51 protein-coding genes and 1 tRNA gene (2 of these 52 only partly in view) are annotated in these 57,671 nt (G+C 37.9%); 35 read left to right on the top strand and 17 right to left on the bottom strand.

The window, feature by feature from the left end; genetic code table 11:
* From BBI00_RS12735 to BBI00_RS12720, 4 genes are all read right to left on the bottom strand, one after another.
* Window positions 1–1,941, bottom strand: partial view of a DUF6443 domain-containing protein gene (locus BBI00_RS12735; protein ID WP_065399117.1) — the 5' portion only. Its footprint begins 1,542 nt before the window's first position; only the first 1,941 of its 3,483 coding nucleotides appear in the window; its start codon is at window positions 1,939–1,941; its stop codon lies beyond the left edge, outside the window.
* Between the two features lie 35 nt (window positions 1,942–1,976).
* Window positions 1,977–5,792 (bottom strand): DUF5977 domain-containing protein, encoded by a 3,816-nt coding sequence (locus BBI00_RS12730; protein ID WP_065399116.1) that lies wholly within the window; start codon window positions 5,790–5,792, stop codon window positions 1,977–1,979.
* A 4-nt stretch (window positions 5,793–5,796) separates the two neighbouring features.
* Window positions 5,797–7,464, bottom strand: a complete 1,668-nt coding sequence (locus tag BBI00_RS12725; protein WP_065399115.1) for a T9SS type A sorting domain-containing protein — start codon at window positions 7,462–7,464, stop codon at window positions 5,797–5,799.
* 453 nt (window positions 7,465–7,917) lie between these two features.
* A tRNA-Gln gene (locus BBI00_RS12720) sits at window positions 7,918–7,988 on the bottom strand.
* Window positions 7,989–8,353: 365 nt separating this feature from the next.
* On the opposite strand from BBI00_RS12720, the gene der reads away from it, so the two are divergent.
* Window positions 8,354–9,664 carry a ribosome biogenesis GTPase Der gene (gene der, locus BBI00_RS12715; RefSeq protein ID WP_065399114.1) on the top strand — a complete coding sequence of 437 codons (1,311 nt, stop codon included), beginning with the start codon at window positions 8,354–8,356 and terminating at the stop codon, window positions 9,662–9,664.
* Window positions 9,665–9,820: 156 nt separating this feature from the next.
* Window positions 9,821–10,471, top strand: coding sequence for a uracil phosphoribosyltransferase (gene upp / locus BBI00_RS12710; protein ID WP_065399113.1), 651 nt, complete (start codon window positions 9,821–9,823; stop codon window positions 10,469–10,471).
* A gap of 1 nt (window position 10,472) precedes the next feature.
* Here the strand turns inward: upp and BBI00_RS12705 are convergent, their stop codons facing one another.
* The 3 genes from BBI00_RS12705 to BBI00_RS12695 all read right to left on the bottom strand — a co-directional run bounded on the left by BBI00_RS12705 (window position 10,473) and on the right by BBI00_RS12695 (window position 13,531).
* Complete coding sequence (locus BBI00_RS12705; RefSeq protein ID WP_065399112.1) at window positions 10,473–11,159, bottom strand: alpha/beta fold hydrolase; 687 nt, start codon at window positions 11,157–11,159, stop codon at window positions 10,473–10,475.
* Window positions 11,160–11,269: 110 nt separating this feature from the next.
* Complete coding sequence (locus BBI00_RS12700) at window positions 11,270–11,923, bottom strand: ComF family protein (protein WP_065399111.1); 654 nt, start codon at window positions 11,921–11,923, stop codon at window positions 11,270–11,272.
* Window positions 11,924–12,055: 132 nt separating this feature from the next.
* A complete protein-coding gene (locus BBI00_RS12695) occupies window positions 12,056–13,531 on the bottom strand; it encodes a helix-turn-helix domain-containing protein (protein WP_065399110.1) in 1,476 nt (491 codons plus the stop codon).
* Between the two features lie 126 nt (window positions 13,532–13,657).
* On the opposite strand from BBI00_RS12695, the gene aceB reads away from it, so the two are divergent.
* From aceB to BBI00_RS12630, 13 genes are all read left to right on the top strand, one after another.
* Window positions 13,658–15,232 (top strand): malate synthase A, encoded by a 1,575-nt coding sequence (gene aceB / locus BBI00_RS12690; protein WP_065399109.1) that lies wholly within the window; start codon window positions 13,658–13,660, stop codon window positions 15,230–15,232.
* A gap of 95 nt (window positions 15,233–15,327) precedes the next feature.
* Window positions 15,328–16,608 (top strand): isocitrate lyase, encoded by a 1,281-nt coding sequence (gene aceA / locus BBI00_RS12685; RefSeq protein ID WP_065399108.1) that lies wholly within the window; start codon window positions 15,328–15,330, stop codon window positions 16,606–16,608.
* A gap of 346 nt (window positions 16,609–16,954) precedes the next feature.
* Complete coding sequence (locus tag BBI00_RS12680) at window positions 16,955–17,512, top strand: OmpH family outer membrane protein (RefSeq protein WP_065399107.1); 558 nt, start codon at window positions 16,955–16,957, stop codon at window positions 17,510–17,512.
* Between the two features lie 125 nt (window positions 17,513–17,637).
* On the top strand, window positions 17,638–18,033 hold the full coding sequence (locus BBI00_RS12675) for an acyl-CoA thioesterase (RefSeq protein WP_065399106.1): 396 nt from the start codon (window positions 17,638–17,640) through the stop codon (window positions 18,031–18,033).
* 64 nt (window positions 18,034–18,097) lie between these two features.
* The gene (locus BBI00_RS12670) at window positions 18,098–19,264 is read left to right on the top strand and encodes a hypothetical protein (protein WP_065399105.1); all 1,167 of its coding nucleotides are present in this window, start codon (window positions 18,098–18,100) and stop codon (window positions 19,262–19,264) included.
* A gap of 48 nt (window positions 19,265–19,312) precedes the next feature.
* Complete coding sequence (locus tag BBI00_RS12665; RefSeq protein ID WP_065399732.1) at window positions 19,313–19,693, top strand: hypothetical protein; 381 nt, start codon at window positions 19,313–19,315, stop codon at window positions 19,691–19,693.
* A 149-nt stretch (window positions 19,694–19,842) separates the two neighbouring features.
* Window positions 19,843–21,105 (top strand): erythromycin esterase family protein, encoded by a 1,263-nt coding sequence (locus BBI00_RS12660; protein ID WP_065399731.1) that lies wholly within the window; start codon window positions 19,843–19,845, stop codon window positions 21,103–21,105.
* 42 nt (window positions 21,106–21,147) lie between these two features.
* Window positions 21,148–21,816, top strand: a complete 669-nt coding sequence (locus tag BBI00_RS12655; protein WP_065399104.1) for a DUF6624 domain-containing protein — start codon at window positions 21,148–21,150, stop codon at window positions 21,814–21,816.
* A gap of 83 nt (window positions 21,817–21,899) precedes the next feature.
* On the top strand, window positions 21,900–23,345 hold the full coding sequence (locus BBI00_RS12650) for a serine hydrolase (protein WP_065399103.1): 1,446 nt from the start codon (window positions 21,900–21,902) through the stop codon (window positions 23,343–23,345).
* Window positions 23,346–23,562: 217 nt separating this feature from the next.
* Window positions 23,563–24,009: a 6-pyruvoyl trahydropterin synthase family protein gene (locus BBI00_RS12645; protein WP_065399102.1), complete on the top strand. Its 447-nt coding sequence runs from the start codon at window positions 23,563–23,565 to the stop codon at window positions 24,007–24,009.
* Window positions 24,010–24,030: 21 nt separating this feature from the next.
* Window positions 24,031–24,801, top strand: coding sequence for a UDP-2,3-diacylglucosamine diphosphatase (locus tag BBI00_RS12640; RefSeq protein ID WP_083988492.1), 771 nt, complete (start codon window positions 24,031–24,033; stop codon window positions 24,799–24,801).
* A gap of 197 nt (window positions 24,802–24,998) precedes the next feature.
* On the top strand, window positions 24,999–25,991 hold the full coding sequence (locus BBI00_RS12635) for a LuxE/PaaK family acyltransferase (protein ID WP_065399101.1): 993 nt from the start codon (window positions 24,999–25,001) through the stop codon (window positions 25,989–25,991).
* An 82-nt stretch (window positions 25,992–26,073) separates the two neighbouring features.
* Complete coding sequence (locus tag BBI00_RS12630; protein WP_065399100.1) at window positions 26,074–26,619, top strand: hypothetical protein; 546 nt, start codon at window positions 26,074–26,076, stop codon at window positions 26,617–26,619.
* A gap of 95 nt (window positions 26,620–26,714) precedes the next feature.
* On the opposite strand, the gene aqpZ is transcribed toward BBI00_RS12630, so the two are convergent.
* Entirely contained in the window at window positions 26,715–27,431 is a 717-nt protein-coding gene (gene aqpZ, locus BBI00_RS12625) for an aquaporin Z (RefSeq protein WP_065399729.1), read from the bottom strand.
* Between the two features lie 218 nt (window positions 27,432–27,649).
* On the opposite strand from aqpZ, the gene BBI00_RS12620 reads away from it, so the two are divergent.
* The 13 genes from BBI00_RS12620 (at window position 27,650) to BBI00_RS12560 (ending at window position 44,018) form a co-directional block, all read left to right on the top strand.
* Window positions 27,650–28,270, top strand: coding sequence for a DUF5715 family protein (locus tag BBI00_RS12620; protein ID WP_065399099.1), 621 nt, complete (start codon window positions 27,650–27,652; stop codon window positions 28,268–28,270).
* A gap of 65 nt (window positions 28,271–28,335) precedes the next feature.
* Entirely contained in the window at window positions 28,336–29,112 is a 777-nt protein-coding gene (locus BBI00_RS12615) for a hypothetical protein (protein WP_065399098.1), read from the top strand.
* 16 nt (window positions 29,113–29,128) lie between these two features.
* On the top strand, window positions 29,129–29,752 hold the full coding sequence (locus tag BBI00_RS12610) for a hypothetical protein (RefSeq protein ID WP_065399097.1): 624 nt from the start codon (window positions 29,129–29,131) through the stop codon (window positions 29,750–29,752).
* 200 nt (window positions 29,753–29,952) lie between these two features.
* Complete coding sequence (locus BBI00_RS12605; protein WP_228394758.1) at window positions 29,953–30,534, top strand: sensor histidine kinase; 582 nt, start codon at window positions 29,953–29,955, stop codon at window positions 30,532–30,534.
* Window positions 30,503–31,180 carry a response regulator transcription factor gene (locus BBI00_RS12600; RefSeq protein ID WP_065399095.1) on the top strand — a complete coding sequence of 226 codons (678 nt, stop codon included), beginning with the start codon at window positions 30,503–30,505 and terminating at the stop codon, window positions 31,178–31,180. Before BBI00_RS12605 ends, BBI00_RS12600 begins: the two co-directional genes overlap by 32 nt.
* Window positions 31,181–31,327: 147 nt before the next feature.
* Window positions 31,328–32,677 carry a phospholipase effector Tle1 domain-containing protein gene (locus BBI00_RS12595; RefSeq protein ID WP_065399728.1) on the top strand — a complete coding sequence of 450 codons (1,350 nt, stop codon included), beginning with the start codon at window positions 31,328–31,330 and terminating at the stop codon, window positions 32,675–32,677.
* Between the two features lie 224 nt (window positions 32,678–32,901).
* Window positions 32,902–34,830: an ABC-F family ATP-binding cassette domain-containing protein gene (locus BBI00_RS12590; protein ID WP_065399094.1), complete on the top strand. Its 1,929-nt coding sequence runs from the start codon at window positions 32,902–32,904 to the stop codon at window positions 34,828–34,830.
* A gap of 164 nt (window positions 34,831–34,994) precedes the next feature.
* Complete coding sequence (locus BBI00_RS12585) at window positions 34,995–35,351, top strand: hypothetical protein (protein ID WP_065399093.1); 357 nt, start codon at window positions 34,995–34,997, stop codon at window positions 35,349–35,351.
* Between the two features lie 275 nt (window positions 35,352–35,626).
* Window positions 35,627–38,011, top strand: a complete 2,385-nt coding sequence (locus tag BBI00_RS12580) for a TonB-dependent receptor (protein WP_065399092.1) — start codon at window positions 35,627–35,629, stop codon at window positions 38,009–38,011.
* 52 nt (window positions 38,012–38,063) lie between these two features.
* Entirely contained in the window at window positions 38,064–38,633 is a 570-nt protein-coding gene (locus BBI00_RS12575) for a hypothetical protein (RefSeq protein WP_065399091.1), read from the top strand.
* Window positions 38,634–38,770: 137 nt separating this feature from the next.
* Window positions 38,771–40,105, top strand: coding sequence for a trigger factor (locus BBI00_RS12570; RefSeq protein ID WP_065399090.1), 1,335 nt, complete (start codon window positions 38,771–38,773; stop codon window positions 40,103–40,105).
* A gap of 214 nt (window positions 40,106–40,319) precedes the next feature.
* Entirely contained in the window at window positions 40,320–41,006 is a 687-nt protein-coding gene (locus BBI00_RS12565; RefSeq protein ID WP_065399089.1) for a hypothetical protein, read from the top strand.
* Window positions 41,007–41,159: 153 nt separating this feature from the next.
* Window positions 41,160–44,018 carry a M16 family metallopeptidase gene (locus BBI00_RS12560; protein WP_065399088.1) on the top strand — a complete coding sequence of 953 codons (2,859 nt, stop codon included), beginning with the start codon at window positions 41,160–41,162 and terminating at the stop codon, window positions 44,016–44,018.
* Window positions 44,019–44,070: 52 nt separating this feature from the next.
* Here BBI00_RS12560 and BBI00_RS12555 read toward each other — a convergent pair whose 3' ends face one another.
* The 3 genes from BBI00_RS12555 to BBI00_RS12545 form a co-directional block, all read right to left on the bottom strand.
* On the bottom strand, window positions 44,071–45,366 hold the full coding sequence (locus BBI00_RS12555) for a hypothetical protein (RefSeq protein WP_065399087.1): 1,296 nt from the start codon (window positions 45,364–45,366) through the stop codon (window positions 44,071–44,073).
* A gap of 77 nt (window positions 45,367–45,443) precedes the next feature.
* Window positions 45,444–46,028 carry a DUF3109 family protein gene (locus BBI00_RS12550; protein ID WP_065399086.1) on the bottom strand — a complete coding sequence of 195 codons (585 nt, stop codon included), beginning with the start codon at window positions 46,026–46,028 and terminating at the stop codon, window positions 45,444–45,446.
* A gap of 6 nt (window positions 46,029–46,034) precedes the next feature.
* A complete protein-coding gene (locus BBI00_RS12545) occupies window positions 46,035–46,940 on the bottom strand; it encodes a DUF6427 family protein (RefSeq protein WP_065399085.1) in 906 nt (301 codons plus the stop codon).
* 42 nt (window positions 46,941–46,982) lie between these two features.
* Here BBI00_RS12545 and BBI00_RS12540 point away from each other — a divergent pair, with 42 nt between their 5' ends.
* Complete coding sequence (locus BBI00_RS12540) at window positions 46,983–47,216, top strand: DUF6341 family protein (RefSeq protein WP_002976854.1); 234 nt, start codon at window positions 46,983–46,985, stop codon at window positions 47,214–47,216.
* A gap of 83 nt (window positions 47,217–47,299) precedes the next feature.
* Here BBI00_RS12540 and BBI00_RS12535 read toward each other — a convergent pair whose 3' ends face one another.
* From BBI00_RS12535 to BBI00_RS12510, 6 genes are all read right to left on the bottom strand, one after another.
* Entirely contained in the window at window positions 47,300–47,737 is a 438-nt protein-coding gene (locus BBI00_RS12535; RefSeq protein ID WP_065399084.1) for a universal stress protein, read from the bottom strand.
* A 60-nt stretch (window positions 47,738–47,797) separates the two neighbouring features.
* Window positions 47,798–48,403 (bottom strand): fumarylacetoacetate hydrolase family protein, encoded by a 606-nt coding sequence (locus tag BBI00_RS12530; protein WP_065399083.1) that lies wholly within the window; start codon window positions 48,401–48,403, stop codon window positions 47,798–47,800.
* Window positions 48,404–48,414: 11 nt separating this feature from the next.
* Window positions 48,415–48,987 carry a hypothetical protein gene (locus BBI00_RS12525; protein WP_065399082.1) on the bottom strand — a complete coding sequence of 191 codons (573 nt, stop codon included), beginning with the start codon at window positions 48,985–48,987 and terminating at the stop codon, window positions 48,415–48,417.
* A gap of 9 nt (window positions 48,988–48,996) precedes the next feature.
* Entirely contained in the window at window positions 48,997–49,395 is a 399-nt protein-coding gene (locus BBI00_RS12520; RefSeq protein WP_065399081.1) for a putative signal transducing protein, read from the bottom strand.
* 2 nt (window positions 49,396–49,397) lie between these two features.
* Entirely contained in the window at window positions 49,398–50,162 is a 765-nt protein-coding gene (locus BBI00_RS12515; RefSeq protein WP_065399080.1) for a 3'-5' exonuclease, read from the bottom strand.
* A 71-nt stretch (window positions 50,163–50,233) separates the two neighbouring features.
* Window positions 50,234–50,947 carry a CDP-alcohol phosphatidyltransferase family protein gene (locus BBI00_RS12510; protein ID WP_065399079.1) on the bottom strand — a complete coding sequence of 238 codons (714 nt, stop codon included), beginning with the start codon at window positions 50,945–50,947 and terminating at the stop codon, window positions 50,234–50,236.
* 88 nt (window positions 50,948–51,035) lie between these two features.
* Between BBI00_RS12510 and BBI00_RS12505 the strand changes: the two genes are divergently transcribed.
* From BBI00_RS12505 to BBI00_RS12480, 6 genes are all read left to right on the top strand, one after another.
* Window positions 51,036–52,964 (top strand): LTA synthase family protein, encoded by a 1,929-nt coding sequence (locus BBI00_RS12505; RefSeq protein ID WP_065399078.1) that lies wholly within the window; start codon window positions 51,036–51,038, stop codon window positions 52,962–52,964.
* A gap of 135 nt (window positions 52,965–53,099) precedes the next feature.
* The gene (locus BBI00_RS12500) at window positions 53,100–53,519 is read left to right on the top strand and encodes a DUF2147 domain-containing protein (RefSeq protein WP_065399077.1); all 420 of its coding nucleotides are present in this window, start codon (window positions 53,100–53,102) and stop codon (window positions 53,517–53,519) included.
* 100 nt (window positions 53,520–53,619) lie between these two features.
* On the top strand, window positions 53,620–54,117 hold the full coding sequence (locus BBI00_RS12495) for an RNA polymerase sigma factor (protein WP_065399076.1): 498 nt from the start codon (window positions 53,620–53,622) through the stop codon (window positions 54,115–54,117).
* A gap of 1 nt (window position 54,118) precedes the next feature.
* Window positions 54,119–54,736 (top strand): hypothetical protein, encoded by a 618-nt coding sequence (locus tag BBI00_RS12490; protein WP_065399075.1) that lies wholly within the window; start codon window positions 54,119–54,121, stop codon window positions 54,734–54,736.
* A gap of 288 nt (window positions 54,737–55,024) precedes the next feature.
* Window positions 55,025–56,005 (top strand): pyruvate dehydrogenase complex E1 component subunit beta, encoded by a 981-nt coding sequence (locus BBI00_RS12485; protein WP_065399074.1) that lies wholly within the window; start codon window positions 55,025–55,027, stop codon window positions 56,003–56,005.
* A 119-nt stretch (window positions 56,006–56,124) separates the two neighbouring features.
* Window positions 56,125–57,671, top strand: partial view of a KUP/HAK/KT family potassium transporter gene (locus BBI00_RS12480; protein ID WP_065399073.1) — the 5' portion only. 445 nt of this gene lie beyond the right edge of the window; only the first 1,547 of its 1,992 coding nucleotides appear in the window; it begins with the start codon at window positions 56,125–56,127; the stop codon falls past the right edge of the window.

Here is a 57,671-nt window from a genome sequence, read left to right as displayed (position 1 = left end):
TTTTGTATATCTTTTCAAGGTACTGATGTTCCCATTGAGGTCATAGGTCATTTCTTCATTGAAATAACCATTCTGAACAAGTGTGCTTCCCGGTTCGGAATAGGTGCCTTTTAATAGTCTGTTCAGACTGTCATACTCATAATTGTATCTTTTAAATATTCCGTCATTAGCAGTTTTCCAGTCGATTTCTGTAATATTACCATTAAACTTTGCAGAGCCTGAAGTAGAAAATTCCGGATTCTGATATTTAATACTATATCCAAAAAGCTTTCCATTGAGATTAGCCGGATCATTAATGTGAGTCATCCAACCTCTGATATTGTATTTGTAATCTATCTGTTGAAGAGGACTATCTGTACTCGCTCCTCCTATTTTTTTACTTTCTAATTGAGAAAGCTCATTGTATTTATTCTGGGAAAGATACTCAATGGCACTATTATTTAGCTGATGGGTGTGCGTAAGAACCCTGTTCTGATGATCATAGGTAAATACTTCTCTGATTGTATTTTCAGGACCAGTCTTCAGTCTGGTATGTTTTATCAGACTTTGCTTAACTGTTCCTGCAAAGTCAAGCTCATAGCTGGATTGGGTATATCCTCCCAAATGATTGATGGAATGAGTGCTGATTATTCTTCCTTTTTCATCATAATATGTATATTTTTTAGACCAGCTATCATTTTCAATATTCTTGACAAGATCCATTACAGGAAATCCCTGAGTATTTTTTTCGTTTGTTAAAATATTATCTTTTAAAACGGGTTTGCCAAAAATACTTGTTGGAAATGTCGGGTTAAAGTCATAATTCGGGTAAGTATCATAATAGCTCACTGTCATTATCTTTTCAAAATGCGGAAAATAATTATTGGAATATTGAATCTGCATTCCATTTTTACTAAACCCCGTTGCATCCCTGCTTTCTGTTATGATAATGTTTCCAATCATATTTTGCATTTCGGCTCTGCTTCCACCCGGAACGAGTCCTGTTATAATAGCTCTGCCAAACTTATCATACTTTGTGAAAAGCCATTTACCTGTTGGGCGCATTACAGCATCCTGAGTAAATATCAATCGGTCTGCCTTATCATACACCATGTGTTCCCATCCTTTTCCCGGAAGTTTTTTTTCTACTAAACGGTTAAGGGAATCATAGCGATATTCATAAGCTAAATGCTCCTGGTCTGTAGCGCTCCAATTCTGAATTTTGGATAATAAAGGAGGAATAACAAACGTAAGCTGGTTATATTCATTGTAAATATAGTAGGTATCAGCATATTCAGAGGATAGGGTTTTTCTTACCAAAACAATCTGTCCTAGGCCGTTTTTGAATTCAATAGTTTTATTTCCATCCTCGTCAGTAATTGTATTTTTATACAATTGATTATCTGAGTATATCCCATTTTCTGAAAGTACTGATAGGCTGGCTCCGTTTTCCCAGCTGGTAACTGTTTTAAACTTTCTTACTTTATCATTATCTGTTATGGCTGCATACTCAAACTTCATCGGTTTGTTGCTCCAGTCATTTCCCACCTGAATCTGTTGCTGCATTCTGTCTAAAGGCGAGTTTTCCAGTATTTTTTCTGAATAGATCTTTTCTGCTCCATATACGGATGAAGCATTAGCCTGAGGATTCGGAATAATGCCCCCGTTTAAAGTTCCTCCCTGAGGAATAGGAAGGTAATCTTTTACCTGTCTCCCGAATTCATCATACTCAATAGGGGTGACAACATCTTTTCCTGATGGGGAAGCTTTTATTCCAACCGTTTGCTTGGGTCTTCCCAGTCCATCAAAATATTGAACTGTTTCTGCTGTTTTAGTAGCCTGTCCGCCGGTATTATAATCCAGATATGTTTTTGTTTTAATATAGTTTTCTCCCTGTGTAAGCTGTGCATGTATAGTACCTGTTATAAACAAGGCACTGATAGGGATGATAATTTTTTTCATGTTCCTTTAGTTGAGGTAATTGATGCGATTAGTTTTTAAAGTGCGTTTTGATCGTTAATATCATATTGAAAATCCAAATTGATGATATCAGAAGGATTGACAGTGCCACTCTTTAGATTGATAAAAACGGATCCGTTTTTTGCTAGCACAACGGCCCAGAATCTTCCATTTTCACTTACACCCAGAACATTTGACATTGTCAAGAGCTTACAAGAGCCTCCGATTTTTCCTACAATCTGCCCCAGGCTCTCTTGTCCGTGCTGCCAGGTGAGACCGCTATTAGCCGCAACAGGGATGGTAATTCTTGCTTTTACCTTAGTATCTGACACCTTTTGAACCAATGCGCTGACCTGATGGAAGCTGCTGTTGGGTTCAAATGAACAAGCCATCAACTGGCAGGTAGCTATCATATTGGCTTTATTCTGCCCGTTAGACTGTATGTCGTTTAAGGCGAGTTGATTAGCATGTGCTAAACTGATAGAAGAGGAAAAGCTTCTTGCAGGAACTATATAATTGTAATCTCCCGGATAATATCCAACCGGACAATTATTTCTTGTGAAATTTTTTTCCTGCTTTCTGTTGTAAAAAATCGTCTGTGGACGCTGAGGAGTACTGTTATATTCAAACTCTTTTTGCAGTTTTTCATCATTACCAATGATCTGCCATAGCTTATTGTCTTTAGTATACTTATACTTTTCCTCCATATTATTTTGTTTGGAAATGCTGGTAATACCAATTCCAGGATTATGAGTATAGGTAGCTATCTGGCTGTCGGGCTGTTTTAATACTGTACGGAAGTTTTTAAGCGCAGTTTTTAAATTTTCTTCTGAAGAAACATCTACATCCAGATCGGATTTTTTAACGATATCAAGATCAAGGTATGACTGATTGCTGCCGGCATCAAGTCCGAACTTCTGCATCACCTGTTGATAAGTTGCTCCATCTATTTTGACCAGAGGTAAAGATTGTTTGTAACCCCATATGATAACAGATGAAATGTTATCGGCTGTGGTGTACTGTAATAGATTACCTTTATCATCATACTTGTCATAACTGATATCTGTACGTGGCAGATTGTCTAAATTGTAACTGGTGGTACTTGTAGGTAAAATTAAATTAGACGTACCGGCATTTTTATTAAAAATATTTTCCTTGTGTGAAATCTTTTTCGTCACACCATTTTTATTCAGGTAATTCACTGTTATTAATGGCGTGCTTAGCATATTGGCTTTGATCAACAGTTGATTATTTACTTCGAAAGGATAAGTGTGTATGGTCTCCTTAGAGCTTGTATCTGAATAGGTTACCTTGTTTTTTTTAATAAACGGGAAGATGTCATCATAGGTAATATTGTTTTTTGTTTCTAAAACAGTATTTCCGAAATATTCTTTATCTACTCTTTCAACCAATACATTTCTCTCTATTCTTAGCTTATTGTTATATTTAAAAGTTGTAGTACTGGAAAGTCTTGGCTCAAAGGAGTTGTCAAAGATAGCTGGTCCTCCTACAGGGTGAAAGATGTTATTTTGAAAAGGAATTGTGATTTCCTGGAAAATATCATTTTTATAGTTATATAAAGACTCTTTAATCAGATTTCCTTCCTCGTTGAATGTCTTTTCTTCAAGAATTTTACCGTTCAGAATATCCCGGTTGATTGGATTGATATTTCCAAATGCACTGCTGTTGTGCAGGTAAGTTCCACAACGGTCTCCAGGATTTCCATTTGTTCTGACTGGTTTTTCATACTCATGGTAAGAAAATATATTTTCTTTGAATCCTTTTCCTTCCTCTTTCACAACTACTCTGGTATATCCTATATAAGAATTGTCAGTTAGTTCTATATTTCCCTTGCTGCTGGAATATACAGCGAATGAGGTATTAGGATTAAATAGTCCCTTGCCGGGATCATAGCCTATTGGAAATCCATAGACAGGCATTCCGGCCAGATTTCCTGAAGAATTTCCATATTTATCTTTATATTCATAATAAATATGACGCTCTTTTATCCCGTCATTGATAATCTGAGTCTTGATTCTCGCACCTCCTGCTTTCTGTTTCCCAAGGATTGAATGTTTGAAATCATGATTTTCATATTCGAATTCAGTAAATCCACCCAGCGGGTTAATGACTTTTTTTAATAATCCCGTCAGTGAATATTCATTGGCTTCTAAAGAATAATCCCCGGGAATGGTTTGCCCTCCGGAAAATGGAGTTATTGAATACTCTTGCTTACCTCTCTCAAAATACAGGGTCGGACTTTTTTGTATTTGTGGATGGATATGCATGTCAATTGGCGGAAGCTCAACACCATGATTATTGTAATATCCTAAAAAATCCTGTTGTAATGAATTGACTTTAGGAAGTGGATGTGTATAATCATACTCAAATGTGTAATATCTTTTTGCCTGGGTTTCTTCAGCTCCCATGATGTCAATATTATCCAGTTTCAGCCTTTTACATTCCCAGCCATCGCAATTTTCTTTGGATGTAAAGTAAGAGTAATTGAAAATATAAGTATTGATGAGTTTATTATTTACAATAACTTCGATTTTAGTAAGTGCTTTTTCATTCACTGCATCCTGTCTATTCAGGTCATAATGAAATTTTACACTTCCGTTGTCCCATTGTATCTGTTCAATCCTGTTGGTCTGAGGATATTTGGAATACATAAAAGAATTTTTTACCAAACACTCATCCGGTAAAACGATTCCATCCCGCGGAACCAAATAATTCTGAACAAAACCATAACCACAAAGCTGAGATGTACTTGAACTTGAGCCGCCAAATGGAGGAGCATCATCCATAAGAACAGTATTGACACTTGTTCTCATTTTCATAATGTCAGGTTTGTTATATTTCTGATAGGTGAAAAGAACATTTCTGTTTGAAGTAGGATCTTCAATTTTAGTTAAATTCCAGGCACTTACCCTTTCTTTGTACTGCCCCATAGCCTTTGCTTTTACAAGAGCAAAGTTTTTTTTAATAAGACTGATCCCGTCAGGTCCCTCAGTCATTCTTACAAGGTCAGATGAAGAAATATAACTGGGAACCGTTTCATACACGTCCGGTGAATCAAATGTGTATTTTGTACCTTGTGCATTGGTTAATTCAAATTTTTCATAATCCATAGGGAAAGTTCCCCAGGGAAGTTGTGTATTTTCAAAAATCCCGAGTACTTCGCTTTTGGTAAAACCATTGGCAGGTAGAATATTTGTCAAGCGTTTTTTGGTTACAGTGTTCCCTTTTGCTGCGCTTCCATCAATAAAGTTGATATGGTATGTACTTACATTATTTTCAAAATCATGAGGATTACCTCGGTTCAGATTGGAGAGGTAAAATTTGGCACTAATCCCCGGGGCAATAGCAGTAAATAAATCCGGAGATGCATCTATTTTTGCTGAACTTGTGTAGATCTCATTTTGGGTAGAATTAGGAGGAAGAACGTCAGTAGGTGAAGCTAAATATCCCAGCTCTGCTATTACTCTTCCCCCGTTTCCCATAGAATTAATGATATTATTATCTTCCATATCCTTGATGGTTCGTATGGTACTGCCACCTGCACTCAGACTCCAGCCAAGCCCTACATTGGATGCAATATCGTCTATCTTGATTCCCCCTGAATTATAAGAAATTGCTACCGGGATAGAAATATTCCCGGTTTTTATCTCATAGATTGGGATGGTAAGATTTATTTTCCCTGTATAAAGATTAATATCGTGTAAATTATATTTTTGAAATGCACTTACTTCCGGAGAAAGAAACATTGTATTATTGGCAAAGGGACCTGATATTTGTGCTGATAAGCCGGCTGAAAGAAGAATGACTGCCCAGCCTATTTTTTTGATACTCATAGTTTTATTTCTTTATTAGTTTTGAATTCGCTGTTTTATTATTATCCGTTTTGATAGTCACCAGATAAGCGCCCTGTACCAAAGCTTGTGTATTAATCTTGGTCACATTATTCTTTGTCTTCAGACTCTGAAGCTGCCTTCCGCTCATATCATACAACAGAATTTCAGCTTCTTTGAAATCAAAGCCGATTTCTACATAAGCATAATCAGATACGGGGTTCGGATAAATCTTGATATCCTGTTTTTCGATCAATTGGCTGACCTGCTTGTCTCCCAGCTTCACAATCTTCCAGTTTTCTTTCCCCAGTTCTTGGGCACTGGTCCCGGCCAGGATTATAGAACCATCCCGGTTCAGTTTCAAATCTGAAAGTCTTTCTTCTCTCTGTCTTGATTCTCCTGCCACATGTTTTCGCCACTGCTCATTGCCATTCTGATCCAGATACAGCATCCAGAAGGTTTCATCATCTTTTTCTATCCTGCCTTCAGCCTGAGTGTAGCCACCCAGCAATATTCCTGTTGTAACATCTTGGCTCTTGGTTCTTGATTCCTGGGTCTTTGTAATCACACTCATTCCCATTAATACATCCCGGTTTTTGAAGTTGTAGGATTTTTGCCACTGCTCATCACCTCTTTCGTTTAGGGCGATTAACCATAAGTCAGTACCTTCTTGGGTACCTACTGTTTTATTTCCTGATCTTTCGGATCTGGATTCGCCACCAATGATATAACCTGTGGAAGTCAAAGCTAAAGTTCTGATATGGTCATCTCCTTTTCCGCCATAGTTCTTTTCCCATTCTACTTTTCCGCTCTTGTCCAGTTTTACGATCCAGTAGTCGCCTTCACCGAAGTTGCTGCTGGCTTTTGGCATCTGGCTAATGGCTGTAGAGGTGGCAGATGAAAGGTTGCGGGAGGCAGGACCTGTAGTTGATGATTTACTTTCAGGGTTTCTGATACCGGAACCTGAATCACGGAACTCGGAGCTTCTGGAATAAATTCCCAGTAAGGCTCCGCCATCTTTCGTGGGAATCATTTTTTCTACTTCATCCAGACCTTTTCCACCTAAAATAAGCTGTGTGAGTTCTTTTCCGTCTTTATCCAATCTTGTGATCCAGACGTCTTTGGAACCGTAACCTTTGTATGAGTTCTGGACATTGCCGGCAACAAAGAATCCTGAATCGGTGGTTTGAATGACTGACCTTGCTTCTTCATTTGAGGAAGTTCCTAATGTTTTCTGCCATAGTTCATCCCCAAATTCATTCAACCTGATCAGCCAGATGTCTGATCCTCCTCTGGAATCTTCTTTCTTATCGAGTCCTTTCCCGGAATAAGAGGTTCCGGCCAGAAGGAAGCCTCCGTCCTGGGTGGTAACGGTGGCTGACAGATAGTCATGATTCTGCCCCGAGAAATATTTTTCCCAGACCTGATCTCCCTGCTGGTTGAGTTTTACAAGATGGAAATCGTAACCATTATTCTGCTTTTGGCTGTTAGCTTCTGGTGACTGGCTTTTGGACTGGATAGAGCTTCCCGTGATAAGGTATTGCTGATCAATGGTGGTGGTAACCTGGCTGAGAAAATCCTGGGTAGAGGATTGAATGTCTTTCTGCCATACCACTTCCTGAGCAGACGCTAAAACCATGCTTAATACGAATGCACCGGAATAGAGTTTTTTCATTTTGTACTATTTTTAGTTAGTCTAAATTAATTTAATGCAAAATTAATTTTTTAGAATGTGCTACACATCCCTACTTGAAAGTAATTAATATGATTTTTATCACTCTTTGGTGTCTTATAGAGTGTGCTTGAAAGAAGAAATGTGTTTTAGTAACTTTTGATAAATAAAACAGTATGTGATAGGCCTGCTAAAAAATCAACCTATTGTAAAAGTTAGAGCAAAACTTTGGGGAAATTATTTATACCTTTCAACGTAAGGATTATTTTTTTAGAGTAGATGCTGTAAAAGATAAAGCCATGCTTCTTAATCACTTGAATCAAATAAATAGAATATAAGAGCTTAGTAGTTAAAGTAATCTGCCATATTAAACAAATACTTTATGCTTTGCATCTGGTCTTTAAATAAATCTATTTTAAATACACAAAAAAACCACCCTTAAAAAAGAGTGGTCTGTAGACCCACAGGGATTCGAACCCCAGATGACTGAACCAAAATCAGTAGTGTTACCGCTACACCATGGGTCTGTTTTGATGCTGCGAAATTAGAAAATTTATTTTAAATATAAAAATATAAATTAAAGATTCATTAACATAATAAGTGATCTGATGGCTTTATCTGTTGATATCCAAAGAATTATTTTTAGATAATTTTTTTAAAAAATATTCGCTTTTACAACAAAATAGCCTGACTAGGGATTATTTGGACCTTTTAATGAAAGTACAGAGAGAGTTTACCGGCAGAATAGCAGCCTCCAGCATCCCTCTTCCAGCTTCATTACTTAACTGTTAAATTATAAAATCTTATCTTTGCAAAAAATTGGGCTCCAAAAGTTGGAGTAACCCATTAATAACATATCCTGAGCACAGCAAAGGATTATTAAACATTTTTTATGTCAAATATTGTCGCAATCGTTGGACGTCCCAACGTAGGAAAATCCACGCTTTTTAACCGTTTATTAGAAAGAAGAGAGGCTATTGTAGATTCTACAGCCGGTGTTACCAGAGACCGTCACTACGGAAAATCTGACTGGAATGGGGTAGACTTTACCGTTATTGATACCGGAGGGTATGATGTAGGTACAGATGATATCTTTGAAGAAGAAATCCGTAAGCAGGTACAGCTAGCCGTAGATGAAGCAACGTCCATCATCTTTATGATGAATGTGGAGGAAGGACTTACCGATACGGATCACGAAATTTACAGACTTCTGAGAAGATCCAATAAACCGATCTATATTGTTATCAATAAAGTAGACTCTGCTAAAGAAGAACTTCCGGCAACAGAATTCTATCAGTTAGGTATCGATAAATATTATACACTTTCTTCAGCGACAGGTTCCGGAACAGGAGACTTGCTGGATGATATCGTAAATGATTTTCCTACTACAGAATATAAGGATCCTTTCGAAGGACTGCCTAAGATCACCATTGCAGGTCGTCCGAATGTAGGAAAATCTACAATGACCAATGCTTTATTGGATGTTGAAAGAAATATTGTAACCGATATTGCAGGAACTACCAGAGACAGTATTCAGACGCTATACAACAAATTCGGTCATGAGTTTGTATTGGTAGATACAGCCGGAATGAGAAGAAAGTCTAAAGTAAATGAAGACCTTGAATTCTATTCTGTAATGCGTTCTATCCGTTCTATTGAATATTCTGATGTGGTTATCATCATGGTAGATGCTACACAAGGGTGGGAGTCTCAGGATATGAATATTTTCGGGTTGGCTCAGAAAAACAGAAAAGGAATTGTGATTCTTGTCAACAAATGGGATTTGATCGAAGATAAGCAGACCAATACAATGCGTGATTTTGAAAAATCAATCAAAGATAAAATCGGTCAGTTCCAGGATATTCCGATCCTTTTCGTTTCTGCTTTGACGAAGCAGAGAATTCTGAAAGCCGTAGAAGTAGCAATGGAAGTGTATGAGGACCGTAAAAAGAAAATCAAGACTTCAAAACTGAACGAAGTAATGCTTCCTATTTTCGAAAGAACTCCGCCACCGGCGCTTAAAGGAAAATATATCAAAATCAAATATTGTGTTCAGCTTCCTACTCCGTCGCCGCAGTTTGTATTCTTCTGCAACCTTCCGCAGTATGTGAAGGAGCCATATAAGAGATTTACTGAAAACCAGTTGAGAAAAGAATTTGGGTTTACCGGAGTTCCGATCGAAGTGTACTTCAGACAAAAATAAAAACAATTGATTATAAAGAAATCTGGTGAGGAAAACCCTTGCCAGATTTTTTGTAGACCTGCTTATTCTATTCGGCATCAAACTGCAGATTCGTTTTTTAGTTGTAATTTTGCAGGAATCAAACGTCGATTTACCTAATTTAAAATTAAGATCTTCATGCTTACTATATTATCTCAAAACTTTTCTCTTGTCAATGAATGGATTAACGAACTTCGAAACATTGAAATTCAGCATGACCGTATGAGATTCCGTAGAAATATGGAAAGAATCGGAGAAATTGCAGCTTTCGAAATCAGTAAAGGTTTAGAACAGAGAGAAGTTGAAATCCAGACTCCGCTAGATACGATAAAAAGCAGGGAAATTGCAGTTCAGCCGGTGATTACTACCATATTAAGAGCCGGAGTTCCTTTGTTTGAAGGGATTTTGAATTATCTCGACAGGGCAGACTGTGGTTTTGTAGCAGCTTACAGAAAACACGATGCGAACGATTATTTTTCCATTAAACAGGATTATCTTACCTGTCCTAACATTGAAGGAAGACCTTTGATCGTAGCAGATCCTATGCTGGCAACAGGAGCTTCGTTAATTGAAGCAATCAAGGACTTACTGACTAACGGAAATCCCACACAACTTCATATCGTGGCTGCAATTGCTTCAAAACAGGGAGTAGAAACCATTCAGAATGCATATCCTGATGCTCAGATTTGGGTAGGAGCTATAGATGAGCACCTGACTTCAAAAGGATATATCACTCCTGGTTTGGGTGATGCCGGAGATTTAAGCTACGGGGAGAAACTTCAGCGATAAATTAAGAAAGATTCCAGAAATCTTTGATTAAATTCAATAATAAACTTGGTCGTACTTTATCCATAGGATGTCTGGTATCCGGGAGTACGGCCAATTTTGCATCCGGGAGGCTTCTGTAAACCTGTAGGCTCTCTTCAATAGTTACCATATTGTCTTCATCGCCTACTATGATCTGAACAGGAACTGTAATTGTACTCAGGTTATTTTTCAAAGGAGGATTTTTCCCCAGGTCAATCATTAATTCTGCGATGGCCGGAAGAAGTGCTTTCCATTCAGATCCGTGTTGTGATTCTAAAAGCTGCGCGTATTGTGGAACTTTTTCTGTAATTACCTCTGGATTCAGCATTTTAGCTTCTTTCCTTGCCTGTTCTTCAGACCAGTCGAATTTCGTCCCCAATGTAATGATCGATTTTACATTTTCAGGAACTTTCATTGCGTAGCAAAGCGCAACATATCCGCCCATACTGTGTCCGAAAAAGGAAACATCAGTTAAATCATGCTCTTCGCAGTATACAGCCAGTTCCTGAGTATATTTTTCAATTGTAATACCATCTTCTGGAAGCTTAGTATCCCCATGCCCGGAAAATAAAGGGGTATGAATACTAAAATAACGGGATAGTTCTTCTAAATAAGGAGTGAAAATATCATTGTGGCCTAAAGCTCCGTGTAATAAGATCAGATGGGGCATTATGAATTAGTTTTCCGGAAAATTAGGAAAAAGATTTGAAAAGGGAAAGGGATGAAATTTTTTTCTGATAGATACTTTACCAATTAAAACAGAAATGGCAAAATTTAAATTTACACATCCATGGCCATCACCAGAACGCTCACTTTATTATCTCCGGAATTCAGGATCTCCCATGCAACAGAGGATATTGTATTTCCTGTGGTAAAAACATCGTCAATCAGCAGAATATGTTTTCCGGTGACAGGTTGTGTCACGGAAAATGTGTTGACTGTTTCCAGTCTGTGTTTCTTATCTTTTAAGGCCTGTGCTTTGGCATAATGATTTCTTCTGAGCAGCTCATGATCAAAAGGAATGGTATAAAATGCCGACAATGCCTCGGTAAATACATGAAGCTGATTATATCCTCTTTCCCTTAGCTTCTTAGGATGAAGTGGAATACTTACCATAAGATCCGGCTTTTCATTTTTAAAATCAAGTCGTTCAGTGGTCCAGTCTGCCAGGACTTTTCCGGTTATTTCTCTGTTTCTGTATTTCAGCTCGTGAATAATCTTCCGGCTCAGGCTTTCTTCTTCAAACTGCATTAATGCAAAAGTATATTCAACAGGAAAAAACAGACTGCACCTTTCTTTAATCGGATTATGTTCGGAATAGGCATAATGGGTGAAATGAATCTGGCTGAAACAGAGATCACATACCAGAAGATCAGGATCGATGATTCTGTTGCATTCAATGCAGCGGTTGGGGAAAAGCAGGTCTAGTATCATGGATGTGTTTTTTACTAAGTTATGAAATAGTTTTCAGCTGATCAATTAAAAAACACCACCTTTAATCTTAAAAACTGCATTCTTATCATCGCACGCTTACACCCTCAAACTCTCCAACCCAATAAAACCCTCTCACTCAAAATCCTTCCTTATCTTCTCAATAGCACTTTTCATGCTGAGGTTGAAATGTTCCTTTTCCAGCCGTACCGGAGGAGCTTCTCTGACCTCACAGTCTGCAATGCTGCAGGATTCACACGTTACGCCCACATTGATGGTCTTTAAAGAAGGAGATTTGATGAAACTGATTTTCTTTATAGTCTGCGGATTCAGCAGAATGCCCAGGCAGTAGCTTCTGTTACTTCCGTCTGAAAAAGGATTCTTCTGAGAGGTGGATATCACCAGATAACTTATTCCCTGGTCTTTGTAATGAGAAATCTGTGCATCGGTCAGCGTTTCATTTTCTTTTAAATGGTGCAGGTTTTTCACGGCAATCCATCTTCTGCAGTAATGCTCATTCGTAGCATTGGCGTGGGGTGCCTGCTGATGGTTGAGGTGCAGCTCTTTTAAGATCTGTATTTTATCCGAACCGTTCTTTTTTACCAGGCATAGATAAAACAGGTCTTTGATTCCCATTTCGGCAGAAAGAACATTGGTCAAACGGTAATAAAAGGTTTCCGGCGAATGCGTAAAGCTATTGATAAGATTTTCAAAGTCTTTGGGCTCCCAGCTGTTTTGCCGGAAAAATGCTGAAGTTTTCTCAATGACAGGTTCTTTTGAAATTAATAAAGCTCCGGCAAAATAAGAAGCATAAAAATTATTCAGAATTTCTTCAAAACTTCCGAAATCAAGCCATGAATAAGTATTGGGACGGATCTTTAAATCTAAGACCTTAAATCCTATTTCTTTTGCTAAAATGAATGTCTTCTGGTCTTTTTCAAGCTTTCTGTTCAGAAGCAGTAATTTATTTTCCGGAATGAACAGTGAGCGGAGATTGTCCAATGTTCCGTATGTTTCGAAATCCTCAGACTGAATCGTATAACCAAACTTTTCTATGAGTATCATTTCCAGAACATCAGGCTTCAGGTTTCTGTCTATATGAAGCTGGTTTTCCTGGATGAACCGGCTAACCTTATCTTCAATTTCCGGAAAATAATTATCATACAATTCCTGGAATGAACGCAGAACAGCAAAATAAAATCTTTCTTTTCCCAGATTATAATTCTGAGAAATCTCAATCAGGGCATTGATAAAAGCGGTTACCTTTTTGGGAGCGTCACTGATAATGCTGATAAGATTGTTTTTGTTGATCCCGAAAAGTTCAAGCGGAACCTCTTTGAAAAAATCAGATTGCAGGATTTCATTGAAAGGCGCCAGACTTTTGTCAAGCTTTGTAGAAACCAGGTCGTCAAAAGTACAGTTCAGTGCTTCCGAAAGCTGAATGATCTTGTCGTGTTTCGGATATTTTTTTCCATTCTCAATTTCGTTGAGGTAAGATTTAGATAAGCCGGTTTTTACAGCAAGATCCTGCAGAGACCAGTTTTTCCTTTGTCTCTGCTGCTTCAGTTTCAGTCCGAAAACTGTTTTGATAAAATCACTTTCTGGGTTCATGAGTCAAATATAAATATTTAGATGCGATTATTCGCATAATAATTTTTAAATAAATTTAGCGAACGTTCGTTATTTGTGAAAATTTTTATTTATGTTTGTAATGTCAAATCACAAAATCAACAAGTTATGGAAATCAGAACTCAATTAAAAATAAAGGCTCAGAAGCAGTTTGAAGAAATTTTCACCCCGGATTTGATCGACTTTCTTGTAGCATTGCACCAGAACTTTAATCATAAAAGACTGGAACTTTTAAACGAAAGAAAGAAAATACAGCAGAAATTTGATCAGGGAATTCTCCCGGCATTTCTCAAAGAGACTGAAGAGATCAGAAATGCAGATTGGGTGTGCGCTTCACTGCCTGAAGATTTGTTAGACAGAAGGGTAGAGATTACAGGGCCCGTAGACAGAAAAATGATCATTAATGCTCTGAATTCCGGTGCCTTTACATTCATGGCAGATTTTGAAGACAGTAACTCGCCTACATGGGACAACTGTATGCACGGACAAATTAACCTTTCGGATGCGATCAGCAGAAATATAGATTTCATAAATGAAAAAGGGAAAGCATATAGTCTTAATGAAAAAACGGCTGTCCTGTTGGTTCGTCCAAGGGGACTTCATTTACCTGAAAAACATATCGGAATCAATGGAGAAGAAGCATCCGGTTCATTGACTGATTTTGGAATTTATTTCTTCAGAAATGCCCAAAAACTTCTGGAAAACGGAAGCGGACCTTATTTTTATCTTCCCAAATTAGAACATTACAAAGAAGCCCGCTGGTGGAATGAAGTGTTTGTTTTTGCACAGAATTATCTGGGAATTCCTGAAGGAACCATTAAAGCAACTGTTTTAATAGAGACCATTACCGCTTCATTTCAGATTGATGAGATTTTATTTGAATTAAAAGAACACAGCGCAGGACTGAACTGCGGAAGATGGGATTATATTTTTTCCTATATCAAAAAATTCAGAAACCTGCCGGAATTTATTGTTCCGGACAGAGATCAGGTAACCATGACTTCTCCTTTTATGAGCGCTTATTCCAAAAGAGTTATTGAAATATGTCATAAGCGGAACGTTCATGCTATTGGTGGTATGGCCGCCCAGATTCCGGTGAAAGATGATGATGAAGCCAATCGTATCGCTTTTGAAAAAGTGAGAAATGATAAAGAAAGAGAAGTGAAAAACGGCCATGACGGGACATGGGTTGCCCATCCGGCATTGGTTTCAGTAGCGAAAGAAATCTTCGATCAGTATATGCCCTCTGAAAACCAGATTGACAGGAAGGTAGAATACCATATTACAGAAAACGAGTTGCTGGAAATTCCTAAAGGTGAGATCACAGAAAAAGGAATCCGGAAAAATATCAATGTGGGAATCCTTTATATTGAAAGCTGGCTGATGGGAGTAGGGGCAGCAGCCATTTATAATCTGATGGAAGATGCCGCTACAGCCGAAATCTCAAGAACACAGATCTGGCAATGGCTGAAAAATGAAGCCATTCTGAGTGACGACAGAACACTGACAAGAAATATGATTCTTCAATGGGAAACCGAAGAAATGGACAATATTGAAAAATACGTCGGCGAACAACGCTTTAAAAACGGAAAATTCAATCTGGCCAAAGAGCTTTTCAATGAACTGATCTTCTCGGAAAACTTTGAAGAGTTCCTGACATTGAAGGCCTATCCTTTTATCTGATTTAAAAGAGAAAGCACCTGAGTCGTGGTGATGATACCAGCTACCACTTCAACCTGTTAATTCCTCAATCTTTAATCTTACAAAATCCAAATATTATGAAAACAAGACAAGAACAAATCCAGACCATCGAGCAGGATTGGCTGACAAATCCCCGCTGGAACGGTGTGAAAAGACCTTATACGGCAGAAGAAGTGCTAAAACTTCGGGGATCTTATACCATTGATTATACCATTGCTACAGAAATGTCTAAGAAATTCTGGAATAAACTGAATACGCAGGATTATGTAGCAGGTCTTGGAGCTCTTACAGGGAACCAGGCTGTACAGGAAGTGGATGCAGGATTGGAAGCAATTTATCTTTCTGGCTGGCAGGTGGCGGCTGATGCTAATCTGTCCGGAGAAATGTATCCCGACCAGTCTTTGTATCCGGCCAATTCAGTGCCTTCTGTGGTAAAAAAAATCAACAATGCTTTATTGAGAGCAGATCAGGTACAGTCGGTAAGCGGAACCGGAGACAGGGAATATCTTGTACCCATCATTGCTGATGCTGAAGCAGGCTTCGGCGGAAACCTGAACGCTTTCGAGCTGATGAAACAGATGATAGAGGCAGGAGCTGCTGCCGTACACTTTGAAGATCAGCTTTCTTCTGCTAAAAAATGCGGACACTTAGGAGGGAAAGTATTGGTGCCTACCCAGGAAGCTGTCAATAAACTGATTGCCGCACGTCTGGCAGCAGATGTATTGGGAGTTCCAAGTATTATTATTGCAAGAACAGATGCTGATGCAGCGGATCTGCTGACTTCAGATATCGATGACAGAGATAAAAAATTCGTGACCGGTGAAAGAACTTCCGAAGGCTTTTATGTTGTAAGAAACGGCGTGGAGCAGGGAATAGACAGAGGGTTGTCTTATGCACCGTATGCAGACCTGATCTGGATGGAAACTTCAAACCCGGATCTGGAACAGGCAAGAAGATTCGCAGAAGGTATTCATGCTGAATTCCCTGGAAAGATGCTGGCCTATAACTGTTCTCCATCTTTCAACTGGGCGGCGAGATTAAGCGTTGAAGAGATGTCCACATTCCGTGAAGAGCTTGCTAAAATGGGATATAAGTTCCAGTTTATCACACTGGCAGGATTCCATGCGCTGAATACAGCAATGTTTGAACTGGCCTTGGCATATAAAGAAAGAGGAATGGCAGGATATTCTGAGCTCCAGGAACGTGAATTTGCATTACAGCAGAGAGGGTTCAGAGCAGTGAAACACCAATCTTTCGTGGGAACAGGATATTTTGATGAAGTGCAGAATATTGTTACCAATGGCTCTTCAGCAACTGTAGCCATGAAAGATTCTACAGAAACAGCACAGTTCCATTAGTCATTTTTTCCATATTTTTTGATGTTAAACCTTTCTCAGCTTTTGGGAAAGGTTTTATTTTAAGGATGGTGCTGTAATATTATAACTTTCCGGACTTTTGCAATCATGATTTTTAACCATAAAGGCACAAAAGTTTTAGAACGTTATGTTTTTGTAAAAATCTCTGATTGTCATCTTACATGAGCTTTTATCCGGTATTTTTTACTTATTTAATTGTACGCATGTGTTTAAAAAATCTTTTGTGATTTTTGTGGTTTGATCAAATTCAGACAACTTTAAATCGGATTGGAAATTTGTATTATATTTGAAAACAAAAAAACAAGCGTTTTTGAAAACCATATTAAAAATGAATTTAATTAAAGTATTTTTTATTACAGCCGGATTAACACTGACGGCTCATGCAGCTCATGCTCAACAAAAAATTGGAAATGTAAACTCTGATGATGTATTTGCAAGTTTATCTGAAGTAAAAACAGCCACTACAACTATTGATAACCTGACAAAAGCTAAGCAGACGGAAGTTGAAAAACTGATCACTGAATATCAGACAAAACTGAAAGCTGCCCAGGATAAAGAAAAAACACTGAGCCAGGCCAATAAAGAAGCCGTGACTAAAGAGCTTATGGCAGCACAGACAGAATTGCAGACTCTTGGTAAGAAAATTGAAGATACAAGAGCGCAGGCTGCAAAAGATATTGGTGCTAAACAGACGGAACTCTATACCCCGTTACAGCAAAAAGTAAAGGCGGCTATTGCTGCTGTAGCTAAAGAAAGAAGTTTAAGCTATGTTTTCGATACTTCAGCACAGGAAGGCAATAACCTTGTATATTCTGATGGAAGTGAAGATATCACAGCTCAGGTGAAAACCAAATTAGGAGCTTCTGCTGCGCCTTCCAAAAAGTAATCATTTCACTATTGAATATAAACGGAATCAGATAAAGCCTGATTCCGTTTTTTTATGTGCTTTTTTAGAAATAACGCCGTAAGTTTTATTTTTTAAATGATACATTTGACTAAACTTTCAGAGATATGAATTTAATGTATGAAAAACAGATTAAGGTAAGTGAAGAACATATTGATGGAAACAGTCATGTCAACAATGTGCAGTATGTGCATTGGGTAGAAGAGGCAGCAGCAGAACACTGGGAGCTTTTAAAACATAAAACAGAATATGCGGATGATGCCTGGATGCTTCTGGACCATCATATACAATACAAAAAACAGGTTTATCTGAATGATATCATTACAGTGAGAACCTATCCTATGCCTCCTGAAGGCGCCAAACAGCCGAGAAAAGTTGAGTTTTACTGCAATGATGAGCTTGTAGTAGATTCCGGTACCCTATGGATTTTATTTGATCCGGAAACCAAAAAACTCAAACGCCTGGAAAGCAACTGGCTGGAAAAACTGTCCGGAATACTGTAAACAGGAATTAATTGGCAGGCATTCAATTGATTTTTTTATTTTAGCCCATTAAAAACTACATTCCATGAAATTCTATTATTCGATCACATTAATATTCCTCAGCATTTTGAGCTATGGTCAGAATGATCTTTACCGGTTTTCAGATGATATTAAGAAAAAACTGGAAGATTCTACCCAGTCAGCATCCTGGAGAAGTCAGATGGAGGCCACTTACTACTCAATAAGCGGAAAATATAAAACTGCTTTGGAAAGTTGGGACACGGTCTTTGGCAAGACCAAAAAGCTCGGTACTGCAGATAGTCTGAAGTTCACAAAACTAATCCCTGTCAATGCAAAAGATTATATTCTGGATCGGGCGTCTCATGAAAAAATGATCATCCTTAATGAAGCTCATCACAATGCCAGCCACAGGGCCTTTGCAGCTTCCCTGCTTCAGGGTTTGTATGACAGAGGGTACAGGTATCTTGGGGTGGAAACCCTGGCCAACGACTCTTTAAATACCACAAAATTTGCCAACCTTCAAAGTGGCTTCTATTCTAAGGAACCTGAGTTTGGAAACTTTCTTTATCACGCCCTGAAGATCGGGTTTAAACTTTTCCCCTATGATGCTGAAGGAAACGGAAAAGAAAGGGAAATAGGCGAAGCAAAAAATATCTATGACTTTATGCAGCAGAACAAAGAAGGAAAATACCTGATTTATTGCGGCTATCAGCATGCCTATAAAGGAGTGCACACAGCCTGGGAAAAAACAATGACGGGAAGACTTATGGACCTTACCGGCTTAAATCCTCTTACCATAGACCAGACTCAGTTTTCAGAGAAAAGCCTTCCGAAATATAATGAACCGTTATTACGTCTGGTCAGGAATAAAGTTCCTGTTATTTTAAAAGATAAAGATCAAACGATATATAACGGGGAAGATAAAAAACTGTTTACCGATATGAAGGTCATTCATCCGGTTACAGAATATAAGAAAGGAAGACCCGGCTGGATGCTTACTGAAAGCAGAAAACTGTATAAAGTTCCGGCTTCGGAAATAACAGAATATCCTGTGCTTGCCATTGCTTATAGAAAAGGAGAATTTGAACAGAACGGTATTCCTGCTGATATTATTGAAATTAAAGATCCCGAAGACAGCCGCTTTCTAATTCTGGATAAAGGAATCTATGATATCATAATCAAAGACAGAAAATATAAAGCGATCCGCAGGTTTGAAAAAACAGTAAAATAAATGAAATATCTTCATGCGATTGCCAGCTCTAAAGAAAACAAGGTTAGAATGAAAAATAAGCTAAGGAAAATAATGATCAATAATCTGGAATACCTATATTCTGTTACAGATCGGTTTTATTCAGGAACCGGGATGAGTAAGCTCGTTATAAAAGTATTTTTGAGTGGCTACAAACAGACTCCTCTGCTTATAGAATTTCTGACCCTTAATGACTACTATACAGGACAGCCTTTGAAATCGGGAATTAAGCTAATGAATAAGCTGATGAATACTGAAACTGAAGTTAATCTTAACGAACCTAAATACATCAGGCAATTCATCCTGCAAGGGCAAATGAATGGTTGGACAGGGATAAATATAATAGAAAAACAAAACGGACTTCATTATCTGGAACAGCTGGGATTGAATACAGATCGGCTAATACCATAAAATGAGAACAAAGGAAAAGGTTAATGATAAGTTAATAAAAGTGCTCAGTAAAAAAATAGTATTAATTTTTTTTAGATTGCACGAAGATAACCTGTTTACGGCTTTTTGATATGATCTTAAGTTTGGTAAACGAACAAAATGTAGTAACGATGCTAAGAAAATGCCTTTTAATCAATATACTGTTGACTTCTTCAATAGTTTTTTCACAACACTCAAAACCTGAAATACCAATTCCTGACCAATCTGCCAATGCCAGAAGCAGGACGAAAGCGATCAATGAGATCAGTGATCAGTTAAAAGAACAGCTTATTGTTGGGCTTGGTGAAGGTACTCACGGAACCAGGGAATTCAACGAGATCAGAAGTGAAATTTCAAAAAGACTTATTGAAAAAAATGATTTTAAAATCGTTGCGTTCGAAAGTGGTTATGGAGATGCAGCCCTTTTGAACGAGGCCGTTAATTCTGATCAGGATTTGAATACGGCATTAAAAAGCGGTATGACTTCTATTTGGCAGACCGGAGAAATTGCAGATCTGCTGGCCTGGATCAGAACCTACAACAAGAGCCATAAAGACAGGGTGATCATCTCCGGATTTGATACTAATTCTTTAGCCAATAATGCAGCAATTCTTAAAAAAAATCCTATTGCAGAAAAAGCGTATTCAGAAATGGTGGATACCCTTGACAAAAAAGCAAAATTCCAGGATGAGATGTGGGAAAAGCAGAATGATCCTTCTTTCAGACTGGATATGAAAGCTGTCATTGATAATGGAACGGAAGGATATCTTTTGGCAAAAAAAATGGACAGTATCTATAAGGCGAAGATAGATGTAAGCAGCAGATTGGCTCTTGATAACCTTAGATTAGGATTCGAAATTCTTTATGAAGCCGGTAAAAAAAACTATGATGTTTCAAGAGATTACATCATGGCTGAAATGATTGCAAAGATTCAGACAGGATACAATAAAAAAATGATACTTTTTGCTCATAATGCACATATTGCACTGAAACCGATTCTGGTAGATGGGATGGGGGGCTATATAAAGAAAAAATATGGCAAAGAATATTATGCCATGGCAACTTTCACGGGCTTTGGGACTTACAGTGCGACAACAGCCCCCCGTGCAGTAAAAAAGAATGAATATAAAGCCTATCCATTACCGGAACAGATGAAAAACAGCTGGGAAGAAAAGCTGAGCAGTAAAGAAAATAAAAACTATTTTGTGAACTTTAGAACAAACAAAGATAGTTTGTATCAAAACGCTTTGAAGATGAGGTTTATCGGGTATGGTCCTGTAACTCCGGAAACAGAAAAATTTACCATTACAGAGCCTATAAAACTGAACGAGTGTTTTGACGGAATGATTTTTATCAAAAATACCAGTGCTGTGGAACATCTGACAGCCGGTTAAACCTTACAATAATCATGTAATAATTAATATAAAACCAGATTGATGAAAAAAATATTCTTATCAGGGATACTATTTACGGTGGTAAGCTGCAGCTCATACAAACCGATCTCAGACTCTGAACGTGAAAAGATCATTTCCGAATTGAGCTACATCAGAAACATTGATCAGGAATATGCAAGCCTGCCACCCAAAGAAATGATGGAGAAATACGGTGAAAAAAACGCATGGAAAGTATTTGAAACCAAAAGGGACAGTGTAGGGAAAGACAACCAAAGCAGAATTAAAAGACTGTATGCGCAGTACGGTTATCTTGGCTTTAAACAGGTTGGGGAAGCCAATGCTACTAAATTCTGGATATCCATTCAGCATGCCGATGATGATGTCGGATTTCAGAGAACGATGCTTAAAGCCATGAAAAAAGAAATCGGTAAGAAGAATGCCCATAAAAATGAATATGCCATGCTGGAAGACAGGGTTGCTATCAATTCAGGTCAGAAGCAAAGATTCGGGACCCAGGTAACTTATAATAAAGCGGAACAGGCTGTGCCTAAAAATGGATTGACAGACAGTATGAATGTGGATAAATTACGGTTAGAATACGGGTTGCCCTCTTTTAAGGAATATTACAATCAAATGACCACCATGCATTTTGAAATGAATAAAAAGATATTTCAGAAAAGAGGAATCATGGAGCCGAAACTTTATAAGTAAAGAGAAAATCAGTTTTTCAGAGAAAGATGTAATAACCTGACCTCTGTAGCTGTCTTTACTAAAGAACCGTCAAAAATCAAACAATGAAACAATCCGTTTTAGTCATAGCATTTTCAGGCTTATCTTTTCTGGGATACAGCCAGACTGCAGAACAGACAAAAGCAATTGATGCTTATATAAAAAAGGTGATCCGGGTCAACGAAATTCCCGGAATGGCTGTTGGAATTGTAAAAGATAATAAAGTAACTTTCCAGAAATATTATGGAACGGAGACTTTGGAAAGCGATAAGAAAGTCAATCCCCAATCCATGTTCAGGATATATTCCAATACAAAGCTGATGTCAAACATAGGCCTTTTTCAGCTTATTGAACAGGGGAAAATATCTTTGGACGACAACATTTCAAAATACCTGGACCATATACCGGATGCATGGAAGAACGTTCAGGTAAAACATCTTGTGAGCCATTCTTCAGGAATCCCGGACTGGATTCGTTTTGAAGATATTTCCCTGAATGCCACCAATGCTGAAGTCATAGACCGGTTATCAAAAGAAAAAATGGATTTTGAAACAGGAAGCGAGTATCGGTATAACCAGACGAATTATATGCTGATTGCCATGCTTATTGAAAAGATAACAGGAGAGACATTTGAAGATTATATCCTGGAAAATCAGTTTTCAGATGCTAAAAATCAGGTGGTCTTTTCGTCTGATTCTAAGGAGGAAATTCCTAACCGGATCGTAAAATATATTTACAACAAAGATACCCATAAGTATGATAAATCCACATTTGTGGAAGGAAGAAGAGCCCATCCTGCAAATGGCCTGGCGATTACATTACCTGCTTTTTTACAATGGAGCATTCACCTCAGTAAAAATGATTTTCTGAAACCGGCCACACAGGAAATGATGTGGAAACCGTTTGAATACACCAGGAAAAGTGCATCTTTCACGCACGGCTGGGATATGTCAATATTCAATAATATAAAAGCATACTCCTTTTCCGGTGGAAATGTAAGCGCATATAAGATTTTCCCGGAAGATAATATGGCTATTATGCTCATGTATAACGGGTATAAAGAATTTCCTGTTTACTTTCCGATGATCAATCAGATCGCAGGTATTATGGATAAGCGTTTGCTGAATCCTTATATGCTGGCTGAAGAATATACAAAATCTGAACCCCTTATTCATCCGGACCTTAAAAAGGAAACGTATGGTTACCGGATCGAAAAAGGTAACGTTATTTTTTCCTACCGGTTTTTAGCAAAGAAAAATGTAGATTATATTAAAAATATGTCAGTTGCAGGGTCGTTTAATAACTGGAATCCTGATGATAAAGCCTACCAGATGATCAGGAAAAAGGATAACACCTTTGAAGTCGCAATTCCCCAATCAAAGTTTGAAAAAGGTAAGACTTATGAATTTAAATTTGTAATGAACAAAAACGGGTGGCTTTCCGTGCCCTCTAATGCTTTAAATGTGAAAGGAGATCGTGATGAAAATTTAACATTCACCATCAATAATTAATCTATTGGTCTCAACTTAATAAAACAGAATAAAATCATAAAATGCTCCCAAAAAGTGATCTAACTTTTGGGAGCATTTTATTTCTTGCTCTTTTTATCTTAACTTTGAACATTGATTTTGCAGTTTTTCATAGAGTAGATTCCTACTTATAACCTCCCCACAGTTTTTATGGGTAAAAATCTGAAAAACAGTAATTTTTTAAACTTATTCATTGAGTATGATACGTATTACAAAAATTTTTACATTCGAAACCGCTCACGTGCTTTACAACTATGACGGGAAGTGTAAAAATATGCATGGACACTCCTATAAGCTGTTTGTAACAGTAAAGGGAAGACCGATTAATGATATTGAAAATCCTAAAAATGGAATGGTGGTAGATTTCGGAGATATTAAAAGTATCGTAAAATCTGAAATCGTAGACGTATGGGATCATGCAGTGCTCGTTAATGCGCTGTCTCCACACAAAGAACTGGGAGATGACCTTGAACAGAAAGGGCATAAAGTAATCTACTGCAGTTTTCAGCCCACATGTGAAAACATGCTGTATGCTATTGCTTCCAAAATAAAATCAAAACTTCCGGAAGGAATTTCTTTGGCTTATCTTAAACTTCATGAGACTGAAAATTCTTATGGGGAATGGTTCGCAGAAGACAATCAATAATGATCCAACAAAACTCAGACGGTGCTAAAAACAATAATCAACTTAGAACCCGGGAAAAAAGTATATTTCGCTTCTGATCAGCATTTTGGCGCGCCCACCCCGGGAGAGAGCAAAGTGCGTGAGGATAAATTTATACGTTGGATGGATGAGATCAAGGAAGATGCCCAGGTTTTGTTTTTAATGGGTGATCTTTTTGATTTCTGGCATGAATGGAAACATGTTGTACCTAAAGGATACGTGCGTGTTCTCGGAAAAATTGCAGAACTGAAGGACAGGGGCGTTCATATTTATTTCTTTGTAGGAAATCATGACCTCTGGATGAAAGACTATCTGGAAGACGAAATCGGCTGTACGGTTTTTTATCAGAAACAATACTTTGAAATGGGCGGGAAACAGTTTCTGCTGGCACACGGAGACGGCCTGGGACCTGGCGACAAAGGATATAAGCGGATGAAGAAGCTCTTCACCAATCCGGTAGCACAATGGTTTTTCAAATGGCTGCATCCGGATATTGCCATGAAGATTGCATTATACCTTTCCCAGAAAAATAAAATGATCTCGGGAGAAGAGGATAAAGCCTTCCTGGGAGAAGATAAAGAGTTCCTGATCATCTACTCCAAAGAAAAGCTGAAAACCCAGAAAATAGACTATTTTATCTATGGACACAGACACCTTCCTATGGTGCTGGATCTGGAACAAAAGGCAAAATACATTAATCTGGGAGACTGGATTTCTTACTTTACCTATGGCGTTTTTGAAAAAGATTTTGAACTGAAGACTTTTGAAAAATAAAACAAAAAAAAGATTACCCTGAGAGAGGTAATCTTCATAATGGACCGAAATCCATTCTTGTTTTTAATCCATATTCCATAGTAGAACTTGCAAGAAGTTTACCAAAGTAGGATCTTAGTATTAAAAAATTATTAAATAAAATTATTTCATTCCTTGTAATGTCTTTATAATGAGCAGATAAAAGGATCAAAAAAGATATGGAACTTAAAAATATATTCAACATACAGACAGAGGAAGATTTCCTGAATGGAGCATTGGCAACATTTCGTTATCAGTATGAAAATGTTGGGATATACAGGAAATTTGTTGACTTTCTGAAAGTAAATCCGGATGAGGTCAGCCAGTTGGATGAAATACCTTTTTTGCCCATAGAAATGTTTAAAAATCATCAGATCCTGGACAAAAATGTAACCGCAGACCTGTTTTTTCAAAGTTCGGGAACAACCCAGATGAATCTTTCGAAACATTTTATTGCTGATCCGGAACTGTATGAAGAAAGCATTTATAAAAGTTTTGAACAGTTTATAGGCAAACCGGAAGACTTTATTTTCCTGGGGCTACTGCCTAGTTATCTTGAAAGACAGAATTCTTCCCTGATCCATATGGTAGATTACCTGATGAAGAAATCTGATAAACCGGAAAACGGCTATTTCCTTTATAACCACGCTGACCTCTTTGATCTTTTAAATCAATTGGAAGACCGGAAAGTTATCCTGTTCGGAGTTTCTTTTGCCCTGCTGGATTTCCTGGATTATTGCCATTCTGAGCAAAACAAAAAATCCCTGAATTCCCTTGAAAACCTGATTGTCATTGAAACCGGAGGAATGAAAGGCCGTAAAGAAGAAATGACGAAAGACGAGCTGCTGAAAATCCTGCAGGAAGGCTTTCAGACAGATAAGATATATTCGGAATATTCCATGACAGAATTGCTGTCACAGGCTTACTCCCTCGGAAACAATGAATATCAATGTCCGAACTGGATGAGAATCATGATCCGGAATGCAGAAGATCCGTTGACCTATGAAAAGGAGGGAAGAACCGGAGCCATTAATATTATTGACCTTGCCAATACCCATTCCTGCTCTTTTATTGCCACTCAGGACCTGGGGAAAATATGGGGCGATAAATTTCAGGTGCTGGGAAGAATAGATCATTCAGACATCCGCGGTTGTAGCCTTTTGGTGAGTTAAGACTGGATATTGAGGAATCAGAAGTCTCCTGTCTTCACTTTTATTTCTTTATCTGTTGCATTCATATTAATATATTCAACTCATGATCAAGATCGAAGAACTTGTCCACGCTTATATTCATACCCATTGCGATTTTGAAAAAGAACTCGTTCTCACCAACCATTTCCAGGCCGATTGGGAGGCTGATATTCTTATTGTTGGTTCGGATGGATCAAGCCACGAAATTGAGATCAAGCTTTCGAAAAGTGATTTTAAAAACGATTTCAAAAAATCATATCTCAATAAAGATACCGGTGAAAAGTTTCTGAAGCATGATAAAATTTCCTGTGGAGATTATGTCTGTAATGCATTTAGCTTCCTCCTGCCAATGGGAATGGTAGACGCAGCACTCATTCCTGACCATTGCGGAATCATTGAATTCTATCATAATGTAGATACCTGGGAAACCGAGTTTTACCTGATCCGCCCGCCGAAAAAGCTTCACGAAGATTCCTACTGGAAACTGAATGATAAAGACCTTTTTATCAGGAAAATGGCACTCAACCTGCTTCAACGTAAAATGGAGATCAAAGGAAAACACGAAGAGCTGATCTTTAAAAATCCTTTTGAGATCAGGAAATTAAAATAAGGCGTTATTTTATTTAAACTTTGCGTTAAAAAACTATCCTTAAATAAAAAAATCCTGTCAGCTGACAGGATTTTGTGTATAGATGATGTTTTAAATTAATCTACGATTTCATCAGCATCTCTCTGAAGCAAAAACTTGTAGATAAGTCCTCCTACAATTCCTCCCAGGATTGGAGCTACCCAGAACAGCCAAAGCTGCGACATCGCATTACCACCTACGAAAACAGCCTGAGAAAGAGATCTTGCAGGGTTTACAGAAGTGTTGGTAATAGGAATAGAGATCAGGTGGATCAGGGTAAGGGCAAGACCGATAGCAATTCCGGCAAACTTACCATTGGCCCATCTGTCCGTTGCTCCCATAATCACGATAAGGAAAAATGCTGTTAATAAAAACTCAGCAAGAAATGCTGCTCCCATACTGAATGCTTTTCCGTTGTAAACCGCTTCTCCATAGAAGTTCGTGGCAAAAGCCCCCGGTTGGGAGAAATCTACAGCTCCGGCACCGTTAAGGATGGTGTAAAGACATCCTGCAGCAACGATGGCTCCAAGGCACTGTGCTACAATGTAAGGGATAAGGTCTTTTGCAGAAAACCTTCCGCCGGCCAGAAGCCCGAAGGAAACTGCCGGATTGAAGTGACCTCCGGAAATATGTCCTACCGCATAAGCCATGGTAAGAACAGTAAGACCAAAAGCCAGAGCAACTCCTAAAAGTCCGATGCCGATATCTGGAACACCGGCTGCAAAAACAGCACTTCCGCAACCTCCGAAAACAAGCCAAAATGTGCCGAAAAATTCAGCAAAAAGTTTTTTTATCATATTGTTTATTTTTAAAATGTATCTCAAATGTAAAGTTTATATCTTAAAGTAAAAAGTTAAATATGAAAAAATATTTCAAAAATGAGAGAACAAAAAACTATAAATTCAACAATTTGGTTTAATGTTTGTTTGGGTTGTAATCAGATGAGATTATGGACTGTTTTAAATTTAGAATAACGGTTTATCTTTCATTGGGAATTTAATAAGGATGGTTAATGAGAAAGTTTCTTTGTGCGGTCTTCGTACCTTTTATTTATAGTTTACATTATTCACAGGCGGCAAAAAAATCTTTTCCGTGTTATGATCTGACTACTGTTTTGAAAGTGGAGCCTACACCGCTTTACAAATCCCATCTTGATGCCTCAAAAGGTTTCGGAATACAGCTGCTGAAAGATTCCAAAACGGTACAGAAATACATCAGCAACGGAAAGTTCCATAAAATAAAAAAAACAGGAAAAGGCTATCAGGTACAGCGGCTTGATTACAGCCGGGCTTATATGGTTTCAAAAGGAAAGACAACCCTAGAGAAAATAGGAGCCAAATTCAGTAAAGATACCAAAGGAGGAACATTTACCGTTTCATCCATTACAAGAACCCTTGAAGACCAGTGCAGGCTGAGAAGGGTGAATTCTAACGCTTCACTGGGGATAAGTTCCCACAACTACGGAAACTCTTTTGATATATCGTACATAAGGTTCAATAACGTTCTTAAATACAATCCGAAAATGGAAGTGGCGCTGGAGAAAGTTTTAAAGCATTATGCAAATGCCGGACGAATTTATTACATAAAAGAGAAACAACAGAGCTGTTATCATATTACGGTGAGAAATTATTAATTAAAATCATACTTGCACAGCATATTTAGTTTATATAATTTTATACAACTAAAAACCATGCTTATATGATAATAGTTGATATTCAAAATTCATTGCTTTCTTACGAAGAATGCAGGTCCGCTATGCAAAATTGGACGGAGTGCCGGTCTTCTTTCTCTGAAATAAAAAAAAGAATCGCTACCAATTACGTTTTTAATCTTTCTAAAGACAGCCTTGAATGGATGAGGAACATCGGAGGCAAATCTTCTGAATTCTGTGCCGGGATAGGAATATACAAAGAGCAGCTTATCCTGATTCTGTATCCCCTGGATTCCGGGAAAAGAATTGAGGCAAGAGAATATCCGGTCGCTTTTCTTTCTGAGCTTACCAGGGATGTAATGCTTCAGGAAATCAAAGAATATACTATTGTTAAAAATGCAGTTCTCTCCAGAAACCTTGAGCCGATGGGAAGAGATGCAGACATGGCTTTCCCTGTATCTGACAAACCTATTCTTGAGCAGGACAAAGCATTGGAAGCCATTGATAAGTGGAGGCTTGAAGGAATGGATTGGTTTTACAGAGAATGCGGAATTGAAAAAGGATCCGGAATCTTTAGAAAATTCTATGTTCCTACCGCAGATCTTTGCCTTTCAGATGAAGGATTAACGGATATTGTATGCTCTTTCGGACTGAAGTATAATGATATCTATGGAAAGATGCTTGCCACTCTGATCTTTATCTCTTTTCATGAAAACCTTGAGAATACAGGAGGCGTTCAGACAATTTCAAATACTTATGACTGGGCAAAACCATGTCCGCCTATCTGCCGTCTTCCTGATGATGGGGTAGGAAACGAATTTTAAAATGATACATTAAGGAATGGCTGATCTCTATAAAGCAATTTTATTCCTGAACTACGGACTGCTTCTATCTGTTATAGTGCTGGGAGCAGCTAAATACCGCCTGTTAGATCATAAAGAAAGGCAATATTTCCATTGTATTGCTTTTCTTTTTTTTATTGAACTGATCAACTTCGTGCTGCCTTATATTTTCAGACTCAACGATACTTCATTCCTCTATCCGGTGTATATTGCCGGAGAATTTTTCCTGCTGACCGGTCTATTCATCAGAAAATTAGATTGGCCCGCTTATATCCGGGGATTGGTAGCAGTAGCTGCAGCCGGATTTATGATCCTGAAATACGGTTTCAACTGGCCGCCCAATGCAGATGTTGTAAAGGTGATCTCCAATATCATTATCATTTGCCTTTCCGGATATGTACTGATCCGTGAGATCAAGAATGCTTCTGTTCAGGGACGGTTTCTTTTGGTAGATGCCTGCATCTTTTTCTATTATTCCGTTTCAGTGTTTATCTTTATCATTCAGCATCAGATCGCCAATCTGTCGGAAAACGATTATTATACGCTTTTCAGTGCCAATAATATCCTTTCAGGCATTTTATACAGTTCATTTTTATATACCTTTATCAGATTAAAGAAGTAACATTAAATATCAACCTGCTGATCCTTATAATTGTTACCATAGCAATTATAGTATCTTTTATTTTACTTGCCTACAAAGCTTTTATAACCAGGATTATCAAAGAAAAGAATGTTCAGCATGAAGCGGAAGTTCTTCATCAGAAAAAGCTGGTACTGGAAAACATAAAAGCTCAGGAAGAAGAACGGAAGAAAATAGCGGTCATGATCCATGATGATATCGGGAACCGTCTCAATATTTTATCTCTTTGGCTTAATAATCTTGATACCCAGGGAGATGAGCTGATCAAAAACAATATTTACAATCAGATGTCTTCCCTCATTGATGCTGCCAGAAGTATTTCCCATTCATTGTATCCTGTAAATCTGGAGTCTGTAGGGCTGGTGCTGTATGTGGAGGAACTGATTACCAATCTCGCCCACAAAATCAATATTTCCCTGCAGGTAATGCCCGGATATGAAAAGAAAGATCTCTTTGTGGAAGTGCAGCTGTACAGGATTATTCAGGAAATTACAACCAATGTTATCAGGCATTCAACGGCAACGGACCTTTGGATCTACCTCAAAGATTATCCTGAAAATATGGCGGTTGTTATTTCAGACAACGGGCAGGGATTCAATTATGAAGAGGTGAAGAAAGGTATGGGAATCAAGAATATTGAATCCCGGATCCAATCAATGAATGCCACCCATAAATGGAAAAAAACTTTTTTACATACAGGAAGTCGTCTAATTATTAAAATTCCGAAATACCATGAGTTCCCAAATCAAAATAGCCCTGATTGATGATGAACAGCTGATCCTTGAAGGGGTGAAAATGCTGCTGTCCAATGAAAAGAATATATCCGTCTGCCTTACCGCAGACAACGGACCTGATTTTATAGAAAACTTAGGCCGGCTTTCAGCAAAAGAATTTCCTGATATTGCGCTTGTGGATGTTCAGATGAAACCTATGAATGGCTTTGAGCTCGTGGAAATTCTCAAAGAAAAATATCCCGAACTTAAGATTATCATCCTGTCTTCCCATTACAAAACCTCAATTCTGGGGTATATGGTTAAGCTGGGCGTTTCAGCATTCCTTCCTAAAAACTCCAATAAGAAAACATTTATTGATGCCATTACAATGGTGGATAAAAACGGAGTGTTCTTTACTGCTGAAGACCATCAGATGCTGTTCAGCTATATGAACAGTACGGCCAAGAAAAATTCTCTCTTCGAAACAGAAGATGAATTGTCTGAAAGGGAAAAGGATGTGGTAAAACTGATCTGTCAGGAATTGACCAATAATGAAATCGGAGAAAAACTCTTCATCAGTCCCAGAACAGTAGAAAGCCACAGGCAGCGGATTCTTGAGAAGATTGGTGCCAGAAATACAGTGGGCATCGTTATTTATGCAATTGTCCACAACATTTATTCCCTTGAAAAAATATAATATCATTCCGTAGAAATACGGAATTTTTTATTTGGTACTTTTTACTCTAGATTAAATTGGTTTTCTTCTGTTATTTTGAAATGTCTCTTCTGGAGGCCTTGGATGAAACAATATACAGATCAGATCTGTAACATAACAAAAAAAAGCATGAATGATAACAGAGTGATTTCCGTCGGGATTTTCTTTGATGGTACAGGAAATAATGGAGTGAATGCTCTTTCCCCCGATAAGCCGTTGAATAATAATGAAAGTTATTTCGGAGCCTTTACCAATATTTATAAGCTCTACAGTGTATTCAAAGGGAATAAAAAAATATACATCGAGGGAATAGGAACGGTAACAGGAAGCGAAGACAGCAATTTTGCCATGGCAACATGTGCCAATCCGCCTTATGGATCGGGATATTCTGCTGATGACAAACTTCAGAAAGCGGATGATTTTGTAAAGGATGTACTTACAGAAGAACATCAGGAATATCATTTTTATATTTATGGATTCGGAAGAGGAGGAATGCTGGCGAGAACCTTCTGCAATCAGCTTTTATCCCATTATCTTTTTAAAAACTGTAAGATTAAATTTTTAGGAGCATTCGATACCGTGGAGTCAAAGCCGTTCAGTCAATATGATCTGAGTTTGCCTGCCCCTGTTGAAAATGCCCTTCATATCTGTGCCGTAAACGAGTGTCGGTTCTTTTTTCCGCTTACCGGTTTTTTCGACAATTCAAAAATGATGCGGGATCAGAAGTCAGAAACCTGTTCATCAGTCTGGAAAGAAATTTTTGTGCCTGGTGCCCATGCAGATATAGGAGGAGGGTACCTGGAAGGGCCGCAGTCTGTTTATATTTCTACAGATTTCGTCAATGTGGATGATGTACATAATTATGTTTCCGATATCAGGAATGCAAAAACAGATGCGGAAGGAAACAAAATCTGGGATGCACTGCTTTCCGGCTATCAGGTCGAGAAAAGAGATATTTTCTCACGGGCCTATGTATGCAGGCATAAAGTATACAGTGATCTTTCAAAAGTATATGGAAAACTTATGATGGAAGAAACCCATAAGGTAGCATCAGTTTTCAGCACAGATACTGACATCTATTTTGGAACCGATTACAACAGACATATTTTATTAAACCGTTTTTCCGTAAAACTGAATGAATATGTGAATGATCTTTCAGCAGATAGGAAACCCGTATATGACTTCAGCTGGCTGGCAGACTATACCCATATTTCAGCAAATTTTGGACTGTATAACGATAGCTTACGGCAAAAAACAGCATGGGAAGCCAATGCAGAACTTATCAATAACGGATTGAATGTTTCCGGCAGCACTTCCGATCAGAATAACCATACAAGACTTTCTGCTGAGCTTCATCTGCCTGAAGATACTTTTGTAACAGATTTTCTCTACGGAACAAGTGTTCCGAACAATGATGTCTGGATACGCTCCATTGTAAAAGCTCCTGCAAAGGCGGGATTGAATGAAATGAATACATAGTGCAAGCACTTGAGTTTTAAATTTAGGTTAGGGGACATTGGAAAAATGTCTCCTTTTTGTTAGGTATCCGTATTCATAATGCCCGTTACTTTAGATTGTTCATTCACGAAACTTCCTCACAATATGAATTTTGGGGTAACTTTTTTATTTCTGGAGTATTCATTTCTTTTTCCGTATTTTTGCAGCCGAAAATTCATACTCATTATTAACAATTAATTTAAAAAATGCTTTCGGTTCAAAGTTTAGGATTACATCATTCAGGAAATTATTTATTTCAAAATGTAAATTTTACCATCAAAAAGGATGATAAAGTAGGTCTGGTAGGTAAAAATGGAGCGGGGAAATCCACTTTATTGAAAATGCTGTCAGGAGAAATTAACTTCTACGAAGGAGATGTCATTACAGAAGGAAGCGTTACCATTGGGTTCCTGAAACAGGATCTTGATTTTGTAAAAGGAAGAACTGTCTGGAATGAAACCATGCAGGCTTTCGAGCAGATCAATGCATGGAAAAATGAGCTTGAAGAGGTGAATCATCAGATGGCAACAAGAACCGATTATGAAAGCGATTCCTATACAGATCTGATCAATAAAATGACAGAACTGAATGACCTTCTGATGAACCATGATGCCTACAATCTTGAAGGAGATATGGAAAAGGTATTGTTCGGTCTAGGATTTAAAGCCGACGATTTCCAGAAGATCACCGATGAATTTTCAGGAGGATGGAGAATGAGAATTGAACTGGCAAAGCTGCTGCTTCAGAAGAATGATATTATGCTTCTCGATGAGCCTACCAACCACCTTGATATGGAATCTATCATCTGGCTGGAGAACTTCCTGAAAGACTATCCGGGAGCCATTGTTCTGGTAAGCCACGATAAGCAGTTCATGACAGCGGTTTGTAACAGAACCTTTGACATCAATAATAAAAAAGTTGACGACTATAAAGCGAATTATTCCAAATATCTGATCATGAGGGAAGATCGCCGTGAAAAACTGATTCAGGCTAAAAAGAATCAGGATGCGGAGATCAAACAGATGGAAGATAACATCAATAAATTCCGTGCCAGTGCTACCAAAGCATCTTTTGCCCAGTCACTCATCAAAAAACTGGATAAAATTGAGCGTATTGAAGTGGATAACGAAGACGTTTCCAAATTCAACATCCGTTTCGTACAGTCTATGGTTCCGGGGAAAGTGATCTTTGAAGCAGAAAATCTGGGGAAAGCTTACGGAAACAAGCAGATCTTTGATGATGTAGACTTCATCGTTCAGAGAGGAGACAGAATCGCATTGCTGGGACAGAACGGACAGGGGAAAACAACGCTGGCAAAAATTCTTGCCGGAGATATTAAAGACTATTCAGGAACCTGGAATCTCGGGCACAACGTCAATATCGGATATTTTGCCCAGAATCAGGAAGAAGTACTTACTCCTAATAAAACAGTGCTGGAAGAAGCGGAAGACGCTGCAACGGAAGAAACGAGACCAAGAGTAAGAGATTTACTGGGATCTTTCCTGTTCCAGGGAGATGCCGTTTCCAAAAAAACAAAAGTACTTTCCGGAGGAGAAAGAAACCGCCTGGCACTTTGTAAACTATTGCTTCGTCCTTTCAACACACTGATCATGGACGAACCTACCAACCACCTTGATATTCAGTCTAAGGAAATTATCAAGCTGGCGTTACAGAATTTTGAAGGAACATTGATCGTGATCTCTCACGACAGGGAATTCCTTCAGGGACTTTGTGATAAGATCTATGAATTCCGTGACGGGAAAATGAAAGAATTCCTTGGAGATATCAACGAATATTTGGAGTACAGACAAAAAGAAACCATCAGGGAAATCTCTGCTGAAAAAGCTAAACTTCACAACGAAGAAGTGAAAGCAGAGCCTAAAAAAGAAGAAAAACCTGTTGTAAGCAATAGCCAAAGCTCTGCTGTCATCAGCAAAGAACAGAAAAATATTCAGAATAAAATTAAAAAAGTAGAAGAGAAGATTTCTGAACTTGAAATGAAAGTAGAAGAAATGGAAGCCTCTTTTGCCAGGGAAAACCCTTCTGATGAAACGCTGGAAAAATACAATAAAGCCAAAGAAGAACTGGATAATGCTTTACAGGAATGGGAATACCTTGGAACCCAGCTTGATTAAACTGTAATATTCAGTAATATAAATGACAAAAGCTTCATAAATCAGAATTTATGAGGCTTTTTTGTAACATCATGATTATATATTCCGACGTATTATCTGCAACCGTTAAAGTAATTTAATGAAAGTTTAGCCTTTCAATTAAAATATTTTCATAATTTTGGCCTATGATTTTTAAAGAAAGCAGAAACCTCAAGAGTTTTATCTCCAAGCTATTGTTTGGAGTGTATTTTCTCGCCCTGCTTTCTCAGAGCTTTCACCATCATGATTCTGCGGAGACCTTTAAGGGATTCAACCTTAAAAAAACCGAGAATACAATGACGAAAGCCGCTGCTAAAGAGAAAGCCGGCGACTGTCTGGCATGCCACTTTTTGGCTACCGGACATACCTTAGCTCCTGAAGAATTCAGTTTTACCTTTGAGCACTATACTCAGGAGGTAAAGCAGATCATCGCCATCCAGGAGAAAATCTGGTCTCAGACCAAATTCACCTTTCAGCTTCGGGGACCGCCCGCACTTTCCTAATCAATATTCTTATTGGGTTTACAGCTCTATATCGCAGAGCCTGATTAATGTTCAATGTTTGAAGTTTACTATTTAAAGTTGTTGCAAAACAGCTGTAGTGGGTATATGAGTTAGTAATCAAAAACTTTTATGACCACTTTTCATATCTGACTTCCAAGGCTGTTCATTATCAGATGTACACAAGATCTGCATCATAGAATGAATTCAAACCCATCCAACAAATTTTAACGAAAAAATGTACCCTGAAAACTGGGTACGCAATCAATCTACTTACAATGAAATTGATATATTGCCTGCTGCTGATCTTTTGCGGATCAGTATTTACGAGTGCACAAAAAACGTATACTGTACAAGGAACCGTTCAGGATTTCCACGATAAAACCATGCTGGAAAATGCAGTCGTGAAAATCGGAGGGTTTACGGCAAAAACAGATAAAAAAGGTAAATTTTCCTTTGATAAAATCCCTGCAGGGAAGTATACACTCATTGCCAGACATCCTGATTGCAATGATTATACTGAAAATATAGGAGTTGATCAGGATTTACATATAACGGTAACCCTTGAGCATCATGTCAAGGATATCGAAACGGTGACCATTCACGGGAACCATAAGAACAACGGATCACTTATCGTGAAAACGCTGGGCAAATCTGAAATAGAGAAAAATTCTACAGATAATCTGGGAAACCTGCTATCAAAAATTTCGGGAGTGACTGCCCTGAAAACCGGGAATAATATTTCAAAACCGGTTATTCACGGGTTATACGGAAGCCGTATCAGCATTTTGAACAACGGGGTGCGTCTTGCTGAGCAGGAATGGGGCGTAGAGCATGCCCCGAATGTTGATATTAATAATTTTCAGCATATTGATGTGATCAAAGGGGCATCTGCTCTGAAGTATGGTAGTGATGCAATTGGTGGCGTGGTGGTAATGGAACCTGAAATTTTCCCTAAAAAAGACACCGTAAAAGGTTCCGTAAACCTTTCGGGAATTTCCAACGGAAGGGGATTGGGACTGGATGTGGATGTGGCCAAAACCTGGAAAAACGGTTGGGCAGTAAAATCCGGTGGAAGTATTAAAAAATTGGGAGATCAGCATACGCCTGATTATAACCTGATGAATACCGGAATGGATTTTTCTTCCTTCAATTTTACCGTGCAGAATAATAACTATGAAAGAGGAATTTCTTTTGATTATTATCTGACACGGCAGAATATTGGAATTTACAGAGGTTCGCACGTAGGAAACAATGAAGATTTCTACAATGCAATGACCAGAAGAATTCCTGCTTATACCGGAGATTTCAGTTATAATATTGATAATCCGAGACAGGTTATTGATCACCATATTGCTAAAATTTCAGCATTCAAAAGATTCGAAAATATCGGGAAAATTTCAGCAACATACAGCTATCAGTACAATCACAGGCAGGAATATGACATAAGAAGGGGGGACCTGAATGATATTCCGTCTTTAGATTTGGAATTGATGACCCATCAGTTTAATATTAATGATTTACTTGAAAGAGGTAAATGGTCATTGGAAACGGGAATTGATGCCGGATTCCAGAACAATTATTCTGATCCTGCAACCAAAGCAAGGCGTTTGATTCCTAATTATGATAAATATTCAGCGGGGCTATATTCTATTTTCAAATACAAAATTTCACATGATTTTAATGTAGAAGCCGGGGCCAGATATGACTTCAACCGCTACGATGTTACCAAATGGTATGACAGCAATGATTGGGAGAAACGCTATGCGGATTCCTATCCTGAATTTTATGTGAAAACCAATCAGAATAGAGTACTGGCGCGTCCTAAGCTGAACTATCATAATATTTCTTTCAATGCAGGCCTGGAGTATCGTCCTGATGCGAATTTTGATCTGAAATTTAATTACGCGAAAGTTGGAAGAACTCCTAATATTGCAGAATTATTTTCAGATGGTCTGCACCACTCTGCAGCCGTAATTGAAATTGGTGATATGAGCCTGAAAAATGAGGAAGGGCACCAGTTTAATCTGACAGCTGATGCTAAATTCAATATTTTGAAAGGGCTTAACCTTTCCGTGAATCCGTATTTCTTTATCACCAAAAACTTCATTAATGAGATCCCGACAGGTATACAGAATACGATCAGGGGAGTATTTCCGGTGTGGGAATATCAGCAGATTGATGCCAAAATGTATGGTGTAGATCTGGATATCAACTGGAAATTGACGGATAATCTGACTTATGTAGGAAAAGGAAGTTACGTTTATGGTCAGGATGATACCCATAATGAACCATTAATTTTAATGATGCCTCCAAACTTCTCCAATGCATTACAGTTTAATAAAGAGAACTGGAGTAACTTTTATCTCACTCTTGAAAACCAGACTTTTTTAAAGCAGAACAGATTCCCGATTCATAATGCTACAATTTCTATTTATGAAAATGGAGAGGAAGTAACAAAAACCGTTGACTTCAGTACGTCGCCGGATGGATACTCACTGTGGAATATCCGTACGGGAGTCAATATCAGTAAAAATCTTTCTGCCGGTCTTATTATCAATAACATTTTTAATGTTTCATACAGGGATTATCTTAATCGTATGAGGTTCTTTGCAGATGAGGCAGGAAGAAACTTTATTTTAAACTTTAGATACCGTTTCTAAAGTTGATAAAAAACAATTCAAACAAAATTTTACAATCTTAAATTTTTTTAAAATGAAAAAACTATTCAATACTAAAAATATAATCAAATTATTAGCTGTTTTATTTCTTTCCATTACTGCAATTTCTTGTCAAAGAGATGGTTCTGTACAGGAAGATGATATTCCGCAGGAAGAATTGACGAATATTGTCTTATTGGTAACTGAAGACGGTACTACCAATACCATTCCTTATAATTATAGTATCGGAGCTGGGGGGCAGCCTACAATTCCGTTGAAAGACGGTAAATCTTATACGGTGGTTACCACTTTTAAAAATGGAAATGAAGATACAACAGATGAAATTCTTAAGGCTAAAAATGAACACTTTTTAATTTTTGATTTTCCACAATCGAATATTACATTAGAAAGATTAGATGGAGGAGATCTTAGAGGTGATGGAAAAAGAGTGGGATTGAGAACAAAATGGACTGTCGTAAAAGCAGTCAACGGTGCTGCTCCTATCCTAAAGCTGGACCTTATTCATGCTCCTCAAAGCGTAAATGATGCAAAATCAGGTACGGCATGGGGAAGTGTAGTAGGGGGAGAAACTGACGCAGAAGCCAAATTTAACCTAAGCAATTAGGAATAATTAATCTTGTTTGGGACCACCGGAATTTCCGGTGGTTTTTTATTTAACAATATTTGGCTTTATAAGTTGATTTTAAATGAGTGATTCTCATAAAAAATTCATATTTTTGCAACCTAAAATTTTAATCAATAATGAAGGTTACCGCACAAAACCATGATGATGTAAGTGCATTGCTTACAGTGACATTGGAAAAATCTGACTACAAAGAAAAAGTAGAGAAGCAATTGATTAATTATGCTAAAAATGCGCAAGTTCCTGGATTCAGAAAAGGGAAAGTGCCTTTGAGTATGGTTAAAAAACAATATGAAGCAGGTATTGCATTTGAAGAAATCAACAGACAGGTTTCTGATGCTTTGAACAACTATGTTAACGAAAACAAGTTAAGATTAGTTGGTCAGCCTATTCCTCAGCCAGTAAACGAATTCGATTACAATGCTGATCAGCTGGAAGTTGCTTTCGAAGTAGGATATGAGCCTGCATTCACTATAGACTTAGCTAAATATGAAGCCCCTCACTATAAAGTAGAAGCTTCTGACAAAGAAATCGGAAAGAGCATTGAAAACATGCAGAAGCGTTTTGCTGAGCAGGTTCCTCAGGATAAAATCACTAAAGATTCTTACATTGCTTTAGAGGTTTCTCAGGTTGTAGAAGAAGATGCTGAAGGAGAACACCACCACCATCCGAAGAACCTTACCATTACAGCTGAAAACAAAGAAGCTTTCAAATTGGTAAAAGGTCTTAAGATGGACGGATCTGTAAAAGTAACGAAAGAAACTCTTGCAGGTGATGAAGAATTAGCTAAAGAATTAGGATTCAGCAAAGAAGAAGTAGAGCATCTGCACCATAATGAAATTGAAGTAAAAGTAAAAGACTTCTATTCATTAAACTTGGCTGAACTTAACCAGGAGTTATTCGACAAAGTATACGGAGAAGGAAACATCAAGTCTGAAGAAGAGCTTAAAGAAAAAGTAAAAACAGAATTAGACGAGTATTTCCAGCAGAATGCTGACGTTCACTTCGTGAATAAAGTATTGGAGCAGGTTACTGAAAAAGAAGAAGTAGCACTTCCTGAAGCTTTCTTAGTAAAATGGTTAATGTTCTCTAACCAGAACATCCAGTCTGAAGAGCAGGCTAAAGAAATCCTTGAAGCTGAGAAAAACCAGTTGAGATACCAGATCATCGAAGGTAAATTGATGACTGATAACGAAATCAACCTTGACTATGCTGACGTATTGGCACAGGCTGAGCAGTTGGTGAAAAACCAATTGGCGATCTACGGAATCCACCACTTAGGAGATGAGGAGATCCAGAAATATGCTGTTGAGATGTTGAAAGATCAGGAGCAGGTAAGACAAATCTCTTCTGAAGTTGCTATGGCTAAATTGAAAGATGTAATTCTTGAGAAAGCCAGCAAAAAAGAAACTAAAATTTCTCACGACGAATTTTTAGAAGAGCTTAAAAAATAATTATACACCGATATAAATATTTGAAAACCGTCAATTTTTTGGCGGTTTTTTTATTGTTCAGAATATCCTTTAGAAACAGGGGATTATCTAAAAAAGTGTTAATAAATACCATGTCATTTTTCCTGTAAATAGTGCTTGTCATCCATCTGTTACTATTTCCCGTTCATCATATATAATTATATTCCTATATTTACCCTTTAAACTTATTATATATATGAAAAAGATCATCATACCGTTTTTCTGCGCTGTATTGTTCTCAGTACCGGCTGCTGCCCAGAAAAAAGGAACTGCATCTGCTAAAACAGAAGCTGTAACTGCAAAAATTACTCCTAAAGAAGTTATTGATAACTATTTCAAGGCTTCAGGAGGGAAAGATAAACTGGATGCTGTAAAATCTGTTGTCATGGATAATACCATCAGTGTACAGGGAATGGAAATTAAGTCAACCACTAAGAAATTAGGGAATAAATTTAAGTCTGTACAGTCATTGATGGGTAAAGAAATGATCCAGCTATTTGACGGTGAGAAAGGATATTTTGATCAGATGGGAACCAAACAGGAAATTCCTGCAGACAAAATTGCTGAACTTAAAAAAGGGAAACCTGTAGATGCTCTGGCATTTGATCCTTCTAATTTTCAGACTGCAACCGTTGAAAAACTTGACGGAAAAGATTACAACGTTCTGACTTCTGATAAAGGGAAGTTCTATTTTGATACAACAACCGGGCTACTTTATAAAACCGTAGCCGGAGAAGGCAGTGCAACCATTAAAAGCTATATGACAGTAGACGGATTACAGTTTGCTTCAGATGTAGATGCAGAAGGAGGTGGCCAGAAAATGAATATCAAAACCACTAAAGTTGTTATCAATTCCGGAGTAACGGATGCCGATTTTAAATAAAAAATGTCTGTTTAATGATATCAGAACCGGGTTTTACCCGGTTTTTTTAGTATATAAATAATTTTAACTCAAATTTAACTATAATATATATTTTACGATTTCTTCAGCTTGTGAATAATTAATACTTTTAGCGGGTAAAAAAAATATAATAACATGAAAAAAGTCTTGTCTTCATTTGCGGTCATCTTTCTGATGTCTTCAAATGCCTTTGGGCAGAATATTCCGGTGGATGCTTCTGTAAGAATAGGTACTCTTTCCAACGGAATGAAGTACTATATCAAAAAAAACACATTACCTGAGAAGAAAGTCGATTTCCGTCTGGCTATCAATGCTGGGTCTATTCTCGAAGATGAAAATCAGAGAGGATTAGCTCACTTTATGGAGCACATGAATTTCAACGGAACCAAAAATTTTCCGGATAATAAATTAGTAGACTTTCTCCAGTCTATCGGTGTAAAGTTCGGGCAGCACCTGAATGCTTACACAAGCTTTGACGAAACCGTTTACATGCTTCCTGTTCCTTTGGATAAGCCGGGAAACCTTGATGCCGGGCTGAAAGTGATGGAAGACTGGGCATTCAATGCTACCCTTTCTGACGAGCAGATCAATAAAGAAAGAGGAGTAGTGCTGGAAGAGCTGCGGTTAGGTCTTGGTCCGGATAAGAGAATGATGGATAAATACCTTCCTAAACTACTATACAAATCCCAATATGCAGACAGGCTTCCGATCGGTAAAAAAGAAGTCCTGGAAAACTTCAAGCCGGATGTGATCAGAAAATTCCATCAGGACTGGTACAGACCGGACCTTATGGCAATTGTAGTAGTGGGAGATATCAATGTAGATGAAGTTGAGAAGAAAATTAAAGACAACTTCAGCAAATATAAAAATCCTTCCAAACCAAGAGAAAGAAAATCCTTCGATCTTCCGAACCATAAGGAAACCCTGGTAGCGATTGAAACAGATCCTGATGCTACAAGTTCTATGGTACAGTTTATCATGAAAGATGCTGAAGCCTATAAGCCGGATGTAACGGTAGAGCAATATAATCAGAGCATGATAGAAAATCTTTCAACGGCGATGCTGAATAACAGGCTGAAAGAGCTTATCAATTCAACGAATCCTCCCTTTACTTTCGGATCTGTATACCACGGGGGAACCTATGCAAGAAGTAAAGAAGCGTTCCAGGGATTTGCCATGGTAAAAGAAGGCAACCAGCTGGGCGCACTGAAGGTTTTACTGGAAGAAGTGGAAAGAGCAAAAAGATTCGGATTCACCCAATCTGAACTTGACAGAGCAAAAGCACAGACCCTTTCTAACCTTGAAAGATCTTACAATAACAGAGACAAGACGGAAAGTGACATGCTCGTGGATGAATATGTAAGAAACTTCCTGGAGCAGGAGCCAATGCCGGGAATTACCTGGGAATATGAAGATGCCAAATCTTTCTTACCAACCGTTACCCTTGCACAAACCAATGAGGTGATCAAGAAAATGGTAAAAGATGACAGCAGGGTGATTGTGATCACAGGACCTAAGAAAGATAATGTTTCCATGCCAACGGAAGCAATGGTTCTGAATACATTCGATGCTGTGAAAATGGCTGATCTTAAACCTTACGAAGAAAAAGCGGCCATCAAGAATTTAGTGAAACCTTTCAAATCTGAAGGAAAAATCGCTAAAACAGAAACCGATGCGAAGCTGGGAACAACAACCTGGACGCTCAGCAACGGTGCTAAAGTAACATTCAAAAAAACAGATTTCAAAGATGATGAAATTGTGTTTTCAGCAAGAAGTTTAGGTGGAAATTCCATTATTCCTGATGCTGATTTCAATAAAACACAGTTTGCTTTCGGTGCCTTAACGGAAGCAGGTGTTGCCGGAGTTTCCAAAGCTGATCTTACCAATTACCTTGCCGGCAAGCAGGTGAATGTAAACCCTTCTGTTGGTCCTTATTTTGAAGGAATTTCAGGAAAAACCAATCAGAAAGATCTTGGAACAGCTATGGAGCTTATGTATGCCTACTTTACAAGCCTGAATTACAATCCGGCGTCATTCAATGCATTCAAAGAAAAACAATCTGCAATGCTGAATAACCTGTTGTCTAACCCACAGGCTTACTTCTCTAATGAGCATGCAAAATTCATGAACCAGAAGAATCCTAGATTTATCGGCTTATTCCCAATGGAAAAAGACTGGGCAAATACAGACTATAAAAAAGCATATGACATCTATAAGGATAAATTTGCCAATGCAGGAAACTTCCATTTCTATTTTGTAGGAAATATTGATGAAGCGAAATTTAAAGATCAGGTATTACAGTATATTGCAAGTCTTCCTTCATCAGGAAAAACAACTACATTCAAAGATACAGGATACAGACAGATGACGGGAGATTATACCAAAGTGTATAAGAAAGGTAAAGATCCTAAGAGTATGGTAACCATTTCTTATGCCGGAGAAGCTCCTTATAATGAAAAAGAAGCACTTGCCTTATCTGCTCTCGGAGAAGTGGCTACCATCAAAGTGATTGAAAAACTCAGAGAAGATGAGAGCGGTATCTACGGTGGTGGTGCAAGAGGAGGAATGAATAAGATTCCTTACAGTTCTTACAATTTCAGTATCAGTTTCCCTTGTGGTCCTGAAAACGCAGAAAAACTTACAAAAAGTGCTGTGGCAGAGCTTCAGAAACTGATCGATAATGGTCCTGAGCAGAAAGATCTTGATAAGTACAAAGAAGCAGAATACAATGACAATAAAACAGATCTTAAAGATAATATGTTCTGGATGAGTGGTATCGCCAAAAACCAATTGGATGGAAGCGATAAATATGATATTCTGAACTATCAGGATAAAGTAAAAGCCCTTACGGTAAAAGATCTGCAGGATGTGGCTAAGAAATACCTGACGAAAGGACGCATTGTAGCTATGCTGATGCCGGAAGACGGTTGGGAAAATGCTAAAAAAGCAGATTCTAAAGCAGAAGTTAAAGGAGCTGCTGCTGTGAAACAATAAACTTTTCATTATTTACAATAACAGAGAACCGCAGATCAGTCTGCGGTTTTTTTTATTCTTTAAAATCAAACTCAACCGGTTTACTGTCTTTTACTCCCCAATAGATCCCTTCATTGAAATCATGATACCCTATCGAAACGCCCCCTTCATATGCTGTATAACCTAAAGGATGTTTGTGAAAATAAATATTGGTATATTGAATAGGAACGATGATCTCATTTTTAGTGTTCACAACACCCCATTTCCCTCCCGTAGAGATGATTTCTTCTTTTTCATCATCAATCTCAAAAGAGAATTCTCCCAAAGCCACCTGAAAATGATCATCATGGATCTGAATCATCTTATCATAGATATTCGGGATACAGACTTCACCGTCACCATAGATTATACCATACTTTCCCTGCCTTGTCATCAGGGTATCGGGCTCTATTGCGTACTCATCATAATCTTCTGAAGTATCAATAAGGTGGGTAACCGTAATGTATCGGGTAACCGGCCATTTCGTGAAATCATACAACCTGCTGATCGGGTATATGAGATCATATTTTAGCTGGGTTTTCTCATGGGTAATGATATCGAATAAATAATACAGGTTTTTCTCCTGAACAATTAGTTTTTCTTTACAGACACTTTCAAAAATTTTTCCGGGAAATGGAGTTGTATACAATATTTCTTCTTTTTCATTAATGAGTAAATATTGTTGTTTTACATTATCGGTTACAATAAAGAGATCTTTTTTTATTCCGGTTAATTTCCAGTATTTACAAGGGATCTGCTCTTCAAAATATGAATTAAGTAAGCCGTATTGATGATTTTTGAAAGTGATCAGGTTCCCCAATGCATCAAACCGGGTATACTCATAGTTGGTAATTTTTTTTATGATCCTGCCTTCATTATTTATAAAAACACGGGTTGTGTTTCCGGAAGAGGATTTGTTGGAAAAAACTGCTTCAAACAGCAGATTTTGCGGATAAAAAGCCATAGAATCATAAACAGCTTCAGCAATCAGCCGGTATTCGTTGGTTGAGGGATCAAACTGCAGGGCTCCCCATTTTTCATTAGAAGATTTGAAAATAACAGAATTCTCAAATCCTTTATAGGAATGCTCATAGACAATAGAATATTTTTTCAGCACCTCTGAAGGAAGGATAGCTTTGATCTCTTCCGACTGTATGGATTCATCAAATATATGCAAAGGTCCGGAGAATTTTTTTTGACCGGATAAGACCACCTTTTTTCTTTTAAAGAAAAGAAGAATTTTGGTAAAAGGATTAGCTCCGATCATGGAAAACACAATAATGAGTATAAATGCAATCCCTACTACCGTTGGATATAATACTTCCTTCATACGGTAAATATACCCAAAATAAAAACCGCATATACATAATGCGGTTTTTATTGTTATCAAGTTCAAAATCCTACAGGTTAAGAACCATATTCTTTTTTCCATTCATCAGCGGCTTCGCTCAGAACGGTGTAGAAATCTTCACCATACTTTCTTATCAATGGAGTTTTTAAGAATTTATAAACAGGGACCTGCAGTTCTTTTCCAAGAGTACATGCGTCACTGCATACATTCCACTCATGATAATTCAATGCGGTAAATGCTGAGTATTCTGTAACACGGATGGGGTAGAGGTGGCATGAGATAGGTTTCTGCCAGTCTACGGCACCATCTTCATAGGCTTTTTCAATACCACATTTGGTAATTCCTTTTTCATCAAACGTTACATAAGCGCATTCACGGTTCTCCACCATAGGAGTAACATACATTCCGTCGTGTGGATCGGTAGTCCATGTGCCCTGCTCTTCAAGGGCTTTTACCCCTTCCGGAGTAAGGTAGGGTTTTATTTTGTCAAAAATACCGTCCAATATTTCCAGCTCGCTCTTATCCAGGGGAGCCCCTACGTCACCTTCCACACAACATGCACCTTTACATTTCGTAAGGTTGCAAACAAATTCTTCGGAAAAAATTTCCTCAGAAATCAATTTATCGTCTATCTGAATCATAATTTTTTAAAATAAATCAAAAACTGTACCTGCCTTAAAGGTCAGCAGGCTAATAATAATCAACCATAAACAGGCTTCCTGCATCCAGTATTTGGGTAAAAATCTCAACATTCTGCTTAGAATAATGCTTGAAGGAAATGCCAGCAGCAAAAGATATTCATAGCTCATATTCATATACAGGATGATCGTAATAAGCTGTGCCAGGGAAAATACCAGCAGAAAAGTATATTTATATCTGCTTATAGGGCTTTTCTTATTATAATTTTGAAAATGGTCATATACGGCATAAATCAGCATCAGTACTACAGGAATCAAAGGAAACAGATCTGTATAATCCGTTACCGGTTTCATCTTCCCAAAAGGAAAATAATCAATATTCCATGATGTGAACTCTACAAAATACATGACAGAGAAATAACTGAGGGTAATCAGGATAATTCCCAGCAGGAACCTGAACAGGTTCAGCGTTATTCTGGCAGAGGTAGCAATTACGTGAATAATCACAAAAACGGCCATAGGCCATGTGGTAGGAAGAAAGATAAAATTCAAGGCTACAATAGCCCCTACCAATACATAGGATTTTTTTCTGATATCTTCATCTGCACTGGTCAGAAGAAGGATCAAAAATGAATTGGTAAGCAGCGAAACCGCTATTCCTATATCTAAACTTCCCGGGTACAATCCGAAAATAAAAAAGGTATATAAAAATAAGGGCAGATGGGTCTGATAATTAAGCGCGATACTGTGAAAACAAAAATATCCCAAAGCAATTCCCAGAAAAGTAATTCCGGCAATAATAGCTTCGTAAGTATTGAAATTCAGTATGTTAAATATTATGACTACTAAAAGAAGAAAACCAATATAAACAGGAATTGAAAAAATATTGCTTTCTTTTGAAAGTAATTTAAACATTTTTTATAAATTTGTACAAAGTTAATTTAAAAAAGGAAAATAATGACGTCTTTCTTTCTATTCTTAAGCAAAGTTTTCAAATGGTCTTTCGGTTTCTTTGATGCTTTCGGTAATGTTTTAAACTGGATTCTGTTTATAGTTTGCTGTGTACTATTCACTTATTGGTGCTATGTACTGGTTGTAACCCTTGGTGGCGACAAAGATAAAGACTATTATTCTCCAACGGAAGGTAAGCATCCTTACTATGATCCGAATATCTATAAAAAAGAAGGTTAATTAATTGGTTATATAGTAAAAAACCGATCAAATGATTTATTTGATCGGTTTTTTTATTACTAACGATTAAAATTTTTCTTTGTTTAGTCGTGGATGGGAAGTACCAGTACAGGAATTTTAGAACTTTTTGTAATTCCTTTGGTAAGGCTTCCTACAAATACATCATAAATTCCGCTTCTTCCATGTGAGCCCATCACAATATAGTCTGCATTTTTTGCTGTAGCATGCTCAAGAATGATATCTTTGGCAATTCCCTGTTTTAAGAGATGCTCGCAATCGATATCATGGGCAATGATCCTTTGCTCAATTTTATTAAGCTGAACCAGTTCTTCCCTGATTTCATTGGCTTCCACTTCCGGAAAATACTGAAATCCCATATCACCGATGGCAAAGCCAATATCTGAAGGGGCTACATGGATCAGGTAAATTCTTCCGTTAAGCTGTTTTGCAAATTTTATGGCACCGTCCACCAGTTGGTCCGTCTTGTCCCCAAAATCTACGGGTAATACAATATTTATCATAACCTTTCATTTTGTTATCCTAAAGATAGGAAAAATTTGCCAGACTTTTATGTTAAATACTTATAATATTCGGATGTCAAGGATTTTTTCTTCTTCAAGATAAGCCTCAAGAACATCATTTTCGTCTACCTTTCCAACTCCTTTAGGCGTTCCCGTAAAAATAAGGTCACCTACCCTTAATGTAAAATACTGGGAAGCAAAAGCAATGATGTCGTCAAAATGGAACAGCATGTCTTTTGTATTGCCGTTCTGGACCTGTTCTTTATTTTTTAACAAAGAAAATGAAAGATTTTCAAGACTGAAATCTTCTTTCTTAAAGAAGCTGCTTACTACGGCAGATCCGTCAAACCCTTTTGCCAGTTCCCATGGCAGCCCTTTTGATTTCAGCGCTGTCTGAAGGTCTCTTGCTGTAAAATCTATTCCCAGGCCAATTTCTTCATAATGCTTATGCGCTGTTTCTTTCTGTATATATTTTCCTCCTTTTGAAATTTTCAGCACCACCTCAAGTTCATAGTGGATGTCATTTGAAAACTCAGGAATATAAAAATCATTTCCCTTTAAAACCGCTGTATCAGGTTTCATAAAGATAACAGGGTTTTCAGGAACTTCATTTCCTAACTCTTTTGCGTGCTCGCTGTAATTTCTTCCTATGCAAATGATCTTCATAACTTTATTGATTAATTGACTATACCTTTAAAATATCCTTTTCCTTCGGCTATATATTTCTGAGGGCCATATCCCCGCTGAACTTTAAGTTCACAATAACCAAAAATACGGTCTCCTTTTTTATACGTTTCTTGATCAAGAATAAGCTTACTTTCCAGAATTTTGTAGCTTTCTCCGGTATCCAGAAAGTCAAGCGGTCTGATGTTGTCAGTATAAGAATAAGGAGAAATCTTATACCTGTTCTGTAAAATATCTATTTGATAACCGCCGCCGCTGAAGCCATCTCCCACAGAAAATATGACTTTCAGTATTGGTTTCTTATTGATATAACAGCTGTAATATTCAGGGGTAATGGTGTCTGATTTGGTTTTAAAATCATTGGTTTTGATATCCTCTTCACTGTCTTCGCCCCATAAGGTTGCCTGCTTCTGCTTATCAAACGTTTTAAAAAGAGGTTTTTGAATCAAACCAGGATCAACTTCCACACTGTCCCATACCAGAAAGAATTTACCTGCTGTGAAAACAAGAAATCCTAAAACAACGACGAGTACAATTCTTCCTGCCTTTTTTAATTTTCCGACCATATTTTCCTTTTAATGCGTGAATTCATTCCCGCAATAATAGCAGATGAACTTATGGCTGGTGAGAAATGAAATGCCAAAGAAACTGGTTGCCCTGTCGTCTCTGTAAATGTGATTGGAACCACAGTTCGGACAAACAAAATCAAACTCAGGATCTTCAATGGTGTGTTCCACTTCCAATGCGTAGTGTTCATTCTCTTTATAGTCCTGAAGAACCTGTCGGGCTTTTTCCAGGTCCTCATCAAAGACCTGAAGCTGAATTCCTCCTACAGCCTGTGACAACAGCCAGTCCGACTGAATCAGCTGTTCATTGGCTATAAAGCTGTTGATACCGTTCTCTGCCAATATCTGCTTGTCCCTGTTCGCTTCAAGGGCAGTTTCATAAAATTTAAAACGAACCAGCTCAGCCATATTTAAAACCTGCTTGACAGTTGAATTTTTGTAAATACTTTCTTGGTGTATAAAGGGAAATCCGCATTCTGAAGCCATCCGAAATACCCCAGATCTTTCTGGAATATTACTTTTACACACTGTCCCTTATACTTTCCGAAATTGAAAACTTCTTCGAGTTTTTCGTTATAGCCGATAAATCCTGCAAGATCTGCATGCTTATTATGAAAGGTAAATTCGCTTAACGGAGCAATTTCATTCGGGATATCATCATATTTGCCAACCTGTGCGTCCAGTACTTCAAATGTTGCCATCACATCAGCTTCCGCGGAGTGTGCATTTTCCAATGTTTTTCCACAATAAAACTGGTATGCCGCCCCTAAATTTCTGGGTTCTTTTTTATGAAAAATCGTCTGCGCATCTACCAGTTTAAATTTGCTAAGGTCAAAATCCATGCCTACCCGTAATAATTCTTCAGCTAAAAGAGGAACGTCAAACCTGTTGGAATTGAAACCTCCCAGATCTGTGCCGGAGATCATCTCCATTACTTTAGGTGCAATTTCTCTGAAAGTAGGAGCGTCTTTTACATCCTCATCATAAATCCCGTGAATTTCACTGCTTTCTTTCGGGATCGGCATTTCAGGGTTTACACGCCACGTTTTGCTTTCTCTGGAAGCGTCAGGATTTACTTTTAAGATACAGATCTCAACGATTCTGTCTTTTCCGATATTTGTTCCTGTTGTTTCAAGGTCAAAAATACAAAGGGGTTTATGGAGTTTTAAATTCATGTTGATCAATAATAATTTGATAGTGTGTTAATTTGAAAATGAGCTTTTTGCTCTTTAAAATTTCCGGGAATCTATTTCAACTGCCCCTGGAAAATAAGCGATACCAATATATAATAAATAACAAGCATCGGAATTCCTACAGTCTGAAATATGGCAAGAATAGCGATACCTCCCACTAATAGGACTACTTTTGGATAGTTATCTTTTAATTGTTTGGATTTAAACTTCATTGCCATCATTTTAATCGGGCTGATCAGAAGCCATGAGGTAAGAATGGTAAGGATCACCAGCAGCAACTCGTTGCCAAACAGAAAGCTGAAAGTTCCGGTTTCTTTAAAAGCATAATATAATCCGAACAGCAAAACGGTATTGGTAGGCGTATTCAGCCCTTTGAAATAATAACGCTGCTCTTCATCCAGGTTAAAAATAGCAAGCCTCAGGCAGGAAAATACCGTCACCAGCAATCCGAAATATTTGATCTCAAATGGCAGGTGAAGGCCCAAAAGTTCAGCTCCGAATGGCTCAAGTGCTTTATACATCGTAAGTCCCGGGATCAACCCAAAGCTCACCATATCCGCAAGAGAATCAAGCTGGAGCCCAAGATTGGAGTTTGATTTTACTGCTCTGGCTACAAAACCGTCAAAAAAATCAAAAATTGAAGAGAGAATAAGGCAGATTGCCGTAGTCTGATAGTCTCCCGAAATAAGATGTATGGCACCCACACAGCCTGCAAATAAATTAGCCAGGGTCAGGGCATTGGCCAGATTATTCTTTATAAAATCCATAACCACAAAATTACAGTTTTTAAAAATTCTAACTCGAAATAATCGAACTAAAAAATATATTAAAGTGATTTTGATGTAAATTTGCCGCATGAAATTTTTAAAAGGATTTAGAAAACAGGAAGTTCTGGCACTGCTGTACAGGATCTTTCTGGCATATGTTTTTTATCAGATAGCGAGGCTTTTATTCTGGTATTTCAATAAGGACCTGATAAAAGTTGACTCTGTTTCAGAATATATAAAGCTGGCTTATCACGGTACGGCTTTCGATACAACAGCGATCCTGTATGTGAATTCACTGTTTATACTGCTAAGTCTTGTACCATTGGTGATTAATACAAAAAAAGGATATCAGAAGGTTCTTTTCTGGGTGTATTTCATTACCAACGGATTAGCCTATGCCATGAATTTCGGAGATTTTATCTATTATAAATTCTCACAGGCCAGGCTTACATCGGCTGTATTTCAGGTAGCAGAGCATGAATCCAATGTTTCCCAGACCCTGATGATCTCAATAGGACAGCATCCGTTTGTACTGATCTGGTATGTGGTGTTGATGATAATATGGGTTTTCCTGTACAAAAAAGTTAAAATAAGAGAAGAAAAACCGGCGAACCTGCTACCTTATTTTCTTTACTCCGTACTTACCTTATGTATTACGACCGTATTGGTTGTAGGTGGAATCCGTGGTGATTTTAAACACAGTACGAGGCCTATCAATATGGTAGATGCCACCCGTTTTGTAACCAATCCGCTGCAGGGAAATATGGTGTTGAACAGTACTTTTTCCTTTTTCCGTACTTTAAATACCAATAATTTTAAAGAAGTTCATTTTGTAGATGAAAAGTATATCACAGAAAATGTACAGCCTTATAAAGTATATGACCGCAAAGTAGAAAACCGTCCGAATATTGTTATTTTCATTGTAGAATCTTTCGGAAGAGAATATTCCGGAGCTTTCAATAAGGATAAAAATATTAAAGATTATGTTTCCTATACCCCATTTATAGACAGTTTGGCAGGGCAGAGTCTTATTTTTCCCAATACTTTTGCCAACGGAAGACAGTCAATTCACGGAATGAGCAGCGTACTGGCAGGAATTCCGAGTCTTACGGATGCATTTACCGGTTCTCCTTATTCCAATCAGAAAATTCAGTCTATCGTTTCGGTTTGTAATGATCTGGGTTATGATACTTCTTTTTATCACGGTGCGCCTAATGGTTCTATGGGATTCCTTGGGTTTGGTAATATCCTTGGCTTTAAACACTATTTCGGAAAGACAGAATATAATCATGACGAAGATTTTGACGGGATGTGGGCCATCTGGGATGAACCTTTCCTTCAGTATTTCGCAAAAAATGTAGGAAAGAAGCAGCCTTTTATGACGACGGTGTTTACCGCTTCATCACATCACCCTTTTAAAATTCCTGCAAAATATAACGGGAAGTTTAAAAAAGGAAAGATTGAAATGCATGAGCCGATACAGTATACGGATTATGCCATCAAAAAATATTTTGAAACTGCCAAAAAGCAGCCCTGGTTCAACAATACAATCTTCGTTTTTACAGGAGATCATACCAACCAGGTGTATTATTCTGAATATGAAAGAGCAATGAACCGCTATGCCGTACCATTGATTTTTTATTCCCCGAATCCTGCTTACCAGCTTAAAGGAGTCAATCCCGAAATCGCACAGCAGGCAGATATTTATCCTACATTAGCAGACCTTATCGGTTACAATAAACCCATCAGAAGCTGGGGACGAAGCCTTGTAAGTGATAAAAAATATCCTTTTATCGTAGTCAATTCAGACGGAAGTACAGAGCAGTTCATGATCGGGAATTATATTTACCGTTTCGACGGGAAAGAAATCATAGGGGTATATGATCAATCTGACCTCAGTATGGAGAAAAACCTGATAGGACAACTTAAAACCCCGGAAGTAGAACAGGGGAAACAGACAGCAAAAGCATGGTATCAGGATTATATGGACAGGGTGATCAACAGGAAGCTGTACTAGGAACAGAGAGCAAAAGTGTTGTCATACATTGCTTTATGCTTTGTATAATAAAAGTTTTTGTTCGTTGAAAATTAATTTATATTTTTATCAATACATAGATAAGAATATTGTATTAAAATTAAAACGATAAGAAATATGAAAAAATTGATGTTAACATTTGCACTTTCATTGTTCAGTGTGCTTACTTTTGCACAGATTGAAGGAAAGTGGAAAACGATAGATGATGAGACAAAACAGGCCAAATCTATTGTGGAAATCTTCAAGAAGTCTGACGGTAAATATTATGGGAAGATTTCTCAGCTATTGACAAAACCTGCGGATCCCAACTGTACAACCTGTAAAGATGACAGAAAAGGGAAACCGCTTGTAGGTCTTGAAATCATCAGGGGATTGAAGAAAGATGGCGATGAATTTACCGGTGGTAATATTACAGATCCTAAAACGGGTAAAACCTACAAATGTACCATTACAAGAAGCGGAGACAAGCTTAACGTAAGAGGATATCTGGGATTATCATTATTAGGCAGAACCCAGGTTTGGGAGAAAGTGAATTAATATAAGCTTACATAGAATTTTAGAACGGCATTTCAGTAATGAAATGTCGTTTTTTTTGAAAAATACTGTAACGAAAATAAAATCTCCCCACTTATAATATATGAGCACAGAACAGGAGAGAACATTTGTAGAATTTTTTAAGCCCAATCAAAGGCTTATCCACAAAATCTGCAGAATATATACAGATAACCCTGAAGACCATCAGGACCTTTTCCAGGAAATTACTATCCAGTTGTGGAAATCATTTCCAGGATTCAAAGGAGAGGCCAGGTTTTCTACCTGGATGTATCGGGTAGCATTGAATACGGCAATTACTTTATTCAGAAAACCTAAGAAACAGAGCGCGCAGGTAACGGATATTGATCTTTCATCCCTTACAATGGAATATGAGGATTACGAAGATGATGAACATAAGCTCCGCAAGATGTATAAAGCGATCTATGAATTGTCAGATGTGGAAAAAGCTTTGATCATGATGTATCTGGAAGATAAACCTTATAAAGAAATAGGAGAGATCCTCGGAATTACAGAAGGAAATGCAAGAGTGAAGATGAACAGAGCGAAGAATAATTTAAAAAATAAAATCAGCACACCATAATATGGAAGAATTAGAATTACTGAAAAAAGACTGGAATAAAGAATCCGATGATTTTAAAGAATATTCCGAGAATGAAATTTACAATATGATAAAACATAAATCTGTTTCCATCACCAGAACATTATTGATTATCGGATTGATTGAAGTGATACTATGGACTGTATATGGCTATCTGGATCAGCAGTTTCCGTATATAAGAATGGCTATGTTCTTCGTTTTTACAGCATTCATTGTCTTTATGTTCAATAGAATGAAAACAGGACAGAACAGCATTACACTGATGAAAAATATTTTAAACATGAGAAAGCTCATCTTAGCTTATGCAGGTATTTCACTGGTACTGGCAGTCATAGACAGTATCATTCATTTTGATCATAATACCAGAGATTTTATGGCAGGTGTCCGGGATGGCTGGAACGAAAGGCATGGAACCAACGCTTTGCCTACCAATGCTGAGATGATGATGCCTTCTTTTATCAATTATTTTGTTTTCGGAATTTGCTTACTGATTGGTTTTTACCTTTTATATATTGTCTATAAAAGAACCTATGGTAAAATTTTGCAGGATCTCAGAAAGAATTATAAAGAACTGAGCCGGCACGAGGAAACAGCGGTTTGATGATTTTTAAAGATTGGAAGTTGGAAGACGGGAATTCTCTATGCCGTTTTTGAAAATCACTATGAATAATGGTATGGATACCAGACTTAAAAAATCAATAAAAGCATGCCTCATCTATTCTTTCAGGCTTCAATAGCTTCACTCCTCCAGCCTCCAGCTTCCTTCCCTTAAAACATTCCTTCTTAAATTATTATTAATATTGAACCTCCTCATACAAATGAAACGGCTTTTTTATGATGTGTATAATAAAAAAACACTATTTTTGTAGTCTAAATTTTTCAAGAAAATATGGCAGAATATACTTTTCGTGAGGTAATTGCACAGGCAATGAGCGAGGAAATGCGTAAAGACGAATCCATCTACCTGATGGGGGAGGAAGTTGCAGAATATAATGGTGCATATAAAGCTTCAAAAGGAATGCTGGATGAATTTGGTCCGAAAAGAGTAATCGATACACCGATTGCAGAACTTGGATTTACAGGAATTTCTGTAGGAGCTGCAATGAATGGTAACAGACCTATCGTAGAATTTATGACATTCAATTTCTCTTTAGTAGGAATTGACCAGATTATCAATAATGCGGCAAAGATCCGTCAGATGAGTGGTGGACAGTGGAACTGCCCGATCGTTTTCCGTGGACCTACTGCTTCTGCAGGACAGTTGGGAGCTACTCACTCTCAGGCTTTTGAAGGTTGGTTTGCCAACTGCCCGGGGCTTAAAGTAGTAGTACCTTCCAACCCTTATGATGCAAAAGGATTACTGAAAACAGCTATCCAGGATAATGATCCGGTTATCTTCATGGAATCTGAGCAGATGTATGGTGATAAAATGGAAATTCCTGAAGAAGAATACTATTTACCTATCGGAAAAGCTGATATTAAGAGAGAAGGTAAGGATGTTACTTTAGTTTCTTTCGGAAAGATCATGAAATTGGCGATGCAGGCAGCGGAAGATATGGAAAAAGAAGGAATCTCTGTTGAAGTTATTGACCTTAGAACAGTTCGTCCTTTAGATTTTGATACAATTTTAGAATCTGTAAAGAAAACAAACAGATTGGTGATCTTAGAAGAAGCGTGGCCGTTTGGATCAGTATCTTCTGAAATTACTTATATGGTACAGCAGAAAGCATTCGATTATTTGGATGCTCCAATCAAGAGAATTACTACTCCTGATGCACCTGCACCTTACTCTGCAGCATTATTTGCAGAATGGTTCCCTAAACTGGAAAAAGTAAAAGAGGAAATCAAAAAAGCGATGTACGTAAAGTAATTATAATAGAAAAAAACTTCCGAAAGGAAGTTTTTTCATTTATTATATTCATGAAGAAAAATTCTTGACGTCATAAAATTGATATAAATTTGCGCTTTTAAAAAAATAAATTGGCTGATATGGCAGAAGTTACAGAAGGCGGTCATCACTTTGACTTAAAGAAGCTTTCATTTGTAGGCGTTATAGTATCTCTAGGGATCGTTTTCGGAGATATTGGTACGTCACCGCTTTACGTAATGAAGGCGATTGTGAACGCAAGAAAGGAAGGCGCCTCAATGCCGTTCGATGAATACATTGAAGGAGCACTGTCCTGTATCATCTGGACGCTGACGCTTCAGACAACCCTTAAATATGTGATCATTGCTCTAAGAGCAGATAACAAAGGGGAAGGAGGAATTCTTGCACTGTATTCATTAGTGAAAAAGCTCAAAAAGAAATGGCTGTACGTAGTTGCCATCATTGGAGCCTCCACACTGGTGGCAGATAGTGTCATCACTCCTTCACTGACGGTAATGTCAGCTATTGAAGGGCTCAAAATATACAATCCGGAAACTCCGGTCGTTTTGATCACCCTCGTTATTTTATTTGTGATCTTTGTGGTGCAGCAGTTCGGAACAGCCTCTATCGGTAAGTTTTTCGGACCCATCATGGTCACGTGGTTCCTTGTTTTAGGAGTTTCAGGGTCACTTCATATTTTTGACCATATTGAAATCCTGAGAGCATTCAATCCAATGTATGCCTATAACCTGATTACCCATTCCTCGAGTGCCATTGTAATTATGGGAGCGGTTTTCCTTTGTACCACTGGGGCAGAAGCTTTATACTCCGATTTAGGACACTGCGGGGCAAAAAATATCAGAATCAGCTGGGTTTTTGTTAAATTAATGCTTATCCTGAATTATTTGGGACAGGGGTCATGGTTACTGGATAACTATCACCAGGTACACAACGGAGTAAATCCTTTCTTCGGAATTATGCCGGAATGGGCCGTTCTTCCAAGTGTAATTTTAGCTACTGCAGCAGCAATCATTGCCAGCCAGGCGGTGATTACCGGATCATTTACCATGTTCTCAGAAGCCATGTCCATCTCTTTCTGGCCTAATCAGCATATTGAATATCCTTCAGGGGTAAAAGGGCAGATGTATATTCCAAGAATCAACTGGGGGCTGATGGCTTTCTGTTTTGTAGTCGTTGTATTCTTCCAGAAATCAGAACGTATGGAAGCTGCGTACGGACTTACCATCACCATTACCATGTTGATGACAACCATTCTGTTGCTATTCTGGCTCAGCCGTACAAGAGTTAATAAGATCTTTATCATAGGATTTGCCATCGTTTACCTGTTCCTTGAATCAGGATTCTTCTATGCCAATGTTATTAAATTTGTAGACGGAGGCTGGCTGACCATGGTATTGGGCGGATTCATTGCGGTGTGTATGTATGCATGGTACAACGGAAGACTGATTAAGGCTAACTTTATCCAGTACGTAAAAATCGATAAGTATGTGTCTATTCTTAAAGACATGAAACTCGATGAAACCATTCCGAAATATGCAACCAACCTGGCTTATCTGAGCAGAGCCAAAAGAAACGATGAAGTGGAATCAAAAATTATCTACTCCATCATCAAAAAACAACCGAAAAGAGCAGATCATTATTTTATCCT

The sequence above is a fragment of the Chryseobacterium arthrosphaerae genome, assembly GCF_001684965.1.
GTDB lineage: Bacteria > Bacteroidota > Bacteroidia > Flavobacteriales > Weeksellaceae > Chryseobacterium > Chryseobacterium arthrosphaerae.
This window is presented reverse-complemented; position numbering and strand designations above follow the sequence as displayed.

What these genes read in the sequence shown, in the direction of transcription:
- BBI00_RS12730 (WP_065399116.1), bottom strand. Translation starts at nt 5,792, where the DNA reads ATGAGTATCAAAAAAATAGGCTGGGCAGTCATTCTTCTTTCAGCCGGC.
- BBI00_RS12725 (WP_065399115.1), bottom strand. Translation starts at nt 7,464, where the DNA reads ATGAAAAAACTCTATTCCGGTGCATTCGTATTAAGCATGGTTTTAGCG.
- der (WP_065399114.1), top strand. Translation starts at nt 8,354, where the DNA reads ATGTCAAATATTGTCGCAATCGTTGGACGTCCCAACGTAGGAAAATCC.
- upp (WP_065399113.1), top strand. Translation starts at nt 9,821, where the DNA reads ATGCTTACTATATTATCTCAAAACTTTTCTCTTGTCAATGAATGGATT.
- BBI00_RS12705 (WP_065399112.1), bottom strand. Translation starts at nt 11,159, where the DNA reads ATGCCCCATCTGATCTTATTACACGGAGCTTTAGGCCACAATGATATT.
- BBI00_RS12700 (WP_065399111.1), bottom strand. Translation starts at nt 11,923, where the DNA reads ATGATACTAGACCTGCTTTTCCCCAACCGCTGCATTGAATGCAACAGA.
- BBI00_RS12695 (WP_065399110.1), bottom strand. Translation starts at nt 13,531, where the DNA reads ATGAACCCAGAAAGTGATTTTATCAAAACAGTTTTCGGACTGAAACTG.
- aceB (WP_065399109.1), top strand. Translation starts at nt 13,658, where the DNA reads ATGGAAATCAGAACTCAATTAAAAATAAAGGCTCAGAAGCAGTTTGAA.
- aceA (WP_065399108.1), top strand. Translation starts at nt 15,328, where the DNA reads ATGAAAACAAGACAAGAACAAATCCAGACCATCGAGCAGGATTGGCTG.
- BBI00_RS12680 (WP_065399107.1), top strand. Translation starts at nt 16,955, where the DNA reads ATGAATTTAATTAAAGTATTTTTTATTACAGCCGGATTAACACTGACG.
- BBI00_RS12675 (WP_065399106.1), top strand. Translation starts at nt 17,638, where the DNA reads ATGAATTTAATGTATGAAAAACAGATTAAGGTAAGTGAAGAACATATT.
- BBI00_RS12670 (WP_065399105.1), top strand. Translation starts at nt 18,098, where the DNA reads ATGAAATTCTATTATTCGATCACATTAATATTCCTCAGCATTTTGAGC.
- BBI00_RS12665 (WP_065399732.1), top strand. Translation starts at nt 19,313, where the DNA reads ATGAAAAATAAGCTAAGGAAAATAATGATCAATAATCTGGAATACCTA.
- BBI00_RS12660 (WP_065399731.1), top strand. Translation starts at nt 19,843, where the DNA reads ATGCTAAGAAAATGCCTTTTAATCAATATACTGTTGACTTCTTCAATA.
- BBI00_RS12655 (WP_065399104.1), top strand. Translation starts at nt 21,148, where the DNA reads ATGAAAAAAATATTCTTATCAGGGATACTATTTACGGTGGTAAGCTGC.
- BBI00_RS12650 (WP_065399103.1), top strand. Translation starts at nt 21,900, where the DNA reads ATGAAACAATCCGTTTTAGTCATAGCATTTTCAGGCTTATCTTTTCTG.
- BBI00_RS12645 (WP_065399102.1), top strand. Translation starts at nt 23,563, where the DNA reads ATGATACGTATTACAAAAATTTTTACATTCGAAACCGCTCACGTGCTT.
- BBI00_RS12635 (WP_065399101.1), top strand. Translation starts at nt 24,999, where the DNA reads ATGGAACTTAAAAATATATTCAACATACAGACAGAGGAAGATTTCCTG.
- BBI00_RS12630 (WP_065399100.1), top strand. Translation starts at nt 26,074, where the DNA reads ATGATCAAGATCGAAGAACTTGTCCACGCTTATATTCATACCCATTGC.
- BBI00_RS12620 (WP_065399099.1), top strand. Translation starts at nt 27,650, where the DNA reads ATGAGAAAGTTTCTTTGTGCGGTCTTCGTACCTTTTATTTATAGTTTA.
- BBI00_RS12615 (WP_065399098.1), top strand. Translation starts at nt 28,336, where the DNA reads ATGATAATAGTTGATATTCAAAATTCATTGCTTTCTTACGAAGAATGC.
- BBI00_RS12610 (WP_065399097.1), top strand. Translation starts at nt 29,129, where the DNA reads ATGGCTGATCTCTATAAAGCAATTTTATTCCTGAACTACGGACTGCTT.
- BBI00_RS12605 (WP_228394758.1), top strand. Translation starts at nt 29,953, where the DNA reads ATGATCCATGATGATATCGGGAACCGTCTCAATATTTTATCTCTTTGG.
- BBI00_RS12600 (WP_065399095.1), top strand. Translation starts at nt 30,503, where the DNA reads ATGAGTTCCCAAATCAAAATAGCCCTGATTGATGATGAACAGCTGATC.
- BBI00_RS12595 (WP_065399728.1), top strand. Translation starts at nt 31,328, where the DNA reads ATGAATGATAACAGAGTGATTTCCGTCGGGATTTTCTTTGATGGTACA.
- BBI00_RS12590 (WP_065399094.1), top strand. Translation starts at nt 32,902, where the DNA reads ATGCTTTCGGTTCAAAGTTTAGGATTACATCATTCAGGAAATTATTTA.
- BBI00_RS12585 (WP_065399093.1), top strand. Translation starts at nt 34,995, where the DNA reads ATGATTTTTAAAGAAAGCAGAAACCTCAAGAGTTTTATCTCCAAGCTA.
- BBI00_RS12580 (WP_065399092.1), top strand. Translation starts at nt 35,627, where the DNA reads ATGAAATTGATATATTGCCTGCTGCTGATCTTTTGCGGATCAGTATTT.
- BBI00_RS12575 (WP_065399091.1), top strand. Translation starts at nt 38,064, where the DNA reads ATGAAAAAACTATTCAATACTAAAAATATAATCAAATTATTAGCTGTT.
- BBI00_RS12570 (WP_065399090.1), top strand. Translation starts at nt 38,771, where the DNA reads ATGAAGGTTACCGCACAAAACCATGATGATGTAAGTGCATTGCTTACA.
- BBI00_RS12565 (WP_065399089.1), top strand. Translation starts at nt 40,320, where the DNA reads ATGAAAAAGATCATCATACCGTTTTTCTGCGCTGTATTGTTCTCAGTA.
- BBI00_RS12560 (WP_065399088.1), top strand. Translation starts at nt 41,160, where the DNA reads ATGAAAAAAGTCTTGTCTTCATTTGCGGTCATCTTTCTGATGTCTTCA.
- BBI00_RS12555 (WP_065399087.1), bottom strand. Translation starts at nt 45,366, where the DNA reads ATGAAGGAAGTATTATATCCAACGGTAGTAGGGATTGCATTTATACTC.
- BBI00_RS12550 (WP_065399086.1), bottom strand. Translation starts at nt 46,028, where the DNA reads ATGATTCAGATAGACGATAAATTGATTTCTGAGGAAATTTTTTCCGAA.
- BBI00_RS12545 (WP_065399085.1), bottom strand. Translation starts at nt 46,940, where the DNA reads ATGTTTAAATTACTTTCAAAAGAAAGCAATATTTTTTCAATTCCTGTT.
- BBI00_RS12540 (WP_002976854.1), top strand. Translation starts at nt 46,983, where the DNA reads ATGACGTCTTTCTTTCTATTCTTAAGCAAAGTTTTCAAATGGTCTTTC.
- BBI00_RS12535 (WP_065399084.1), bottom strand. Translation starts at nt 47,737, where the DNA reads ATGATAAATATTGTATTACCCGTAGATTTTGGGGACAAGACGGACCAA.
- BBI00_RS12530 (WP_065399083.1), bottom strand. Translation starts at nt 48,403, where the DNA reads ATGAAGATCATTTGCATAGGAAGAAATTACAGCGAGCACGCAAAAGAG.
- BBI00_RS12525 (WP_065399082.1), bottom strand. Translation starts at nt 48,987, where the DNA reads ATGGTCGGAAAATTAAAAAAGGCAGGAAGAATTGTACTCGTCGTTGTT.
- BBI00_RS12520 (WP_065399081.1), bottom strand. Translation starts at nt 49,395, where the DNA reads ATGGCTGAGCTGGTTCGTTTTAAATTTTATGAAACTGCCCTTGAAGCG.
- BBI00_RS12515 (WP_065399080.1), bottom strand. Translation starts at nt 50,162, where the DNA reads ATGAATTTAAAACTCCATAAACCCCTTTGTATTTTTGACCTTGAAACA.
- BBI00_RS12510 (WP_065399079.1), bottom strand. Translation starts at nt 50,947, where the DNA reads ATGGATTTTATAAAGAATAATCTGGCCAATGCCCTGACCCTGGCTAAT.
- BBI00_RS12505 (WP_065399078.1), top strand. Translation starts at nt 51,036, where the DNA reads ATGAAATTTTTAAAAGGATTTAGAAAACAGGAAGTTCTGGCACTGCTG.
- BBI00_RS12500 (WP_065399077.1), top strand. Translation starts at nt 53,100, where the DNA reads ATGAAAAAATTGATGTTAACATTTGCACTTTCATTGTTCAGTGTGCTT.
- BBI00_RS12495 (WP_065399076.1), top strand. Translation starts at nt 53,620, where the DNA reads ATGAGCACAGAACAGGAGAGAACATTTGTAGAATTTTTTAAGCCCAAT.
- BBI00_RS12490 (WP_065399075.1), top strand. Translation starts at nt 54,119, where the DNA reads ATGGAAGAATTAGAATTACTGAAAAAAGACTGGAATAAAGAATCCGAT.
- BBI00_RS12485 (WP_065399074.1), top strand. Translation starts at nt 55,025, where the DNA reads ATGGCAGAATATACTTTTCGTGAGGTAATTGCACAGGCAATGAGCGAG.